Source organism: Bacilli bacterium, assembly GCA_036381315.1.
GTDB lineage: Bacteria > Bacillota > Bacilli > Paenibacillales > KCTC-25726 > DASVDB01.
On the sequence record DASVDB010000052.1, the window covers coordinates 1 to 45,025 of the forward strand.

Annotated in this window: 42 protein-coding genes, 4 tRNA genes and 1 other RNA gene; 7 read left to right on the forward strand and 40 right to left on the reverse strand. The window is 54.0% G+C overall.

Annotated elements, in window-relative coordinates; all coding sequences use genetic code 11:
* Positions 1-390: 390 nt before the first annotated feature.
* The 10 genes from ssrA to VF260_03900 form a co-directional block, all read right to left on the reverse strand.
* Positions 391-759: a transfer-messenger RNA gene (gene ssrA, locus VF260_03855) on the reverse strand.
* A 101-nt stretch (positions 760-860) separates the two neighbouring features.
* Positions 861-1,340, reverse strand: a complete 480-nt coding sequence (smpB, locus tag VF260_03860) for an SsrA-binding protein SmpB (protein HEX7056321.1) — start codon at positions 1,338-1,340, stop codon at positions 861-863.
* Between the two features lie 123 nt (positions 1,341-1,463).
* The gene (rnr, locus tag VF260_03865; protein HEX7056322.1) at positions 1,464-3,788 is read right to left on the reverse strand and encodes a ribonuclease R; all 2,325 of its coding nucleotides are present in this window, start codon (positions 3,786-3,788) and stop codon (positions 1,464-1,466) included.
* Positions 3,789-3,911: 123 nt separating this feature from the next.
* A complete protein-coding gene (gene secG, locus VF260_03870) occupies positions 3,912-4,145 on the reverse strand; it encodes a preprotein translocase subunit SecG (protein ID HEX7056323.1) in 234 nt (77 codons plus the stop codon).
* Between the two features lie 558 nt (positions 4,146-4,703).
* Entirely contained in the window at positions 4,704-5,996 is a 1,293-nt protein-coding gene (gene eno / locus VF260_03875; GenBank protein HEX7056324.1) for a phosphopyruvate hydratase, read from the reverse strand.
* Between the two features lie 33 nt (positions 5,997-6,029).
* Positions 6,030-7,595 carry a 2,3-bisphosphoglycerate-independent phosphoglycerate mutase gene (gene gpmI, locus VF260_03880; GenBank protein ID HEX7056325.1) on the reverse strand — a complete coding sequence of 522 codons (1,566 nt, stop codon included), beginning with the start codon at positions 7,593-7,595 and terminating at the stop codon, positions 6,030-6,032.
* A gap of 1 nt (position 7,596) precedes the next feature.
* Positions 7,597-8,349, reverse strand: a complete 753-nt coding sequence (gene tpiA / locus VF260_03885) for a triose-phosphate isomerase (GenBank protein ID HEX7056326.1) — start codon at positions 8,347-8,349, stop codon at positions 7,597-7,599.
* A gap of 126 nt (positions 8,350-8,475) precedes the next feature.
* Complete coding sequence (locus VF260_03890) at positions 8,476-9,657, reverse strand: phosphoglycerate kinase (GenBank protein HEX7056327.1); 1,182 nt, start codon at positions 9,655-9,657, stop codon at positions 8,476-8,478.
* 49 nt (positions 9,658-9,706) lie between these two features.
* Positions 9,707-10,711 (reverse strand): type I glyceraldehyde-3-phosphate dehydrogenase, encoded by a 1,005-nt coding sequence (gene gap / locus VF260_03895; protein HEX7056328.1) that lies wholly within the window; start codon positions 10,709-10,711, stop codon positions 9,707-9,709.
* Positions 10,712-10,775: 64 nt separating this feature from the next.
* Positions 10,776-11,807 (reverse strand): sugar-binding domain-containing protein, encoded by a 1,032-nt coding sequence (locus tag VF260_03900; GenBank protein ID HEX7056329.1) that lies wholly within the window; start codon positions 11,805-11,807, stop codon positions 10,776-10,778.
* Positions 11,808-11,984: 177 nt separating this feature from the next.
* On the opposite strand from VF260_03900, the gene VF260_03905 reads away from it, so the two are divergent.
* Both VF260_03905 and clpP read left to right on the forward strand, forming a co-directional pair.
* Positions 11,985-12,056: transfer RNA gene (locus VF260_03905), tRNA-Arg, on the forward strand.
* Between the two features lie 162 nt (positions 12,057-12,218).
* The gene (gene clpP / locus VF260_03910) at positions 12,219-12,800 is read left to right on the forward strand and encodes an ATP-dependent Clp endopeptidase proteolytic subunit ClpP (GenBank protein HEX7056330.1); all 582 of its coding nucleotides are present in this window, start codon (positions 12,219-12,221) and stop codon (positions 12,798-12,800) included.
* A gap of 1 nt (position 12,801) precedes the next feature.
* On the opposite strand, the gene VF260_03915 is transcribed toward clpP, so the two are convergent.
* The 17 genes from VF260_03915 to VF260_03995 form a co-directional block, all read right to left on the reverse strand.
* On the reverse strand, positions 12,802-14,550 hold the full coding sequence (locus VF260_03915; protein HEX7056331.1) for a stalk domain-containing protein: 1,749 nt from the start codon (positions 14,548-14,550) through the stop codon (positions 12,802-12,804).
* Between the two features lie 130 nt (positions 14,551-14,680).
* Positions 14,681-14,950: an HPr family phosphocarrier protein gene (locus tag VF260_03920; protein HEX7056332.1), complete on the reverse strand. Its 270-nt coding sequence runs from the start codon at positions 14,948-14,950 to the stop codon at positions 14,681-14,683.
* A gap of 143 nt (positions 14,951-15,093) precedes the next feature.
* Positions 15,094-16,041: a DNA-binding protein WhiA gene (whiA, locus tag VF260_03925; GenBank protein ID HEX7056333.1), complete on the reverse strand. Its 948-nt coding sequence runs from the start codon at positions 16,039-16,041 to the stop codon at positions 15,094-15,096.
* 6 nt (positions 16,042-16,047) lie between these two features.
* Positions 16,048-17,034, reverse strand: a complete 987-nt coding sequence (locus VF260_03930) for a YvcK family protein (GenBank protein HEX7056334.1) — start codon at positions 17,032-17,034, stop codon at positions 16,048-16,050.
* Positions 17,035-17,045: 11 nt separating this feature from the next.
* The gene (rapZ, locus tag VF260_03935; protein ID HEX7056335.1) at positions 17,046-17,933 is read right to left on the reverse strand and encodes an RNase adapter RapZ; all 888 of its coding nucleotides are present in this window, start codon (positions 17,931-17,933) and stop codon (positions 17,046-17,048) included.
* Positions 17,934-17,966: 33 nt separating this feature from the next.
* Positions 17,967-18,914, reverse strand: coding sequence for an ROK family glucokinase (locus tag VF260_03940; protein ID HEX7056336.1), 948 nt, complete (start codon positions 18,912-18,914; stop codon positions 17,967-17,969).
* A 141-nt stretch (positions 18,915-19,055) separates the two neighbouring features.
* Positions 19,056-20,006 (reverse strand): thioredoxin-disulfide reductase, encoded by a 951-nt coding sequence (gene trxB / locus VF260_03945; protein ID HEX7056337.1) that lies wholly within the window; start codon positions 20,004-20,006, stop codon positions 19,056-19,058.
* 28 nt (positions 20,007-20,034) lie between these two features.
* The gene (locus VF260_03950; GenBank protein ID HEX7056338.1) at positions 20,035-21,765 is read right to left on the reverse strand and encodes a tetratricopeptide repeat protein; all 1,731 of its coding nucleotides are present in this window, start codon (positions 21,763-21,765) and stop codon (positions 20,035-20,037) included.
* Positions 21,766-21,863: 98 nt separating this feature from the next.
* On the reverse strand, positions 21,864-22,814 hold the full coding sequence (locus tag VF260_03955; protein ID HEX7056339.1) for a ribose-phosphate pyrophosphokinase: 951 nt from the start codon (positions 22,812-22,814) through the stop codon (positions 21,864-21,866).
* Positions 22,815-22,948: 134 nt separating this feature from the next.
* Complete coding sequence (gene hisIE / locus VF260_03960) at positions 22,949-23,680, reverse strand: bifunctional phosphoribosyl-AMP cyclohydrolase/phosphoribosyl-ATP diphosphatase HisIE (protein ID HEX7056340.1); 732 nt, start codon at positions 23,678-23,680, stop codon at positions 22,949-22,951.
* Position 23,681: 1 nt separating this feature from the next.
* Positions 23,682-24,446 carry an imidazole glycerol phosphate synthase subunit HisF gene (gene hisF / locus VF260_03965; protein ID HEX7056341.1) on the reverse strand — a complete coding sequence of 255 codons (765 nt, stop codon included), beginning with the start codon at positions 24,444-24,446 and terminating at the stop codon, positions 23,682-23,684.
* 1 nt (position 24,447) lies between these two features.
* The gene (hisA, locus tag VF260_03970) at positions 24,448-25,188 is read right to left on the reverse strand and encodes a 1-(5-phosphoribosyl)-5-[(5-phosphoribosylamino)methylideneamino]imidazole-4-carboxamide isomerase (protein HEX7056342.1); all 741 of its coding nucleotides are present in this window, start codon (positions 25,186-25,188) and stop codon (positions 24,448-24,450) included.
* Positions 25,189-25,214: 26 nt separating this feature from the next.
* Positions 25,215-25,817: an imidazole glycerol phosphate synthase subunit HisH gene (gene hisH / locus VF260_03975; GenBank protein ID HEX7056343.1), complete on the reverse strand. Its 603-nt coding sequence runs from the start codon at positions 25,815-25,817 to the stop codon at positions 25,215-25,217.
* 3 nt (positions 25,818-25,820) lie between these two features.
* The gene (hisB, locus tag VF260_03980) at positions 25,821-26,420 is read right to left on the reverse strand and encodes an imidazoleglycerol-phosphate dehydratase HisB (GenBank protein ID HEX7056344.1); all 600 of its coding nucleotides are present in this window, start codon (positions 26,418-26,420) and stop codon (positions 25,821-25,823) included.
* A gap of 2 nt (positions 26,421-26,422) precedes the next feature.
* A complete protein-coding gene (gene hisD, locus VF260_03985) occupies positions 26,423-27,724 on the reverse strand; it encodes a histidinol dehydrogenase (GenBank protein ID HEX7056345.1) in 1,302 nt (433 codons plus the stop codon).
* A gap of 25 nt (positions 27,725-27,749) precedes the next feature.
* The gene (gene hisG, locus VF260_03990; protein ID HEX7056346.1) at positions 27,750-28,385 is read right to left on the reverse strand and encodes an ATP phosphoribosyltransferase; all 636 of its coding nucleotides are present in this window, start codon (positions 28,383-28,385) and stop codon (positions 27,750-27,752) included.
* 30 nt (positions 28,386-28,415) lie between these two features.
* Positions 28,416-29,609 carry an ATP phosphoribosyltransferase regulatory subunit gene (locus tag VF260_03995; GenBank protein ID HEX7056347.1) on the reverse strand — a complete coding sequence of 398 codons (1,194 nt, stop codon included), beginning with the start codon at positions 29,607-29,609 and terminating at the stop codon, positions 28,416-28,418.
* Positions 29,610-29,794: 185 nt separating this feature from the next.
* Here VF260_03995 and VF260_04000 point away from each other — a divergent pair, with 185 nt between their 5' ends.
* Complete coding sequence (locus tag VF260_04000; GenBank protein HEX7056348.1) at positions 29,795-31,663, forward strand: glycoside hydrolase family 3 N-terminal domain-containing protein; 1,869 nt, start codon at positions 29,795-29,797, stop codon at positions 31,661-31,663.
* Positions 31,664-31,667: 4 nt separating this feature from the next.
* On the opposite strand, the gene VF260_04005 is transcribed toward VF260_04000, so the two are convergent.
* From VF260_04005 to VF260_04035, 7 genes are all read right to left on the reverse strand, one after another.
* Positions 31,668-32,153, reverse strand: coding sequence for a hypothetical protein (locus VF260_04005; GenBank protein HEX7056349.1), 486 nt, complete (start codon positions 32,151-32,153; stop codon positions 31,668-31,670).
* 33 nt (positions 32,154-32,186) lie between these two features.
* The gene (locus tag VF260_04010; GenBank protein HEX7056350.1) at positions 32,187-32,891 is read right to left on the reverse strand and encodes a 4'-phosphopantetheinyl transferase superfamily protein; all 705 of its coding nucleotides are present in this window, start codon (positions 32,889-32,891) and stop codon (positions 32,187-32,189) included.
* Positions 32,892-32,894: 3 nt separating this feature from the next.
* Entirely contained in the window at positions 32,895-33,395 is a 501-nt protein-coding gene (locus tag VF260_04015; protein HEX7056351.1) for an acyltransferase, read from the reverse strand.
* Complete coding sequence (gene lgt / locus VF260_04020) at positions 33,392-34,327, reverse strand: prolipoprotein diacylglyceryl transferase (GenBank protein ID HEX7056352.1); 936 nt, start codon at positions 34,325-34,327, stop codon at positions 33,392-33,394. The genes VF260_04015 and lgt overlap by 4 nt, the downstream gene beginning before the upstream one ends.
* Positions 34,328-34,353: 26 nt before the next feature.
* Positions 34,354-35,292 (reverse strand): HPr(Ser) kinase/phosphatase, encoded by a 939-nt coding sequence (gene hprK, locus VF260_04025; GenBank protein ID HEX7056353.1) that lies wholly within the window; start codon positions 35,290-35,292, stop codon positions 34,354-34,356.
* 148 nt (positions 35,293-35,440) lie between these two features.
* A complete protein-coding gene (gene ugpC / locus VF260_04030) occupies positions 35,441-36,565 on the reverse strand; it encodes a sn-glycerol-3-phosphate ABC transporter ATP-binding protein UgpC (protein HEX7056354.1) in 1,125 nt (374 codons plus the stop codon).
* Positions 36,566-36,733: 168 nt separating this feature from the next.
* Positions 36,734-37,840, reverse strand: coding sequence for a helix-turn-helix domain-containing protein (locus tag VF260_04035; protein HEX7056355.1), 1,107 nt, complete (start codon positions 37,838-37,840; stop codon positions 36,734-36,736).
* 76 nt (positions 37,841-37,916) lie between these two features.
* Here VF260_04035 and larA point away from each other — a divergent pair, with 76 nt between their 5' ends.
* Positions 37,917-39,185 carry a nickel-dependent lactate racemase gene (gene larA / locus VF260_04040; protein ID HEX7056356.1) on the forward strand — a complete coding sequence of 423 codons (1,269 nt, stop codon included), beginning with the start codon at positions 37,917-37,919 and terminating at the stop codon, positions 39,183-39,185.
* A 34-nt stretch (positions 39,186-39,219) separates the two neighbouring features.
* Here the strand turns inward: larA and VF260_04045 are convergent, their stop codons facing one another.
* Positions 39,220-39,426, reverse strand: coding sequence for a DUF1657 domain-containing protein (locus VF260_04045; protein HEX7056357.1), 207 nt, complete (start codon positions 39,424-39,426; stop codon positions 39,220-39,222).
* 167 nt (positions 39,427-39,593) lie between these two features.
* On the opposite strand from VF260_04045, the gene spoVAC reads away from it, so the two are divergent.
* The 3 genes from spoVAC to spoVAE are packed head-to-tail and all read left to right on the forward strand — an operon-like array spanning position 39,594 to position 41,458.
* Positions 39,594-40,082 carry a stage V sporulation protein AC gene (spoVAC, locus tag VF260_04050; GenBank protein HEX7056358.1) on the forward strand — a complete coding sequence of 163 codons (489 nt, stop codon included), beginning with the start codon at positions 39,594-39,596 and terminating at the stop codon, positions 40,080-40,082.
* A 1-nt stretch (position 40,083) separates the two neighbouring features.
* Positions 40,084-41,103 carry a stage V sporulation protein AD gene (gene spoVAD, locus VF260_04055; GenBank protein HEX7056359.1) on the forward strand — a complete coding sequence of 340 codons (1,020 nt, stop codon included), beginning with the start codon at positions 40,084-40,086 and terminating at the stop codon, positions 41,101-41,103.
* A gap of 4 nt (positions 41,104-41,107) precedes the next feature.
* Positions 41,108-41,458: a stage V sporulation protein AE gene (gene spoVAE / locus VF260_04060; GenBank protein ID HEX7056360.1), complete on the forward strand. Its 351-nt coding sequence runs from the start codon at positions 41,108-41,110 to the stop codon at positions 41,456-41,458.
* 128 nt (positions 41,459-41,586) lie between these two features.
* Here spoVAE and VF260_04065 read toward each other — a convergent pair.
* The 5 genes from VF260_04065 to VF260_04085 all read right to left on the reverse strand — a co-directional run bounded on the left by VF260_04065 (position 41,587) and on the right by VF260_04085 (position 44,940).
* A tRNA-Lys gene (locus VF260_04065) sits at positions 41,587-41,659 on the reverse strand.
* Positions 41,660-41,663: 4 nt separating this feature from the next.
* A tRNA-Tyr gene (locus tag VF260_04070) sits at positions 41,664-41,749 on the reverse strand.
* A gap of 59 nt (positions 41,750-41,808) precedes the next feature.
* Positions 41,809-41,885: transfer RNA gene (locus tag VF260_04075), tRNA-Asp, on the reverse strand.
* 507 nt (positions 41,886-42,392) lie between these two features.
* Positions 42,393-44,030 (reverse strand): ABC transporter substrate-binding protein, encoded by a 1,638-nt coding sequence (locus VF260_04080; protein HEX7056361.1) that lies wholly within the window; start codon positions 44,028-44,030, stop codon positions 42,393-42,395.
* Between the two features lie 64 nt (positions 44,031-44,094).
* Positions 44,095-44,940: a carbohydrate ABC transporter permease gene (locus VF260_04085; protein ID HEX7056362.1), complete on the reverse strand. Its 846-nt coding sequence runs from the start codon at positions 44,938-44,940 to the stop codon at positions 44,095-44,097.
* Positions 44,941-45,025: the final 85 nt, after the last annotated feature.

The window sequence follows — 45,025 nt, forward strand, 5'->3', positions numbered from 1 at the left end:
TTTGTAATAAATTGGATGAGATCTCTACTATACTAAATTCGATAGATACTAATACGATGTGAGATTATAAATATTGTTTAGAACCATTTTTACAAAATCACGTAAACTAATCGAACAATTTTCAACCGTTAAACAATCATGCTGAACCTTTTAAAAATGAAAACCCAGTTTGACCAAGACGCGTTCTAACGGAACGGTTGAAGGAGCGAGCCCGTCTATTGGATGACATTAAAACTGGTATACAGTGTGGCACCGCCCCGTACACCATCAGAGATATTTCTTATTCAGAGTCAGAAAAGGCAAAAACCCAATAACCACAAGTTTTTTAAACCACCACAATTACCGAAAACGCAGAAAAGACACCTAACGCGGTGTCTTTTCTGATGGTATTGGTGGAGGCGAGGGGAGTCGAACCCCTGTCCGAAGACAACGCCACACAAGTTTCTACGGGTGTAGCAACGGATTTGATGTCACCCGGATGGTCGCCCCGTCACCGGCTACCATCAAGGTCAGCCTGATTGTCTTCTTCCGTCAGCCCCAGGCGGAGGCCAAGCGGCGTAGCCCACTAAAGTTGAGCCCCTATCCCGCCACATGGGCGATGGAGGGCAGGAGCCTGGAGGCTGTTATTAGGCAGCCAGAGCCAGAGAAGGTTGTTGTTGTTTGCCGTTTAAATTTGGCTTTCGCGTTGTTAAAGCGTGCGCGACCCCGCTACCCGCTGCTCATGCTCGAACTGTCCCCGTCGAATCCAAAAACGCCCCCGTATCGGATATTTCGCCGCGCTAAGTGCGGCTACCATTATTATAACACGGCAAACCGATCAGCCGCCCGAAATTCTGCTGGAAGATCGGGCACAAACCTGACTACCGCGGCATTTTCTGCCGTTCGCGCAGCGCCCGCTGGATGTCGCGCGCGGCGTCGCGTTTGGCTTCCGCTTCGCGCTTGTCATACAGCTTTTTCCCGCGCCCCAGGCCGATCAACAGTTTGGCGTAGCCGTTTTTGACATATACCTTGAGCGGCACAAGCGTATAGCCTTCCTGCTTCGATTTCCCCAGCAGCTTGTTGATTTCAGCTTTGTGCAGCAAGAGCTTGCGCGCCCGCGTCGGATCGGACGGATTGAAGCGGTTGCCCTGCTCAAACGGGCTGATGTGCATGTTGTGAATGAACGCTTCCCCGTTACGGATGGTGGCAAAGCTGTCGTTGATGTTCGCTTTGCCGCCGCGCAGCGATTTGATCTCCGTGCCGGTCAGCACAAGCCCCGCTTCATACGTATCCTCGATAAAATAATCGTGCGCCGCTTTGCGGTTTTGCGCGAGCGGTTTGTCGTCATTCTTTTTGCCCATTTTCCCGCCTCCTCCCGCCGGTGCTGTGTGCGGTAATCAGCGTTCAGTATAGCAGGGCGACCAATATAAATCAAGGCGAATCTGTATAAAAAAATCCGTCATCACTGCCACCGCCGCCGCAGTTTATCGCCTCTTCCGCGCCTTGCCGCGTTTCGCCTTGCCTTTTGCCTCCGCATGGCGCCTCTTTTTCGCGATCACACCGCCGGTAGCAACTCCGCCTTTGCCGCGCCCATGTCGCTTGCCACGCCTTTTTTCCGCCCGAAGCTCGCCGTCATGCTCCGCCCATACAGGCCGTGAAGCCGCATCCTGCTTGCGCGGTTTGCTTTCAACCATCTGAAAGTCGATCGTATGCTCGTCGACATTGACGTTTGCCACGCGCACCTTCACTTCGTCGCCGATCCGGTACACCTTCGACGTCCGCTCGCCGACCAACGCATGATGCGCCTCGTGGTAATGGTAGTAGTCATCGGTCATGCCGCTTAACCGGATCAACCCTTCCACCGTGTTGTGCAGCTCCACGAAAATGCCAAAATTCGTCACACCGCTGATGATGCCCTCGAATTCCTCCCCAACCTTGTCCAGCATGAACTCCGCCTTCTTGAGATCAGCCGTTTCCCGTTCGGCGTCGACCGCGATGCGCTCCCGCTCCGACGACTGCCTGGCGAAATCCTCCATTTTCTCCGCCAAAATGTCATGCCGTTCCGCCGCAAGACCTCCGTTCTCGATGACTTCGCGGATAATCCGATGGATGACAAGATCGGGGTAGCGCCGAATCGGCGAGGTAAAATGCGTGTAAAACTCCGTCGCCAAACCGAAGTGCCCCAAGCTCTGCGCGGCGTATTTCGCCTGCTTCATCGAGCGCAACATGACCGTGCTGATGACCGTCTCTTCCTTCGTGCCCTTGATTTGCTCCAACAGCGTCTGCAGCGCGTGCGGGTGAATATGGTTGCCGCGCCCTTTTACCGCGTAGCCGAAGTTCGCGATAAATTCCAGAAAGTGCATCAGCCGGTCGCCGTCCGGCTCCTCGTGAATCCGGAACAAAAACGGCACCTTCAACCAATGGAAATGTTCGGCTACCGTCTCGTTCGCCGCGAGCATAAATTCCTCGATGATTTGTTCGGCAATGCTGCGCTCCCGCCTGACAACATCCGTCGGCTTGCCGTTCTCGTCAACGATCACCTTCGACTCGGCCAAGTCGAAATCGATTGCCCCCCGCTTCATCCGTGCCGCGCGCAGCCGCAAGGCAAGCTTTTCCATCAAGCGAAAATCATCAACCAGGTGGCTATAGCGCGCAATCACCTCTTCATCTTCATCGACCAAAATTTTGCGCACGTTCGTATACGTCATCCGCTCCGCCGTCTTGATCACGCTGGGAAAAATGTCATGGCTAACGCATTGCGCCTCATCGTCAAATTCCATCACGCACGACAGCGTCAACCGGTCGACGCGCGGGTTTAAGCTGCAGATGCCGTTGGACAATCGGTGCGGCAACATCGGAATCACCCGATCCACCAAATAGACGCTGCAACCGCGCAAGTACGCTTCCCTATCAAGCGCCGAATTCTCCCGCACATAATGGCCGACATCGGCAATGTGCACGCCCAGCCTGATATGCCCGTTCGGCAGTTGTTCGACATGCACCGCGTCGTCCAAATCCTTGGCGTCTTCCCCGTCGATCGTCACAATCTTAAGTCCCCGCAGATCCCGCCGTCCTTTCAGTTCTTCCGGCGATACCGCATCGGGCGCACGCTCCGCCTCCCGCATTACTTCGGCGGGAAACGCCTCCGGCAGTTCATATTTGCGAATAATGGACAAAATATCGACGCCGGGATCATCCTTGTGGCCCAATATCTCGATTACTTCGCCCTCAAGCGCCGCAGACCTTCCATCCGGGTAGCCGGTGATTTTGACCACTACTTTTTGTCCGTCGACCGCGCCTTTAAACGCATTGCCCGGAATAAAAATATCCCGCCCCAACCGTCTGTCGTCCGGCACAATCAGCGCATAGCCGGCAAACAGCCGGAACGTACCGACCACCGTCGCGTTGGCGCGGCTTATGACGCGCACCACTTCGCCTTCGAGCTTTTTAACCGCGTGGGATTTCCCCGCGAGGCGGACAAGTACGACATCACCGTTTAAGGCGCCCTTTAAATCATTGGCATGGATATATACATCGGGATGCCCGGGCTCATCCGGCAACAGAAACGCAAAACCTTTCGGATGCGCTTGCAGTTTTCCGCGCAGCAGATTCATCCGTTCCGGTATGCCATATCTGTCCGCGCGCGTCCGGTATATTTTCCCGGCCGATTCCAAATCATTGAGCATTTTGACCAGCGCCTTGAATTGTTCGGCGTCGGCGATTCCAAGTTGTTCCTCCAATTCGTGCACCGTCATTGGCTTATAAGCCAATTCCGTCATAAACTCCACCAGTTGTTCTTCCGTTATCATTTTATCGCACCTTTTAAAAAACCTTTATGTTTAGTTTGCGCCTTTCCAAAAATAAAAAACAGCAGGGGAAACAATGCCCGCCTGCTGCAAGGTTCGTTGTTGGCTTTCCAATACACTTGGCCGTCACTGGGTGAAAAAGGAAATCACAAGCGAAAGGCCCAGGAACAATACAGACATTACAATTGTCAAGCGATGCAAAAGCAAGTCCAACCCGCGGGCTTTCGTCTTGCCGAACAAATGCTCGGCACCGCCGGAAATGGCGCCCGACAGCCCCGCGCTTTTTCCTTTCTGCAACAATACGATACCAATAAGTGCCAATGCCGATATAATCAGAATAATTTTCAAGACCAAATTCAAAACCATTGCATTCCACCTCCTGAAACCGGCCGCCTGTACAGGCTAAATCCGAACATGCGCATAAAAACAGCAGTATCATTTTATCACAGAGTGCGAATGAACGTCAACAAATCGTAATCATCAGCTATAATCCAGAATTGGATCCGCATCCAATATATATGGTTTTTCACATATATTTTTGTAAAAGCCGGCGTTTTTGCTTGATATATGTTATTTTTCACATATATTTGTGTAGAATTTGCAAACCCCTGCTAAATATGTATGATTTTCCACATAAAATCGCCAAAAAATCGAGTTCTTAGAAAATTATGTTTGATTTTTCACATACATTTTCTTAAAAGTAAAATTGGCCGGATGCCAGGGTACCGGGCTGCCCGGCGACTGGGCTGCTAAGCTGCCAGGATGTCAGAACGCCCGACGACTGAGCTGCCCGTCAGCCATGATGCTCTGCGACTGGGCCGCCTGGATGCCAAGCCACCTCGCCGACGGGCTGCCAGGCTGATAAAATGCGGCCTTCCCTTGCCGACAAAGGAAGACCGCACGCATTGGATCGCTTGCTTATTTAAAGTTTTTCAGGTTGTAGAACGCGGATTTTCCGGCGTATTGCGCGGTCGAAGCAAGCGCGTCCTCGATGCGCAAAAGCTGGTTGTATTTGGCCACGCGGTCGGTGCGGGAAGGCGCACCCGTCTTGATCTGTCCGGCGTTCGTCGCCACGGCGATGTCGGCGATGGTGCTGTCTTCGCTTTCGCCCGAACGGTGCGATATAACGGCCGTATATCCGGCTCGTTTGGCCATCTCGATCGCATCGAATGTTTCCGTCAAGGAACCGATTTGGTTTACTTTCACCAGAATCGAATTGCCGATACCCCGCTCGATGCCTTGCGACAGACGCGTCGTATTGGTAACGAACAAGTCGTCGCCGACAAGCTGCACTTTGCTGCCAAGACGGTCAGTGAGCAGCTTCCAGCCTTCCCAGTCGTCTTCCGCGCAGCCGTCTTCAATCGTGATGATCGGGTACTTGTCCACCCACGAAGCAAGCAAGTCGACAAATTCCGCCGACGTGAACGATTTGCCTTCGCCTTCCAGATGGTATTTGCCGTCTTTGAAAAATTCGGTGGAGGCAATATCCATGCCGAGGAAAATATCTGTACCGGGCTTGTAACCGGCGCGTTCGATCGCGCTGATAATCGTGGCGATCGCCTCTTCGTTGGATTTCAGGTTGGGGGCGAATCCGCCTTCGTCGCCGACAGCGGTGTTCAGCCCTTTGTCTTTCAAAACGGCTTTCAAATTGTGGAACACTTCCGCGCCCATCCGCAGCGCTTCGCGGAATGTCGGCGCGCCGACCGGCAGAATCATGAATTCCTGCACGTCCACATTGTTGTCGGCATGCGCGCCGCCGTTCACGATATTCATCATCGGCACCGGCAGCGTCTTGGCGTTGAACCCGCCAAGGTAGGCGTAAAGCGGAACGGCAAGCGCATCGGCGGCGGCGCGGGCGACAGCGAGCGAAACGGCAAGGATCGCGTTGGCGCCCAGCTTGCCTTTGTTCGGCGTGCCGTCGAGTTCGATCATCTTGCGGTCGATTGCCACCTGGTCAAGCGCATCATAACCGATGATCTCCGGAGCGATGATGTCATTGACGTTGCCGACCGCTTTCAGCACACCTTTTCCCAGATAGCGGCTTTTATCGCCGTCCCGAAGCTCTATGGCTTCGTGTGCGCCGGTGGATGCGCCGGACGGCACGATTGCCCGCCCGCTTGCTCCCGACTCGAGCGCCACTTCCACTTCGACGGTGGGGTTGCCGCGCGAATCCAACACTTCACGTGCGTAAATGTCCGAAATCATTGTCATCGTTTGCGTCTCTCCTTTTTCAACTCAAGCCTATTATATCGAAAGGGGGCCGGTTCTTTCCACTATCATGGACTGGCCGGTCATTTCCTTTGGCTGCGCAATACCCAGCAACGTGAGCATGGAAGGCGCCACATCGGCTAAAATGCCGCCGTCTTTCAACCGTACATTCTTGTCTGTGACGATAAACGGCACGGGGCTTAACGTGTGCGCCGTCTGCGGGCGGTCCTGTTCATCGCGGACGATGTCCGCGTTGCCGTGGTCGGCGATAATGATCGCCACGCCGCCTTGCGCCTGAATGGCGTCCACCACTTTGCCCAGGCACGCGTCGGTTGCTTCCACCGCTTTGATCGTCGGCTCTAGCAGTCCCGAATGCCCGACCATGTCCGGATTGGCAAAATTCAGGATGATCACGTCATGGACGCCTTTTTTGATTTCGTTCACCGTCGACTCCGCAAGTTCGTACGCGCTCATCTCCGGCTTTAAGTCATATGTCGCCACCTTCGGCGAATTGATCAAAACGCGGGTTTCGCCCGGCAGCTTGACGTCGCGGCCGCCGCTGAAGAAAAACGTGACGTGCGGATATTTTTCCGTCTCGGCGGTGCGCAGTTGCGTCAGGTTGTGCTGCGCCAGCACTTCGCCCAGCGTATTGTCCAACTCCTTCGGCTTGTAGGCGACAAACCCGTCGACCGTTTCGCTGAACAGCGTCATGCAGACAAAATGCAAACGCTCGGGAAATTTCGGTCCGCGGTCGAACGCCGAAAAGTCTTTGTTGGTAAACACATTCGACAACTGTATCGCCCTGTCGGGGCGGAAGTTGAAGAAAATGACGGCGTCTTCGGATTGAACAAGTCTGACCGGCTCGCCCGCTTCATTCACGATGACGGTCGGCAGGACAAATTCGTCGTAAACCGACTTTTCATACGACTTAACGATCGCTTTAACGGGATCGGTATAGTGCGGGCCTTCGCCGTACACCATCGCGCGGTACGATTTTTCCACGCGATCCCAGCGCTTGTCGCGATCCATCGCGTAGTACCGCCCCTGCACAGTGGCAACCTTACCTACGCCGACTTTATTGATGTACTGCAGCAACTGCTCCATATAATATTTTGCGCTGTCCGGCGCCACGTCGCGGCCGTCCAAAAACGCGTGAATGTATACGTCGCGCAAGCCTTCCCTTTTTGCCAGATCAAGCAAGGCATACAAGTGGCCGATATGGCTATGTACGCCGCCGTCGGACAGCAGGCCGTAAAGATGCAGCGCCTTGCCGTTGTCTTTCGCGTGGCGGACAGCCTTGAGCAGCGTTTCATTGGCAAAAAATGCGCCCTCGCGGATCTCCTTGGTAATTCGGGTCAAATCCTGATACACGATGCGGCCTGCGCCAATATTCAAATGGCCTACTTCCGAGTTGCCCATTTGCCCTTCGGGAAGCCCCACGGCTTCGCCGCAAGCGGTAAGCGTGGTATGCGGATAAGTGTTCCAGTAGCGGTCGAAGTTCGGTTTGTTCGCCTGCGCCACCGCATTGCCCTGCGTTTCCGCGCGAAGTCCGAAACCGTCAAGGATGATGAGCGCGACCGGTTTTGGTCTGCCAGCTGCCATATCACTTAGCCCCCTCGACAAGCTGAATGAATGACGCCGGGTCAAGGCTTGCTCCGCCGACAAGCGCGCCGTCGATTTCCGGCTGCCGCATGAATTCGCGGATATTGCCCGGCTTCACGCTGCCGCCGTACTGAATGCGGATCGCCGCCGCCGTTTGCTCGCCAAACATGTTTTTCACAACATTGCGGATATGGCCGATCACTTCATTCGCGTCATCGGCCGTGGACGATTTGCCGGTGCCGATCGCCCAGATCGGTTCGTAAGCGATCACCGTTTTAGCCGCCTGTGCGGCGGTTAATCCGGCTAGCGCCGCTTCCGTTTGTGTTTTGCAAATGTCTTTCGTCTTTCCCGCTTCGCGCTCGTTTAGCTTTTCGCCGACGCAAATAATCGGGGTCAAGCCATACTTGAAAGCGGCATGCGCCTTTTTGTTCACGGTTTCGTCCGTCTCGGCAAAATAAGCTCTGCGCTCGGAGTGGCCGATAATCACATAGTTGACGCCGAGCGCTTGCAGCATTGGGCCGCTGATTTCGCCGGTGAAAGCGCCGCTTTCCTCCCAGTGCATATTTTGCGCTCCGACTTTCAACGTTGTGCCTTTAACAGCAGCCATGAGCGCCGAAAGATTGGTAAACGGCGCGCATACGACGCTCTCCACCCCGGAGATTTCCGCTTTTCCTTTCACCGCCTGGATGAAATCGACCGATTCCTTGTCCGTTTTGAACATTTTCCAGTTGCCTGCAACAATAGGCGTTCGCACCCAAAGCAACTCCTTTCCGCCAAACTGCCCGCCAGACTTAACGCTCAGGCGTTAGTCCGGCGGGCCAGCGTAAAATTGTATCGTGCCATAAAACATGCTATGAATCGAACACGGCGTTATCCTGGCTTACTTGTCGTTCAAAGCCACCACGCCGGGCAGCGCCTTGCCTTCCATAAATTCCAGCGACGCGCCGCCGCCGGTGGAGATATGGTCCATCTTGTCCGCCAGGCGGAATTTCTCGACCGCCGCCGCGGAATCTCCGCCGCCGATTATGGTGTACGCGGCAGTTTGCGCGCAAGCCTCGGCCACCGCTTTCGTTCCGTTTGCGAAAGGTTCCAGTTCGAACACGCCCATCGGGCCGTTCCATACAACCAGCTTCGATTGCTTGATAACGTCCGCATACAGCTTGCGGGTGTTCGGGCCGATATCGAGCGCTTCCCAATCCGCCGGGATTTGGTTAATGCCGACTTCCCGCGTGTTGGCCGCGGCGCTGAAGTCGTCCCCGATCACCACATCGACGGGAAGCATAAAGCGAACGCCCCGCTCTTGCGCCTTTCGCAGAAAATCGAGCGCAAGGTCGATCTTTTCGTTGTCGACAAGCGACTTTCCGACTTCATAGCCCTGCGCCTTCAAAAACGTATAGGACAATCCACCGCCAATTATAATATTGTCGGCAATCTGAAGCAAATTGTTGATAACGTCAATTTTATCTTTCACCTTGGCGCCGCCGATAATCGCGGTAAAAGGCCGGTCCGGATTTTTCAGCGCCTTGCCGAGCACCGCGATTTCTTTTTCCATCAACAGCCCCGATACGGCCGGAAGATGATGGGCGATTCCTTCGGTGGAAGCGTGCGCCCGGTGCGCCGCACCGAACGCGTCGTTCACGTAGATGTCCGCCAATTCCGCAAACGCCTTGGCCAACTCGGGGTCGTTCTTCTCCTCGCCGGGATAAAACCGGACATTTTCCAAAACCAGCACATCGCCGTTTTGCATCGCGGCGATCTTCGCTTTCACGTTGTCGCCGATTGCTTCGTCCGCTTTGGCCACCGGTTTGCCCAACAATTCGGACAACCGCTTGGCTGCCGGATTCAAGCGCAAGTCTTCGACCACTTTCCCTTTCGGGCGGCCAAGGTGGCTCGCCAAAATCAGTTTCGCCCCTTGCCCGATCAAATAGCGGATCGTCGGCAACGTTTCGCGGATGCGGGTATCATCGGTGATCTCGCCGTTTTCCAACGGCACGTTGAAATCGACGCGGACAAATACTCTTTTCCCCTGAACATTCACATCACGAACGCTTTTTTTGTCCATGTGCGAACCACTCCTTCCGGGAGATGATCTTTTTTAACGGATGCGAATGTTACAGACCCTTGCTGGCAATATACAAGGCAAGGTCAACCACCCGGTTGGAATAGCCCCATTCGTTGTCATACCAGGAAACGACTTTCACCATATTGTCGCCGACGACCATGGTCGAAAGGGCGTCGATCGTGGAAGAGGCCGGATCGCCGTTGTAGTCTCTCGATACAAGCGGTTCTTCCGAATAGTTCAGAATGCCTTTCAAAGCGCCTTCCGCAGCTGCTTTCAAAGCGGCATTGACCGAATCAACCGTAACGTTTGTCCGCAATTCGGCTACCAGGTCGACTACGGAAACGTTCGGCGTCGGCACGCGCATGGACATGCCGTTCAATTTGCCTTTCAAGTGCGGCAGCACAAGTCCTACCGCTTTGGCGGCGCCGGTCGAGGTCGGGATGATATTTTGACCGGCGGAACGGGCGCGGCGCGGGTCTTTATGCGGCAAGTCCAATACCTGCTGGTCATTTGTGTAGGAGTGAACAGTTGTCATCAAACCGCGGACAACGCCGAAATTGTCATCCAGTACTTTGGTGAAGGGCGCCAGGCAGTTCGTCGTGCAAGAGGCGTTGGAAATAACCGTATGTTTTGCCGGGTCGTATTTGTCTTCGTTCACGCCCATGACAATCGTAATATCTTCGTTGGTGGCCGGCGCGGAGATAATTACTTTCTTGGCGCCGCCTTGCAAGTGAGCGGCGGCTTTGTCCTTGTCGGTGAAACGGCCGGTCGATTCGATAACGATTTCCACGCCGTAATCCTTCCAGGGAAGCTGCGCCGGGTCTTTTTCGGCGAATACTTTGACCGGTTTGCCGTTGACGATGATCGCCCCATCGCCGGCTTCTACGGTTGCAGCGATTTTGCCGTGCGTGGAATCATACTTCAACAGGTTTGTCAACGTTTTAACGTCTGTCAAATCGTTGACGGCGACAATCTCGATTTCCGGATTGTTGAGCGCTGCGCGAAACACATTTCGGCCGATACGGCCAAATCCATTAATCCCTACTTTAACCATGGAAACTCCTCCTTGATTATATAAATGTTTGTCAAAAACTTCACTTACTTAAAATTTAACTTGCTTAACTTAACCCGTTTGCCTTGATAATCTCCTGCGCCGCGGCTTCGTCCGTCACCAGAATATTTTCGCGTCCGTACCGAAGCACCGCCGCAATTGCCTGGCCTTTGCTGGTTCCGCCCGCCACCGCGATCACCGCTTCGGTTTGGTGTATGTCCTCCAGCCTGAGCCCCAATGTCTGCATTTTATGCACGACTTGGCCCGCCCGGTTGAAGTAATAACCGAACGCTTCCGCCAACGCGCCTTCTTCCCGCAGCTTTTGCAGCGTCAACGCGTCGGAATTGCGCCGTTTCGCCATGCGGATGGCGTCGCCGATACCGTGCACGACGATCCGGGCTCTGCGGATGACAGCGACTACTTCGCGGATATTGGGTTCCTGGCTCAGCGATTGGTAAGCTTCTTCGCTCAGATGATCGGGAACGTGCAGCATCCGGTACTGACCGCCGGTTCGCTTCGCCATATCCGAAGCGATGGTGTTTGCCTGAAACTCCACGCTTTCGCCGAGGCCCCCGCGCGCCGGCACGAACCAGTTCCCCTTCATATTGGGCGTTTGCGTTAACCAGAGCGCGACTTCCGCCATTGTCGATCCGCCGGTCACGGCAATTACGTCGTTTTCTTCCACGATCTTCCGCAAAATGCCGGCCGCCGCGCGGCCCAGCTCTTTCTTGGCGATATGGGAATTGTCCGCATCGCCCGGTACGACAACAACCTGACGCAAGCCATACCGGCTTTTGATCGCTTCTTCCATTTCCGTCAAGCCGAACAATTCCTTGATCAAGGGTTCCAACTGTTGCAGCAACCGTTTGCCGGCCGGGCTGATGCGCATGCCGCTGTTGTCGATGTCAAGCAAACCTTGAACTTTCAAAAAATCGACTTCCGCCCGCAAGACGCGTTCACTGATCCCGAGAGAACCCGCCAAAACCCTTCTGCCAACCGTGCCGGACAGCATGACCAGATGCAAAATTTCGTAGCGCTTTTTCATGACTTCCATCAAGTCAGGCAGGAGATGCTTTTGGATGTCCAATAGCGTTCTCATGTCATCACTCCGGTGGCTAGCCTTTTATCTGTCATGATTTGCTGGTCATAAAATGTCCCGGATATACTTTTTATGTCCCGCAGCTATATTTTATTGAAACCGAAGTAAAAAATCAAGGTAAACCTTTCCCTTGATTTTTGCTTTGGCCTGTCATATAATAACCTATGCTGTTTGTTTGCGCCCGTGGTCCAATGGATATGACGTAGGCCTCCGGAGCCTGAGATCGAGGTTCGATTCCTCGCGGGCGCGTCATTCGAATTCTGCTGTAGCGTGCGCAGCAGTAGTATGCGCAATCGATGAAAATTCCAGCCGTCGGCTGTTATTTTTTTAACCACGGTTTGACCTTTCTTGACCTTTCACCGCGACTGGTATATGATAATTCCTGAAGGAAGCTTTTGAGGAGGAGAAAACATGAATTTCGTGCCGATGGTCGTTGAACAAACCAACCGCGGAGAAAGATCTTACGACATCTACTCGCGGTTGCTGAAGGACCGGATTATCTTCCTGGGGAGCGCGATCAACGATGTGGTCGCCAATACGGTCATTGCCCAATTGCTGTTTCTGACGGCGGAAGATGCGGAAAAAGATATCCATCTGTACATTAACAGCCCCGGAGGATCGGTTACCGCCGGCATGGCCATTTATGACACGATGCAATTCGTCAAACCCGACGTATCCACAATCTGCGTAGGCTTCGCCGCTTCGATGGGAGCGTTCCTGCTCAATGCCGGGGCAAAAGGCAAACGGTTTGCATTGCCGAACAGCGAGATCATGATTCATCAACCGCTGGGCGGCGCCGAAGGGCAAGCGACGGATATCGCGATTCGCGCCAAACATATCATGCGCACGCGCGACCGCTTAAACCGCATCCTTGCCGAACGGACCGGCCAACCGCTCGCGCGAATCGAACGGGACACGGACCGCGATTACTTTATGACCGCGTATGAAGCGAAAGAATACGGCATTATCGACAAGGTGATCGAAAAAGTCTGAATCAATCCAGCTCTTTTAACGGATAAAACAACAGGTTTACCGGCAGCGAGGAGCCTGCGGACGGCGTAAATTCAATGTCGAGCGATTTCTCCGCGCCGTCGGTTCTGGCCAACAGATAAAGCCCGTCATACGGCGACAACACCCCCGATTTCGGCACCATCACCAACCGGCCGTTGATTTTGATCGGGCCTTTGTACAGTCCGCCGCGGGTAATAAGCAAAATGGCCATTTTCGGCGGCCGTTCGGCGTGGATATTGTAAATAACTCCATAGTTGCCGAAATTGACGCGTTCCGTTTGCGAAACGGCGTCAAACCCGGCGACGAATTTGTCGGCGCTGTTGTCGCCGATCACCAATTTGGACGGACCATTCATATTCGCCATGTCGACATGCCAATTCAGCCGCGATGTGGCGAACGTCCCGCGAACGTTGTTATTGTAGGGCAAATCCGGAAGATTTGCCACATCGTCAAGCGTGTCGGCAGGATGCATCGCGACAAACCGAAACGTAACCGGCCCGTCCGTTTCCACATCGTAAATCGCATTCATGCCGTACCCGGGCGCAAAATCCGGCATCAAGCTGTAAAAATGCGTGGAACCGGCCGGCAAAACCAATTGCTGTTCCGCCTTGTCCTGCAGCTGAAAGTCCAGCGTTGCCTGGTGGCCAAGCAAAGCGGCATAGATGGACGGGTACACTTCCCCTTTATTCGTCGTTTTCACCGTAACTTCATGATCGCTAGTGTTCGTTGCGACAATGGCGAACTTGATGTTCTCATCCATTCCGTTCATATGGTGGGCGTACAAGCGCGCTTTTCCGTCAACCGTATCCCGGTATAAAACGCCGAATTGCGTAATCGTCTCCGGACTGTCACTCAGCAATAGCGGCCTTGTGTTGTCCGCATTCGCCGTTACCGTTAGCGACGGCACGCTTTTATACTCGAGCAGCGTATCGAAGTCCACTTGAATGGCCGACTCCGGCGGCTGAAAGTAAAAAGGATATTGTTCCTGCGTCACATACGGTTCAGCGGATATGGTGACGCTTTTGGTGTACACATCGCTCCAATTTCCTTTTCTGTCTTGCACTTTCAATGACACCGGGTACGTTCCCGGTTTAAAATACGCATCCTTTTTTCCCGTCCACTCGTGGGCGACGATGCCTTCTCCATCCGCGTCATAGCTGTAATCGAAAATCTCGACGGGTTCTCCGATGCGGTAGGTGGATTTGCCGAAGGCGAATTTCGCCACCGGTTTGGAATTTCCCGTCGCCCGGTCAATCAAGCCGTCGGGTTTGATGATATACGTAATCGTGATGCGGCCGTTCTCCGGTTCATACACATAATCAAGCTTCAACAATTTCATCATCCAGGCGAATTGCACGAGGATGGCACCGTTTGGGCCGGTAATCGCCAGATCGCCCAAAGGCACCATCGCGCCGTTGATGCGCGCCAGCTTTGCCGTAAGATTCAGGACGGCGCTCGTTTCGGCCACTTGCAGTTCGATGCGCTTTGCCTTCGCGTCGCGCTTCACCGATACGGGCAACCTGCCGACAAAGAAGTTCGGATCCATGTAAGTCCTGCCGTTTGCGACCGTGGGCGGAGCGGTAAGCGGCACTTCTTCGTTATTGACAAACGCGGTCGGCTTGCCGATGTACAACACAACGGTTGTCGTTGTCGCCGACACGGCATACGCGGGAATGAGACCGGCCAACAGCAATAAAGCGGCAACCGCCGCGGCCAAACAGTTCTTTTTCATATTCTCACCGTCTCCCATCTTTTTCCGGCAATTAAAAAACCTTTTCTAAATGTCACGTAAGTGTAAACGCAACATCCATAGAAAAGGTTTCGCAAAAAAGCGATCTTTCCGCTAACATCCGCTTTTCCTTTTATTGGTTGTCCAATTCCTCTTTGCTGACCAAATTCACTAAAGCGGTTACAGCTTGCTCCTCGTCCGAACCTTCCGCGCTGATGGCCACTTCCGTATTCGCGCTGATAGCGAGGCTCATAATGCCCATAATGCTTTTGGCATTGACTTTCTTATCCTCTTTCTCGACAAAAATCTCCGACGAATACTTGTTGGCTTCTTGCACAAAAAGCGCTGCCGGCCTTGCATGAAGTCCCGTTTTCAATTTCACGACAACAGGTCTTCTCGTCATCAATGGATACCCCCATTTCGATTTATCCAGGCTTTATCTATGTGTGAATGTTGCATACCGCTACGTTGAATGATATTGCATAAGCTCATTTTATTATAACATGTATATGCACGAAGCACTATATCAGATGGATTATTTCCAAATTATTTCCCAAATGATTCCTTGTTGCGGATCTTTTCGGCCATTTCCTCAATTTTTCGCAAGCGATGGTTTACGCCGGATTTGCTTACTTTATCGCGCAGCAACTCGCCGACTTCCTTCAAATTCATATCCGGATGGGTAAGGCGTATTTCCGCCACTTCGCGCAGCTTGTCGGGAAGGTTCTCCAATCCGATTTCTTTTTCCAGAAGGCGGATGTTCTCGATTTGCCTTACCGAAGCGCCGATCGTTTTGTTCAGGTTCGCCGTTTCGCAATTGACAATGCGGTTGACCGAATTGCGCATATCCCGCATAATCCGTACATCCTCAAACCGGAACAACGCCTGGTGGGCGCCGATAATGCTCAAAAACTCGATAATTTTTTCGCCTTCCTTCATATAGCAGATGAACCCTTTTTTTCGTTCGATGCAGCGGGCGTTCAGCCTGAACCGGTTGGCGAGCCCGCACAATGCGCGGGAATGCTCTTCATACATCGAGGCGATCTCCAGATGATAAGAAGCTCCCTCCGGATTGTTGACCGACCCTCCCGCCAAAAACGCGCCGCGAAGATATGCCCGCTTGCAGCACGGTTTGCTGATGATCCGCTTGTCAATGCCGGGCGTAAACTGGAACCCTTCGGATACGATGAACAGCTCGGCCAGCACTTCCTGCACGCGATGCGGAATGCGCACGGCATAAATGTTGTTTTTCTTCAGCCGCATCTTCTTGCTGACAATCAATTCGCCCTGAATGCCGAACATTCTTTTGATAAAGGTAAAAATCCGGCGCGCGATCGCCGCGTTTTCCGTCGAAATATCCAGCACGACGCGCTGATGCGACGACAACTTCACCGTTCCGTTCATCCGGATTAACGCGGACAATTCCGCTCTTTCGCAGCACGGCTCATCCTCGATCATCGTCAATTCTTTTTTTGTCTCCGCCGCAAAAGACATCGCGCTTCACCTCTTCTCGGCCATCCATCCGTCTATCAGCCGCATGATGTGCCTGCTTAATTTTTCCGCGTCGTGCCGCAAATATGTGTGGTATTTGACCAGCTGATCGGCGATAACCGCAATGCCGCTGCCGGCCGCCCCGCCCAAATCCAGCCCGACGGGCCGCGCTCCCTGCTCGGCGTATTGCTCCAATATTTGCTCGGGAATCTCGCCGTTGTTGACAATAACATAATCGAATATATGATTGCCGATGTGATTATACAATGCGGTCAAATGGTCGCCCACGGTATAGTCGTCCGTTTCGCCGGGCTGTGTCATGACGTTGCAGACAAAAATTTTCAACGCTTGCGAAGCGGTTAAAATACGCGCCAGCTTCGGCACGAGCAGGTTCGGCATGATGCTCGTATACAGGCTGCCCGGACCGACGATGATCGCATCTGCTTCGTGCAAAGCATCCGCCGCTTCTTCAAGCGGGTATACATCCGCCGGTTCAATAAAAACCCGTTTGATTTTTTTGCCCGCTTTCGGAATATTGGATTCGCCGGTTACGATTTCGCCGGTTTCCAACTCCGCTTTCAGGACGATCGCGTGGTCCGCCGCCGGAAGCACGCGCCCCCGGACGGCGAGCACCTTGCTTAATTCTTTCACCGCGGCGACGAAATCGCCGGTAATGTCCTTCATCGCGGCCAATATCAGGTTGCCCAGGCTATGCCCGGCGAGCCCGTTGCCGGCGGAAAACCGGTATTGCAACAACTGCGTCAGCATCGGTTCCACGTCCGCCAGCGCCATCAACACGCTGCGAATATCTCCCGGAGGCGGTATGTGCAGTTCCGAACGCAAGATGCCCGAGCTTCCCCCGTCATCGGCAACCGTCACAATCGCCGTGATCTCAAGCGGCATTTCCTTCAGCCCGCGCAGCATGACGGACAAACCGGTGCCGCCGCCAATCACGACGATTTTGGGCGGCTTCTTTCCCCCCGCTCCCGTCTTCATCCCTTCACCTCTTATTGCCGATCCCGATCAGCGTCCCGATGGCTGACCTTGATCATTTCCGTTTCGTTGTTATCCAGCATTTTTCCGAGATATTCGGCGATGGCGACAGAGCGATGCTTCCCTCCCGTGCAGCCGATCCCGATCACGATTTGGCCTTTGCCCTCCTGCAAATATTGCGGGATCAAGAAATTCAGCATATCCAACAATTTTTGCAAAAAAATTTGCGTGTCCGGCCAGCGCATCACGTAATCATACACGTCCGAATGAATGCCTGTCAGCGGGCGCAAATGCTCGATGTAATGCGGATTGGGCAAAAACCGCACGTCAAAAACGAGGTCGGCGTCAATCGGAATGCCGTATTTAAAACCGAATGAAATCACATTGACCACAATTGTCTTGACATGAAGTTGATGATAACGCTCCACTATCCGCTCTTTCAGCTGCATCGGCTTCAATCCGGACGTGTCGATGACCTGCGTAGCCATCCCTTTCAACTCTTCCAGCAGCCTTCGCTCCAGCATGATGCCCTCCAGCGGGAGCCCCTCGGGCGCCAGCGGATGCCTGCGGCGGCTTTCCTTATACCGCTGCACAAGCACCGCGTCGGTGGCATCGAGAAACACAATTTCATAGGAGATCGTCTGGTTTTCTTTCAAATAATTCAACGCCTCCGCCAAGGCGGTGAAAAATTCCCGCCCGCGCAGATCGATCACCAGAGCGACTTTGCCGATGCGTCCTTTCGATTGTTCGATTAATTCGGCAAATTTTGGAATGAGCACAGGCGGCAAATTATCCACGCAAAAAAAACCGAGGTCTTCGAGACTCTGTACGGCAATCGTCTTTCCCGCCCCGGACATTCCGGAAATAATCACCAGTTTGGATGGGGTTTTTATGTCCAACATCGTGCAACTCCCTCCCCTATGCTGCCGCATTAATCAGCGCAACAACAGCCCCGCCGCGCCGATCATGCCGGCATCGTTGCCAAGCTGCGCGGGAACGATGCTTACTCCTTCCCTTGCCGGTTCGGGCGTATATTTCAGGAAGTATTCCCTAATGGGGTCAAACAGCACGTCTCCGGCGCGCGATACGCCGCCGCCGATGATAAAGCGTTCGGGATTGACCGACAGGGCGATAATCGCCATCGTTTTCCCCAGATAAAAAGCGGCGCGCTGGATGATGCGCAGCGCCACTTCATCGCCCGCTCTGGCCGCGTCAAACACATCCTTGGCGGTGATCGTTTCCAACAGATTCAGCTGTGTACGGTCGCCGCGCTCCACCGCGTCTTTCGCCATCCGGACGATGCCGGTTGCGGACGATACCGTCTCCACGCAGCCCATTTGGCCGCAGCCGCACTGGATGGCCTCCAGATCGGGCACCACCTGCAAATGTCCCAATTCTCCCGCTACGCCGGAAAAACCCTGGACGATCTTGCCGTTATTGATAATTCCGCCGCCCACGCCGGTTCCCAACGTAAACAGAACGATATGGTCAATCCCTTTACCCGCTCCGCTTAAGGCTTCCCCAAGGGCGGCCACATTCGCGTCATTGTCGATCCGCACTTTTTTTTGCAGCAAATCTTCCAGCATGCTTTTGATTGGCACATTTTTCCATAGCAAGTTTGGGGCCATTTTGACAATCCCGTTTTTAACATCCGTAAAACCGGGAATTCCCGTGCCGATCCCGGCAACCTGCTCCCAACGGTATGGAGATTGATCCACGAGCTGATGCGCATAACGGGCGATATTTTCGACCACTTTGTTTGCCCCGCCTTCCGCTTCAGTCGGCCCCTCCATTTTGTGCAAGAGATTACCGTCCTGGTCGCAAATTCCCACTTTAATGTTGGTGCCGCCAAGATCGACACCGACATAAACTTGATCCGACATTTCCTGTCACCCCAAAACGCATTTTTAAAAGGTTGCTCTGTCCCCCACTATAAGGCAAGGCCGCGCAATCGGTCAAGGATTTAAAAAACGTGGAATGTTCCCATCCCACGTCGTTTATGCTGTATCCTGGCCTGTCCCGGGTTACGATGCGGTATGGTGAAAGCCTTGCACGGCCTCGCCTTCGAGAAACTTTTCGCAATCGAGCGCCGCCATACAACCGCTTCCCGCCGCCGTGATCGCTTGCCGATAGCGGCGATCCTGCACATCCCCGCAAGCAAAAACTCCTGCGACATTCGTTTGCGCTGTGCCGGGTTTGACTTTAATATAACCAAATTCATCGGTATCCACCTGACCTGCAAGAAAAGCCGTATTCGGCGAGTGGCCGATCGCGACGAAAAGGCCGTCGGTTTGAAGCACGCTTTCTTGCCCGGTGGCGTTATCGCGAACCTTGAGCCCGGTCACCCCGCTGTCGCCGGACATCACTTCGAGCGGCGTCACATTAAGCGACCAAACAATTTTGGCGTTTTCCCGCGCCCGCTGCTGCATAATTTTCGAGGCGCGCAGTTCGTTGCGCCGATGCACAAGGCGCACTTCCGAAGCGAAGCGGGTCAGGAAAGTCGCTTCTTCCATCGCCGAATCGCCGCCGCCCACCACAATGATTTTCTTGCCGCGAAAGAAGAAGCCGTCGCACGTCGCACATGCGCTGACGCCGCGTCCGATGTTTTCTTTTTCGCCCGGAATGCCCAAATATTTCGCTGATGCGCCTGTCGAGATAATCAGCGTTTGCGTTTCAACCGCCTGGCCGCCTTCGATCGTCAGTTTGAAGGGGCGCTTGGATAAATCGACCGAGTTGACCCATCCGCGGATGAATTCCGCGCCGAAGCGCTCGGCCTGCTTGCGCATGTTGTCCATCAGTTCCGGCCCCATGATGCCATCCGGGAAACCGGGGAAGTTTTCCACTTCCGTCGTTGTGGTCAATTGCCCGCCCGGTTCCGGACCTTCGATTACCAAAGGCTTCAGATTCGCCCTGGCAAGATAAATCGCGGCGGTCAATCCGGCAGGCCCCGTTCCGACAATGACTGTTTGTCTCATGATGCACATTCCTCCCTTTTCCATCCTCTTATGTGAACTGCGAATAGATCGATTTCATCTTTTCATTCAGGCGGCATACGTCATCAATCATTTGCGCCCGCCTGCGGACAGTCGCGACGGATACGCCGTACTTGACGGCAACATCATTCAACGTCTGCTTCCTGCGGTGCATTTTCGCCGTTAAATATTCAAGCGCCGCCGCCCAGCCTTCCGGCTTGATGAGCCTTGGCACGTCCGGGTATGTGCGGCTTAAAAACTCCACCCACAGCGTCTGCAAATCGTGTTTTTGCACGATGTCGTAGCGGTGTCCCATCCGGTTCAAAGCTTCGTCGATGACGCGCTGCCATTCCTCTTCCCATACCGGCAGCGCGGGCGAATGGGGGCGCGGCGGAAAATCAGCCGTTTTTCCATAAATATGCGCTTTGATCGTTTCCCTTACACCCATGCTGCGCAAAACAAACAACGCAATCTTTTTCAGATCGTCGTTTTCATGCGGCAGCATGACAAACTTGCGCAACGCCTCCTCCACTTCGGCGTCCTGTAACAGCGCGAGCACCTGCAGCACCTGCAGCTTGGTATTGTCGTCGCCGTGGCGCAAAGCCCAAAAATACGAAGCGCGGACAAGCGTGTCCTTCCTGATTTGCTCCATGATCTTGGCGGGCGTTTTCTCCAGCGTGCGAATTTGTTCCTCGTATGGGAGGTGGTAGTAATAGCTCAAAACCGCATGCTCCGAATTTTCCCGCAGGCTTTGCATGTGATGCAGGTAAAATTTGGGCACCTGCGATTCCGGATCAAGCCTTTCCGCCTGTTTCCACAAATGCGCCGCCTCGGAAAATCTCCCCGTATTATAGGCCGCAACGGCGGCGTAATGAAACAGGTAAGCGTCAAATTCCGTGTCTTCCGCTTTCAGAAGCCGCCTGAAGTGCCGGTATGCGGCCGCGTGCTCCCCCAGTATTCCGAGCGTCGTCGCCAATTTGAACACATGCTCGTGATGGAGCGGATCGATCACCCGCAATTTGGCCTGCAACGCGGGCAAATTTTCCGTATCGCCAAGATGCGACAGGAATATGCCTTTGTTGCACAACGCATGCAGATTGCCCGGATCCTGGGCCAAAACCTCTTCGACGATTTCGAGCGCCTTGCCCGGGTTGCCTTGATAAAAGCAAGCCAGCGCCAAATTGTTGCGGGCGGCCAGGAAATCGGGGCAACGGGCAATCAACGCTTCCAGAATGCGCCTGGCCTCGCCGAAATTGCCTTCTTCCAGCAATTTTCGCGCCCGATCGTGGGCAAACAAATTCTCTTTGCTTTTAATGTTTTTCAGTTTGGTCGGACGCGCCAGCTCATAGCTGAGGAGTTCCATCATTTCTTCCGACTCCTCCAGATAGTGCCCTTCGACATCCGTTTCCAAATAGGTCACAAGCGCGGACTCGGCCGCTTCGTAGTTCTCCATGTTGGCGTAATTGTTCGCCATATAAAAGTAACATTCCGTCATGTTGGGATCGATCTCGTCCACCACTTTTTGCAAAATCTCGTTCGATGCTTCGTAGTTTCCGAGTTCGGATAACACACCGGCCATGTTGCAATGATTGACCGGGTTGTCCGGTTCGTATTCCACCGCTTTGCGGAAATATTTTAACGCCTTGTCATAATGGTATCGATCCAGCGATTGGACGGCACGCTCGAAAAAGAACGCGGCGTTCATTTGCAGCGGAATAACCTTCCGGCTTTTTGCGTGTGCCGCAGATTTGCTGTCGTTCATTTTCGCAAGGCACCTCCAAACTAGGCTTCAGCATTCCCACCGAAGTGTCGCCGCGATGGCGAAAACCCGCCTTCAGTATAACACATGCCGGCAAAAGGTTACACGCCGCCGTATTTGAACAACGTGCTGATGGAACCGCCTTCAATGATGATCTTGATCGCATTCGACAACAACGGCGCCATCGAAATGACTTTAAAACGGTCCGGATGCACCTTGGGCAAGGCGATCGAGTCGGTGACGACCAGTTCCTTGATGGCCGGATGGTCCAGTTTTTCCAATGCGGGCGGGGAAAAAACGGCGTGCGTGGCGCATATGTATACGTCTTCCGTTCCTTTCTCCTTCAGGCCTTCGACCACGTTGATGATGGTCGTCCCGGTGTCGATCATATCTTCGATAATGATTGGCGTGCGTCCTTCCACTTCGCCAATAATATGGGTGATAACCGATTTGTTATGTTCCGGGCGTTTTTTGATCATGATGGCGAAAGGCGAATCAAGTGTACTCGCCAAACGTTCCGCCGTGGTGGCGCGGCCGGCATCGGGAGAAACGACAATCGGGTTCGGAATATTCTTTTTGCGGATATAGTCGCTGATCAAATCCAGCGCGGTCAGATGATCCACCGGAATATTGAAGAAACCCTGGATCGCCGGTGCATGCAAATCGATCGTAATCACGCGATCCGCTCCGCAGGTGGTCAACACGTCGGCGACCATTTTGGCCGAAATCGGTTCCCGCGGAGAAGATTTCCGTTCCTGGCGCGAATAGCCGTAATAAGGAATGACCAGGTTGATGGTACGGGCGGAAGCACGCTTGGCGGCGTCGATCATGATCAGCAATTCGACGAAATGTTCGTTAATCGGGTGCGACAGCGATTGGACAAGAAAAACGTCGCAATTGCGAATCGACTCCTGATAATGGCAATAAATTTCGCCGCTTTTGAAGCGCGACAGCTTGATTTTGCCCATTGGCTGGTTCAATTGTTCACAAATATGTTCGACCAACTGTGGATTCGAAGATCCCGAAAATATCCGCAATCTGTTGAATGACATGATTATCCTCCTAGGCATGATGTGACCCTGCATGGAGAACAGCCCATAAAAAATTTGCTGCCTCCATTATAACCGACAGATTTCTTTTTTCCAAAAAGGCGAATCGAAACACCAAACGAACGCATTTTTTTGCTTTAACGGAATTTCCCCTGCGGCTTCAGAACGTGTCTTGCCGTCAGTTCGGCGATGATGTCGTCCAGCGGCAGCTTTCTTTCCCTTAGCAGCACAAGCAGATGGAAAATCAGATCGCTGACTTCAAACCGCAGTTCATCGTTGTCGTTATTTTTCGCCGCGATGATGGTCTCGGCGGTTTCCTCACCAACTTTCTTCAAAATTTTGTCCAGGCCTTTTTCAAACAAATAGGTGGTATAGGCGCCCTCCGGACGCTCCGCTTCCCGTTCGGCAATCAGCGACTCCAACTGCGCCAGAATGCCGAATCGCTCCTGCGAAGCAACCGTTCGCCCGCGATCGTTTTCCGTCGCCGCCGGATGTTTCGCGGCGTCCGCTTCCGTTCGCGCGCCGGTTGCCTTATCCTCCGCTTGCGGGAAAAGCTGCCGGTAAAAGCAATGCCTGCGGCCGGTATGGCATGCGGGGCCATTCGGCACAACTTGCACAAGCAGCGTATCGGCATCGCAATCATAGCGGATTTCCCGCACGGACTGCGTATGTCCGCTCGTTGCGCCTTTATGCCACAATTCGGAGCGCGAGCGGCTCCAAAACCATGTTTCCCCGGTCGCCACCGTCCGCTCAAGCGACTCGCGGTTCATATAGGCGAGCATCAGCACGTCTTTGCTGACGGCGTCTTGCACAACCGCGGGAATCAGCCCTTGCGGGTCCCATTTGATCTGGTCCAGTATTGCGCCCATGTTATCCGACACGGATTTCCACTCCTTTATCGCGCAGATGGGCTTTTACTTCGCCCACCGTCAATTCCTTATAATGAAAAATGGAAGCGGCCAGGGCCGCGTCCGCGCAACCATCGGTAAACACATCCAAAAAATGTTCCTTTTTGCCGGCGCCGCCGGAAGCGATGACCGGTATTCCGACCGACTGCGAAACCGCTTTTGTGAGCGGGATGTCGAAGCCGTTTTTGGTTCCGTCGGCGTCCATGCTGGTCAGCAAAATTTCCCCGGCGCCAAGCCGCCAAGCCTGTTGCGCCCATTCCAGCGCCTTGATGCCGGTAGCCGTCCGCCCGCCATGGGTCACGACTTCCCAGGTTCCCCACGCCTCGTTAAACCGCGCGTCGATCGCCACCACAACGCATTGCGAGCCGAAACGTTTCGCGCCGTCCGCAATCAGTTGCGGGTTTTTCACGGCGGCCGTGTTTACGCTGATTTTATCCGCGCCGGCGCGCAAAATCCGCTTCATGTCAGCGACAGTGGAGATGCCGCCGCCCACCGTAAACGGGATCGTGATTTCGCCCGCCGTTTTTTTTACGACCTCCACCATCGTCTCGCGCCCTTCATGGGAGGCGGATATATCGAGAAACACCAATTCGTCCGCGCCCTCCCGGTCATAAAGAGCGGCGAGTTCCACCGGATCGCCGGCGTCTTTCAGATTCACGAACCGGACGCCTTTGACGACGCGGCCTTCCTTGACGTCCAGGCAGGGAATGATTCGTTTTGCCAGCATTTCACTCACCCGCTTCCAACAATTCGATCGCTTCGGCCAAATCGATGCCGCCCGTGTACAGCGCTTTGCCGACGATGGCCCCCGCTACCCCGTCGTTCGCCCGGTTAAAGAGCGCCAACAGATCGTACGACTGGCTGACGCCGCCTGAGGCGATCACCGGTTTGCCGGCCGCCTTTGCCAAGGCGGCGATCGCTTCCACATTCGGACCCTGCATCATGCCGTCGCGGGAAATATCGGTGAAAATAAATGTTTCGGCCCCGATGGCGGCAAGCTCCCGGGCCAGTTGTTCCGCTTTAACTGTCGTCGTATCCAACCAGCCGCGCGTGGCGACGAAACCGTCGCGGCAGTCAAGGCTGATTGCCGTTTTATCGCCATAAAGCTGCAGCACCCGCTCGGTAAACGCCCGGTCTTCAATCGCCGCCGTACCGAGAATGACGCGGGAGACGCCCAGCGACAAGAGCCGCTCCACATCCGCCAGCGTGCGCAAACCGCCGCCTGCCTGCACGGGAATATCGACGCTTTTCACGATTTGCCCGATTAATTGGTCATTTACGGGCTTTCCCTGTTTCGCCCCATCCAGATCGACAAGATGCAGCCAACGAGCCCCCGCGCGCTGCCATTTCTTCGCCACTTCCGCGGGATCTTCCGAATATACCGTTTCCTTGCCATAATCTCCTTGCACAAGGCGAACGCATTTCCCGCCCAACATATCAATCGCCGGATAAATGGTAAATGTAGACAAACCGCGTACCTCCAAAAAGTTGATGGCTAAGCAAGCTTAAGAAAATTATGCAGCAGTTGCATGCCGATGCGGCCGCTTTTTTCCGGATGAAATTGCATGCCGTATACATGGTTTCGGCCAACGATGGCCGCCACCTGCTCGCAGTAATCCGTCGAAGCCAGCAGATCGGACGGATTATCCGGCACCACTTTGTATGAATGCACAAAGTAGACGTATCCCTCTTCCACTTCGTGCAGAAGCGGCGACCCGGCATGAAACTCAAGGCGGTTCCACCCCATGTGCGGCACTTTGCCAGCGCCTTTGAGGCGCACGACTTTTCCGGGGAGGAGCCGCAAGCCTTCATGCAGCCCGTGCTCCTCGCTTTGCGCGAACAATAGCTGCATCCCCAGGCAGATGCCCAAAAGCGGCTTGCCGGTGGCGGCAAACTTGCGCACGGTCGCATCAAGATTCTTCTCCCGCAAAAAACGCATCGCATCGCCAAAGGCGCCGACCCCCGGCAAAATGGCCGCCGCCGCGGCCAGAATCGCACTCTCGTCGGAAGTTACGGCAACGTCATACCCCAGGCGTTCGACCGCTTTCGTCACGCTGTGCAAATTGCCCATTCCGTAATCGATGACCGCAATCGACACCGCCTAGAGCACTCCCTTCGTGGACGGTACGCCCTGCACGCGCGGATCGATGCTGGTCGCTTCGTCAAGCGCGCGGCCCAACGCTTTGAAAATCGCCTCGACCATATGGTGCGTGTTGTCTCCGTAATGAACGATCACATGCAGCGTGATGCGCGCTTCCAATGCGAATTTCCATAAAAACTCTTTGACGAGTTCCACGGTAAAGCTGCCGACATTGGCGCTCGGGAACGCCGCCCGATATTCCAGGTGCGGGCGGTTGCTGATGTCGATTATAACCTGCGCCAACGCTTCGTCCATCGGCACAAACACGCTCGCGTACCGTTTGATCCCTTTCTTGTCGCCCAATGCCTGCTTGACCGTCTGCCCCAGACAGATGCCGATATCTTCCGTCGTGTGGTGGTCGTCCACCTCAATATCGCCGATGGCGTTCAGCTTCAGATCAAAGTGGCCGTGCTTGACGAACAAATCCAGCATATGGTTCAAAAAAGGCACGTCGGTTTCAATCTCGCTTTGCCCGGTGCCGTCGATGGCGAATGAAAGCTGAATATCGGTTTCTCCCGTTTTCCGGATTACGCTGGAAGCTCTTCTATTTTGTTCGCTCATGGCTATTCCCCTTCTTTCCGCAACGTATTGGGCATTTGCGCAAGTCTTGCCTGAATCGCCCTGGCGTGGCCTTCCAGGCCTTCATGCCTGGCCAGAAGCATAATGTCCGCGCCATTGGTTGCCAATGCCTGCGCGCTGTAATGGATAAGCGACATCTTTTTCACAAAGTCGTCGACGTTCAACGGCGAGGAAAAACGCGCCGTACCGTTGGTCGGCAGCACATGGTTCGGCCCCGCCAAATAATCGCCGACCGGTTCGGAACTGTACGGTCCCAAAAAGACGGCGCCGGCATTTTCGATTTGCCCGACCCATTTGAACGGATCGGCAACCAGCAATTCCAAATGCTCGGGAGCGAGCCTGTTTACGGTGCGAATCCCCTCCGCCATGTCGGCTGCGGTCAAAATCGCGCCGTATGTCTGAAGCGACTTTTCCGCGATCGCTTTGCGCGGCAGCGAATCCAGTTGGCGCGCCACTTCCCGCTTGACTTCCTGCGCCAGCTTCAGCGAATCCGTCACGAGGATCGCCGCCGCCATCTCGTCATGCTCGGCTTGCGACAACAAATCCGCCGCCACATACGCCGGGTTGGCCGAGTCGTCCGCCAGGACGACGATTTCGCTCGGACCGGCGATGCTGTCGATGGCGACCGCGCCGAAAACGTATCGTTTCGCCAGCGCGACGTAAATATTGCCGGGACCGACAATTTTATCGACCGGTTGAATCGTTTCCGTTCCGTAAGCGAGCGCGGCGATTGCTTGCGCTCCGCCAACCCGGTACATTTCCCGCACGCCCGCTTCCGCCGCGGCAACCAAAATATACGGATTGATGCCCGCCGCGCCCGCCGTCGCCGGCGGCGTCACCATGACGATTTCCTGCACGCCGGCCACTTGCGCCGGAATTACGTTCATCAACACGGTTGATGGATAAGCGGCTTTGCCGCCGGGGACATACACGCCTACGCGGCGCAGCGGGCGGATGATTTGGCCCAAAGCCGTGCCGTCCTGCTGCCAATCCATCCAGGAAACGCGCTTTTGCCGTTCATGGTACGCGCGTATATTGGCCGCGGCTTTGCGGATCGCCGCAAGAAACGGCGCGTCGACTTGCGCATACGCCGCTTCAATTTCTTCATTGCTAACCCGCAGTTGATTGATTTTGACCTTGTCGAACTGTTCCGCATAACGGATCAGGGCGCCATCGCCTTCCGCCCGGACGGTTTCGATGATTTCCCGTACCATGCGGTTTTGCTCGGGCGATCCGTACTCCACTTTTCTCGCCTGCGAAAACTCGGCAGCTTTCACAATGCGCATCTCCCGCACCTCCTTTGCCTTCCGTTTAAACTTGTACAGGAATCACATGTTGCAGCAAATCGCACAATTCCTGAATCCGTTCGTTTTTCATCCGGTAGCTGACCCGATTGGCAATCAGGCGGCTTGTGATCGAGTGGATCTGTTCCAGTTCCACCAATCCGTTTTCCTTAATGGTCTGCCCTGACTCCACCATGTCGACAATGCGGTCGGCCAGCCCGATCAGCGGCGCAAGCTCGATGGAACCGTTCAGCTTGATCACTTCCACTTGCTGTCCCTTCTCGCGAAAATATCGGGATGCCACATTGGGATATTTGGTGGCGACCCGGGGATTCAGCACCGGCTGCCAATCCGGCAGACCGATGACCGACATGCGGCAGCGGGCGATCTGCAAATCAAGCAATTCGTATACGCGCCGATTTTCCTCCATCAATACGTCCTTGCCGGTTACCCCGATATCCGCCGCGCCGTATTCGACATAGGTCGGCACATCCACCGGCTTCGCCATGATGAACTCAATGCCGGCTTCGGCAAACGGCAAAATCAGTTTGCGCGTATCGTCCAGATCGTCCGGCAGCGGCAACCCGGCATCCCGGAACAACTTTGCCGCCTGTTTGTATATTCTTCCCTTCGGCATTGCCACTTTCAATAAATCCCGCGGCATGCGCGCACCTCCCCTGCTGTCCTCGCGCTTTTACACAAACGTCCAAATCTCCTCGTACCATTTGCCGGCATATTGCCCGCCGGTTCCGCCATTCGGCGCGGAGGCGGCGCTTTCTTTGTCCGCAACGCGCAGCGTTTCCACCATGTAGCCGCCGCGCGACCGCAATTCGCCAGCCGTTTGGAACGCCTTTTCCCGGTTGTCTGCCGTATACAAAATAAGGGCGCGGATATGGCTTTGCGCCGGAATGTCGGCAACCTGCATCATGCGGTTTGTCTCCAGGGCAAATCCGGTTGCCGGAGCCGGGCGGCCAAACTGCGTCAGCAGATTGTCGTATCTGCCGCCGCTTAACACGGGCGAACCGATTCCGGCGGCATAGCCTTCCATGACCATACCGGTATAATAAGAAAAATTCCCGCTCATCGTTAAGTCGATTGTGATATGCTCGCACACCCCGTAAGCGGCAAGCACGGCCCACACTTCGCACAGGTGGCGCAACGCCGCTTTGGCCGTCGCGCTCTCCGTAATTTCTTCCGCTTGTCCGCAAATTTCCCGGCCGCCGCGCAGCCGCAGGATGCCTTCCAGCTCGGCGTATGCCTTATCGTTCATGTTGAAACGGCGCAAAGCGGCGCGGTATCCGACAAAGTCGCGGTTTTGCAGCGCCTCTTTCAATTCGGCTTGCTCCGTTTCCCGGCCCGGCAACAGCGACGCCAGCAACCCGTTTAAAAATCCGACGGAGCCAAGCGCGATTTTAAATTTTTTCACGCCGGCAGCCTGTAAAGAAGCGATGGCCAACGCGACCATTTCCGCGTCCGCCTCCGGCGAAGCGTCGCCGACCAATTCGACGCCCGTTTGCACAAACTCCGAATCGCGTCCGGCTTCTTCCTCAATCGCCCGAAACACCGAAGCGTGATAAGACAGACGCAAAGGAAGCGGTTCATCCTTCAACAGCGACGCCACAACCCGGGCAATCGGAGCCGTCATATCGGAACGCAGCACGAGCGATGTGCCCCTGTTGTCCAAAAGCTTGAACAATTTATTGTTTGCCGTCGAGCTGGCCAGCCCAACCGTATCGTAATACTCCAATGTCGGAGTCATAATTTGCGTATAGCCCCACCGCTGCATGCACGCCAGCACCTGATGCTCGATGTGGCGCAGCTTCTCCACGGCTGCGGGAAGGAGATCCTTCATTCCCGGCGGCTTTTCGAAAACTTTGGGCAAAGACATGAAAGACACCTCATCGCGCTTTAGTATGCTACCATACTACCAAACTAAAGTAAGAGTACCGTTATTCTAGCATGAATGAGCAAACGCGTCAAATGGCGATGAAACGATTTGTGGAAATAAGCGAAATGCGGCACAATAGAAACAAACAAGTAAACGGCACACCCCGCTTTTGGGAGGAATGCGGCATGCCCAAAACGATTTTGTACGGTGCAATGGCCGGCATAATCATTGTGCTGCTGGCCTTGGGCTCTTATCTATATGTAAAAAAAATGTCCGAAAATGCGCAAAATCCGCCCGCGAAGGCCACGCCAACCACGCCCGCCGCAACTTCGCCGACGCCTTCCGCTCCCGCGCCGAAAACGCCGGAGCCCGATCCAATTGCGGCAATCATGTCCGCTTTAACCCTGCAGCAAAAAATCGGGCAAATGATCATGCCCGCGGCCGTGACGGCAAACGGCGCGCTCGCTCCTTCGTTTGCCGCCGATCTGGCAAAATACGGCTATGGCGGCGTCATCCTGTTTCGCGACGATATGCCCGATTTGCCGAAAACAGTCGCACTGACCGACGCAATCGGCAAAGCCGCCGGCGCGCTGCCGCCGTTTATCGCCACCGATCAGGAAGGCGGCAGCGTGTACCGGCTTACTTTCGGCACAAGCCTGCCAGGCAACATGGCGCTTGGCGCGGCACATTCCCGGTCAGGCGCTTACGCCGCCGGCAGCCTGATCGGCGAGGAACTGTCCGCTTTGGGAATCAATACGGATTTTGCCCCGGTGCTTGACGTTAACAACAATCCGGACAATCCGGTGATCGGCGTCCGGTCGTTCGGCGCCGATCCGCAGTTGGTCGCCAAGTTGGGCTCGGCGGAAATTCAAGGCTTGCACGCTTCCGGCGTAATCGCCGCGGCCAAACATTTTCCCGGGCATGGCGACACGGACGTCGATTCGCACCTGGGCCTGCCTGTCATTCCTTACGACAAATCAAGATTGGAGAAAATCGAGCTCATCCCGTTCAAAAGCGCCATCGCACATGGCGTCGACATGATCATGGCCGCGCATATTACTTTCCCGGCGCTGGAGCAAACGACGGTTGTTTCCCGATTGGACGGTTCCAGGATTACTCCCCCCGCTTCGCTGTCGCATGCCGTGCTTACCGATCTGTTGCGCCACGAATTGGGCTACGAAGGCGTGATCGTGACGGACTCGCTGCAGATGAAAGCCGTAACCGACCACTTCGGCAGTGAACAGGCGGCCGTCATGGCCGTGCAGGCGGGGGCGGATCTTTTGTTGATGCCGCAAAACCCCGGCGATCTCGTTGCCAGACTTATGCAAGAAGTCAAGAGCGGCGCCATACCCGAAAGCCGGATTGACGAGTCGGTCCGCCGCATTTTGACCTTGAAGGAGAAATACGGATTATTCGCCACCGCCGGGCGGCAAACGCCCCTCACGGAAAAAATCGCACAAGCGCAGGCGAAAGTCGCCTCGCAAGCGCACCGGCAAACCGCGCAAAAGCTTGCCGAAAACGGCGTGACGTTGGTGAAAAACGAACGGAACACGCTGCCTTTTACTGTTCAAGACAACGCCCGCCTCCTCATCCTCGCTCCGGACAACGGAACGCTGCAGACGATGCGGCGGACGGTTGCGCAACTTCTGCCGGACGGCCATGTGCGGATCGACGCATTTTCATACGCCGGCCTGGCGCAAATGACGCCGGACATGCGGCAAGCTGCCGCCCGTTCCGACTATGTGCTCATGGCCACGAGCAATTTGACGAAAGCGGGCAAAAGCGGCCGATTTGCCGCCGATGTTGTCAGCGGCATGCGGGCGCAAGCCAACAGGCTCGCCGTGATGGCGTTGGACAGCCCGTACGATTTGGCCTACATTCCGAATGCGCCCGCTTACCTGGCCATCTACGGCAGCGTCGCCAACGTGAATCTGGATGCCGGATTGCGTGCGGTGTTCGGGAAGTACAACCCGACCGGCAAATTGCCGGTGTTCATCCCCGACCGCCTGCACGGCGGCAACCTTTATGAAATCGGCGCCGGTCTTTCCTATTAAACGCTTAATATTCTACCGGATGCTTGATGTAATTCCCGCCGGTGACAACATACAGCTTGTATGCGTTTGCGCCGGGAATGTCGAACATTTCATAACTGTCGCAGCCCATGCAATACTTATACGGATTTTGGTCGGTGATAAAAAAAACCACATTCCATCGCCAATCCGGCTTCAACGGAATGATGAGCGTTTCTGCCACCGTTTCGTGCCCCATAATGGCAACCGCAAAGGAAACATGCAGCAGCCCTTTGGTTTTGGTCCGCATCGGCTCTGTGGCGCCGCGCTTATTACGCGAAAACGCCTGATCGTCAAACTCCCTTTCGTGTTTGCCGTCCGTCGCTTCGACCCGCAACGTATATGCGGCAAATGCGCTTGGCTGTTTTGTGAAGGTGATTTCGGCCCGGTCCTGATGTTGCCGATATAACATTGTCAGGACAAGCAAAAACGAAATTGCCCAAAAGGCGTAATAGTAAAATTTCCGGATCCTCATTCCCGAGCCTCGCTTTCTCCCGGCCATTATCCGTTAAAACTCCCGGCATAACCGCAAATACCGCCGCAGCAGTTCGGCGGCGTCCGTTACATCCGCCGTTTTCGGCAGCTCGTCATGATCCGCGCAGACGGCGCATTTATAATGCGGGTCAATGGCATAATGGCGTACGCAAACCGGTTTGCGGGGGCCGTCCGCCAACACATATCCGTTCCGTTCTTGGCGAAACCAAAACGCATCAAGCGGCAAGGCGAGCCCACGCCCATCCAGCTTGATGTAACTTTCCTTCAGCGTCCAAATATCGAAAAAATAGTCCGATCTGTCCGCCTCCGGCAGTTGCCGCAAAGCGGCGGCCTCTTCAGCGGCAAAAAAACGTTCGGCGATCTGAAAACGGATCGGGCGCACCCGTTCGATATCGACGCCGACCGGAAAGCGGGCAAATGCGCAAACGACCCAGCAGCCGGAATGGGAAACATTAAAATGAAATGTCCCCGCTTCGGCAAGCGCAGGCTTTCCGTGCGCATTCGCAGTAAAGCGAAGCGAGGAAGGCGCTTTCGAAAGACATAATGACGCCTGCATCCGGACAGCGGCATCGCCGATCAGGGAACGCAGCCTGTCGGCTTCTTTTTTATACCGCAAAATCCGTTCGCGTCTTGCTGCCGGCAGCGTTTGCAGGCAACTTTGCACAAGCTCGGCGCCGAAACGCAAATCCGGTTCGCATTTGATGGCCACTATCCGCATCGTTTAGCTTCCTTTTTCAGACAGGTTTTCACGGATTACGGTCAGCGGATTGCCCGCCACGAACGAGCCGGCGGCAACGTCTTTATGCACAACGGAGCCGGCGCCGACAACAGCGTTATCGCCGATTACAACGCCGGGCAAAATGGTGCAGTTGGCCCCGATCATCACGTTGGAGCCGATATGCACTTCCCCGAGCCGGTATTCACGGATTAAATACTCATGCGCGAGGATCGTGGTATTATAGCCAATGATCGTATTCCGCCCAATATGTATCAACTCGGGATAAAACACATCAACCATTGTCATCAGCGCGAACGCCGTGTTCTCCCCCACTTTCATACCCAGCGCATGCCGATACAACCAATTTTTCAGGCGCAAGGACGGTGAATAGCGGCAGATTTGCACGATGATAAAATTTTTTATGGCTTTCCACAAACTGACCGTTTTGTAGATTTGCCAGAGCGAATTCGGTCCTTCAACCGGGTAACGGCGGGTGTTTCTCATCGCTTTTGCTCCACAAACGAAAACCGCGAAACGATCGGATCCAGATAGCGCTCCTTGGCGAGCCCGCTCTTGCGGCGCCATACAATCAGCGCAATTGCCGCAATGATCAGCAAAACAGCCAGCAATTGGGAGATCCTGACGTTCCCGTAATACATAATACCCGGCTCAAACAAGAGGCGCATCGGCGACCATAATGCCTGCATCAATCCGGCCAACCAGTCGGGTCCGGTAAACGCCAGACTATCCGTGCGCAGGCCCTCGACAAAAAAGCGGCCAAGCGAATACCAGATGATGTAACTGAAAAACAGTTCGCCGGAGCGCAAAAACGGCCGGCGGCGCAAGTAGAACAAAATCAGCAACCCAGCGATATTCCACACGGACTCATATAGAAACGTCGGATGGTAGTACGTCCCGTCAATATTCATTTGCTTTACGATAAAATCGGGCAGATGCAGCGTATGGCGCAAAAACGCTTCGCTTACCGGGCCGCCGTGCGCCTCCTGATTCATGAAATTGCCCCAGCGGCCGATGATCTGGCCGATGATCAAACTGGGCGCGCAAATATCGACGATGCGCCAGAAGTTATAGCCTTTTCTCCGAACATAAAAATAACCGGCAACGACGGCGCCGATCAGCGCGCCATAAATGGCGATTCCGCCGTGCCATATTTTGAACACCTCGGCCAGATTGTTGCGATAGTCCTGCCATGAAAACGCGACATAATAAATCCGGGCGCCGATGATGGCGGAAGGGGCGCCAATCAACAACAAGTCCATGAAGAAATCCTGATGAATGCCGAAACGCTTGCCTTCGCGAATCGCCAATAACAGCCCGGCCAACGCCCCTATGCCCAAAATGATGCCGTACCAGCGAATTTCAATCAGGCCAAGGGTTAGCGCAACCGGGTTCAAATGGGAAGCCAGATCATGCATTGCCAAAACTCCCAACTATAATTGGTCTATTCAAATTCATCCAATTCTTCATTGATTGTTTCCGTCAATTTGTTCGTAAACTGCAGCGCGGCGTTAAAGCCCATTCTTTTCAGCCGGAAATTCATCGCGGCAACCTCGATGATGACGGCAAGGTTGCGCCCGGGGCGCACGGGAATGGTCACAAGCGGCAAATCCGTGTCTATGATTCTTGTCGTCTCTTCATCGATCCCTAAACGGTCATACATTTTGTCTTCCTGCCAGGTTTCCAATTTGATGACCAATGTGATTTTTTTCTCGCTGCGAATCGCACCCGCGCCAAAAAGCGTCATGACGTTAATAATGCCGACGCCGCGAATCTCCAGCAAATGTTTGATCAGTTCGGGAGCGTTTCCGAGCAGGACGTTGTCCGCGGTTTGGCGAATTTCCACGGCGTCATCGGCAATTAAGCGATGGCCTCTCTTCACCAGTTCCAACGCGGTTTCGCTCTTGCCGATCCCGCTTCCGCCGATAATTAAAATCCCGACGCCGTACACATCGACCAATACGCCATGAATCGTCGTTGTCGGAGCCAGCCTGTTTTCCAGGAAGCTGGTAATTCTGCTGGCCAAAATCGTTGTGGCCACCGGGCTGCGCAATACCGGAAACTCGCGCCGTTCCGCCGTTTCCAGCAGTTCGGGCGGCACATCCTGCCCCCTGCTGATCAAGACGCACGGGGTTTCCTCTTCACACAGCTTGGACATTCTTTCCCGCTTTGCCGCCGAGCTCAACGTTTCCAAAAACGTCAATTCGGTTTTCCCCAATATTTGGATGCGTTCTTTCGGATGATAATTGTAGTAACCGGCGATCTCCAACCCCGGCCGGTACAAATCAGCTACGGTAATCGGGCGCTTTAATCCGGATTCGCCGCACACGACTTCCAGATTGAATCGTTGTACGAGCTCGGACACTTTCAACTTTTTCGGCATCCATTCATTCCCCTTTTTCCGCAGATGATTTCAATTTGCCCCATAATGTATTCATCGTAAAGCAATTGGCAATTGAAATCAATATGAAGAAGCAGGCCGGCGATTCATCGCCGGCCTGCTTCGGTTGATGCCCGGTAACGCTTATCTCTCATTCTCCGTAGAAAATGGACTTTTCCGTTTCCTTGTCAAAGACGTGAATCTTGTTCATATCGAGCGCCAGTTTCACGTTCGTTCCTTCTTTCAAACCTGCGCGGCCGTCAACACGGGCGATAATCGTATCTTTGCCGACGCCGTTGATGTACAGGAACATTTCGTGGCCCAGGTTTTCGGCAACTTCGATGAACACGTTCACGACGCTTTGCGGAGAAGCTTCCAGGAAGATCGGCTCCTGATGAATGTCCTCCGGGCGGATGCCCAGGATGACTTCCTTATTGGCGTAGCCTTTTTCCCGCAGTGTAGCGGCTTTCCCTTCCGGAATCGGAACGGAAATGCCTTCCGCTTTGAACAGCAGTTGGCCGGCGCTTTCCTGCAGTTGGCCGTTAATGAAGTTCATCGCGGGCGATCCAATGAAGCCGGCGACGAACAGGTTAACCGGATAGTTGTAAACATCTTCGGGAGATGCAGCCTGTTGAATAACGCCGTCTTTCATAATAACGATACGGTCGCCCATCGTCATGGCTTCCGTTTGGTCGTGGGTAACGTAAATGATCGTCGTTTCCAGACGTTTGTGCAGTTTGCTGATTTCGGCGCGCATCTGTACGCGCAATTTCGCATCCAGGTTGGACAACGGTTCGTCCATCAGGAACACTTGCGGTTCGCGCACAATCGCGCGGCCCAAGGCGACACGCTGGCGCTGACCGCCGGACAACGCTTTCGGTTTGCGATCCAGCAAATGCTCGATATCGAGAATTTTGGCCGCTTCGCGAACGCGGCGGTCGATGTCGGCCTTTTTAAATTTGCGCAATTTCAAACCGAAGGCCATGTTTTGATAAACGTTCATATGCGGATACAAGGCGTAAGACTGGAACACCATCGCGATATCGCGGTCTTTCGGGGCAACATCGTTCACAAGGCGGTCGCCAATGTACAGTTCGCCTTTGGAGATTTCTTCCAGGCCGGCAATCATCCGCAAAGTTGTGGATTTGCCGCAACCGGACGGACCTACGAGAACAAGAAACTCTTTGTCCTTAATTTCCAGGTTGAAATCGGAAACGGACGGCGTTTCGGAACCCGGATAAATTTTATAAACGTTGTTCAAGCGCAATCCTGCCATACAACTCTCCCCCTAAACAGTGAAATCTTCCATATCTATCTTACTCCACCCCGGCATGAAAGACTATGCACATTCCTTACAAAAATCGCCGCCGCATTTTCGTTACTTTGTACAATGCCTGCGAATCCGCTTTGCGAATACGCTTGATGCACATAACGGAGAGGAAAGCTATACCGTATGCTTCGCCGCCTTGATCAGCATCAGCGCCAGTTTCACCAGCACCGCGTCACTGAAAATCCGAACATCCATGCCGATTTCCTGTTTGAGCCGGTCGAGCCGGTACAACAGCGTGTTCCGGTGTATGTAAAGCGTTTTCGCCGTCTCGCTTACGTTGCAGTTTAATTCGAAAAACTGCTCGAGTGTTTTCAACATTTCGCTATCCAGGACATGATCGAGGTTTTTCCAAACACGCTCGATATAGCGCTCCTTTTCCCGTTCCGGCACAGCATTGAGCAACCGGTCCAGGACGAGTTTCCAGGGAAGATGGACGTTCGCGCCAAGATGGAACGATTTGCCCAGACTGATAGATTCCCGCAGCTCGGCAATGACGGACAGCAATTTTTTGGCCGGCACAAACGGGTACGAAACGGCCACATGGCAATCTTCGCCCCATTCGCTGATCATCATTTCGTACAAACCCTGGGCAAGCTCTTGCAGCGATTCTTCCAGGCGCAAAAGTTCTTCACCCGGATTCGCGTCCGTCTCGTCGGAAGCATCGATGATTTCCGGCGGACCGAGAATGAGCCATTCCATATCTTTGAGCGGAATAATCGTCACTTCCGCGGCAAAGTAAGATTCCAGCAATGCGGGCAAACTTTCGCTTTTCGCATGTTTTTGTTCCGATTCTCCCACCACAAGCAAAAGCGGCACTTTGGACGCGTAAAAAGCCGAAACCGAACGGTAGCACTCCGGCAGTTCGGCGGCGATATTTCCCGCTTCAAGATGATCGTTTATCCATTCGCGCAGTTCGGCAAATTTCCCGTCATCCCGCCGGCGGAAAAACTGCCATTTTTCCCGGGAAGAGCGATGCGCCGTAAGGGCCATGGCAATGAGCCGCTTTTCCGTTCGGGTCAACAGCGCTTCATTGATAGCCAACGTTTGCAACGTTTCGTCATGTTCCGGCTGCAGATAAAAATGAGTTGTGGAATCGATGGTGACAAACTCCCCGCCGGTCGGATCGGATAAACGCTTCCATTCTTTCAGCGGAATGTGCCCGTAGGCAAAACGCATATCCAGCAATCGTTCGAGCTCATTTTTTACCTGTTCCCAATCCATATGTCCTCCTAAAGCGCAAAAACCTTTCATCTATTGTAGCATAATTGGGATAAAAGCAAACGATTCGGCAAAAACTGTGGAAAACGCAATCTTCCGAGGGGGAATCACGATTTCCACTTTTACACTACGGTACGGAAGAGGCGAGGTTGCATTCACGCTTCCGCCGGAAATTCACGCGGAGACGATCATGTACCGCGCGGAAACGGCGGGCGATGCAGGACAAACGATCCGCCATGCGCTGGCAAACCCGATCGGAACGCCCAGGCTGGCCGATATCGCGCGCGGGAAAAAGAATGCGGTCATCATCATCAGCGACGCGACGCGGTTAAATCCCAGCCATTTATTTTTGCCCGAACTGATCAACGAATTAAATTCGGCAGGCATTCCCGATCAGGCGATAAAAGTGATTGTTGCATTAGGCGCGCATCGCAAACAGTCGGAGGAGGAATTGCGGGCGTTGGCAGGCGATGCCGTTTTCAGCCGCGTGTCGGTGGAAAACCATTCCGCGCAAAGCGCGGATTGCACGCCGCTGGGAACGACTTCATTCGGAACGCCTGTCGAGATAAACAGCCAGGTGGTCCGGGCGGACATCCGCATATTAACCGGGAACATCGAGCCGCACCGTTTGGCCGGAATGTCCGGCGGCGTCAAAGCGCTTATGCCCGGAGTGGCCTCCGTGAAAAGCATTGAGCATAACCATTCGCTGTCGTTTCGCCAGCAAGCGAAAATCGGCCGCCTCGATAATCCGGTGCATGCGGATATGATGGAAACATTGCGGTTTTTGCCGGTTCACTTTTTGTTCAATACGGTGGCGGATCACGACAAACATTTGCTGTTTGCGGCGGCAGGCGACGTTGTGAAGGCGCATGAGGCGCTATTGCAAAAGGCGAGAGAGATGTTTATCGTCAAAACCGAAGCAAACTTTGATTTGGTGATCGCGTCCGCCGGAGGCCATCCGAAAGATATGCAATTGTATCAAGCCGCAAAATCGCTGCAAAACGCCGCGGCGCTTGCCAAACCGGGCGGCGCGATCGTTTTGGCCGCGCGCTGCGAGGAAGTGTTCGGCAACGGCACGTTGCAAACATGGCTGGAAACGATGCGGGATTTTCCGCAAATGTTGGCGGCGCTCAGCGAAAATTTTCGATTGGGAGCCCACAAGATCAGGCATATTGCCGAAATCGTCGCGCGGCACCGCGTATTTCTCTACTCCGATATTCCCTCGCCGCTTGTCCGGTTATGCGGGTTTGCGCCTGTGGCCGATTTGCCGGAAACGATTACCGAACTCGCCCACTCCGCCGGCAAAATCGCCGTTATGCCTTGCGCCGCATTGACCTTTCCGAATTAAAAAGGCAGCCTCGGTGGCTGCCCGGTAAAATGCCCTAAAACCCTTTATACTGCGGTTCTTCGTTTTCAATTTGTTGGACGCGCGATTCAATCTGCTGGCAAATCTGCTGCGTAGACTTCGCGGCATTTTCAAACAACGTTTTCGCTTCCTGGTTTTGGGTGTTCAGCGCGAATTGCTCCAGGCTTGCCTGGGCGCTTTTTAATGAAGCCACACATGTTTTGACTTGCGTTGCCACCGTCATTTTTTTCACCACCCTTCACCTTTTTAATATGGCGAGGCGGCCTAAAATTCATAAATGGAACATTCCGTCAGCCGAATCTTTCCGTGATCGCTCATAACCGCCCCGTTTGCTACAAATAATCAATGAAGAAGCGCTACCTTGAAGAAGGAGCAACAAGGAGGAGCAACATGGCCAATAACAAGAAAAAAAAGCTTACGCCCATTCAACAGGAATATCAGCAGTTTGCCAAAGCGCGCGAACCGTCGCGAACCGTGTGGAAAAACTGTTTTCGCGCCTTTATATCGGGAGGCGCAATCTGTGCGGTGGGGCAAGGAATTCAACAGTTTTTTATTACGTTTGCGGATTTTGACAAAAAAACGGCCAGCAGCCCGACAGTAGCCGTGCTGATTTTTATCTCGGTGCTATTAACCGGCTTTGGCGTATACGACAAATTCGCGCAATGGGCCGGCGCGGGTTCGGCTGTGCCGGTTACCGGGTTTGCCAATTCGATGGCGTCCGCGGCGATCGAACACCGCAGCGAAGGTTTGGTGCTCGGCGCCGCCGCCAAAATGTTCAAGCTGGCCGGCGCGGTGATTGTATTCGGCACCGTGACCGCTTTTATCGTCGGCATTGTGCATGCGATCATTAATCCCGGTTCAGTGGGAGGAGGATCCTGAAATGCTGAAGGGCCATCAAAGCTGGGTATTTCCAAATCGGCCTGTAATTATCGGCACGGCGACTGTCGTAGGACCTTTCGAAGGCCAGGGGCCGCTGGCGCATGCTTTCGACATCATCCACGGCGATTTGTCGCTCGGGCAAAAAAGCTGGGAAAAAGCGGAGAAAACGCTGCTGGAAGAATCGACAAAATTGGCGATTGAGAATGCCGGACTCACCGCCGGACAAATCCAGTTTTTTATCGGCGGCGACCTGATGAACCAGATTATCAGTACAACGTTCGCGGCGCGCACCATGAACATCCCCTATTTGGGCGTGTTCGGCGCATGTTCCACGTCCATGGAAAGCCTGGCGCTTGCGGCGCAGTTGGTCGACTCCGGCGCGGCGCGTTACGCGCTTGCCGCGACCACAAGCCATAATGCCAGCGCGGAAAAACAATTCCGCTATCCGACGGAATACGGCAGCCAAAAGCCGCCGACCGCCCAGTTTACCGTAACCGGCTCCGGCGCGGCGGTCGTAGCCGCCAAGGGCGAAGGCCCCGTTATTACAGCGGCGACCATCGGCAGAATTGTCGATATGGGAAGCAAAGATCCTTTCAATATGGGCGCAGCCATGGCGCCTGCCGCTGTCGACACCATCCAGGCGCATTTTCGCGATTTGCAAATCGAACCGAATCATTACGATCTGATCGTGACCGGCGATTTGGCCAAAGTAGGCCACGCCATCGCCAACGATCTGTTTGCCAAACACGGGTTTCCCATTTACCAAACCCAATATGACGACTGCGGAATGATGATTTACGATTTTACCAAACAAGATGTGCAAGCCGGTGCGAGCGGCTGCGGCTGTTCGGCAGTCGTTACATACGGCTACCTCTTGAAGAAATTGCGCAATAAAGAGCTCAATCGGATACTGGTTGTCGCAACCGGAGCGTTATTGTCGCCGATTTCTTTTCAACAAGGCGAAAGCATCCCGTGTATCGCGCACGCGGTCGCAATCGAGAATATGGAGGCGGGTGGTTGACATGATGCCTTACGTTTGGGCGTTTTTAATCGGAGGCGCCATTTGTGTGATCGGGCAAATTTGCTTTGACGTGTTTAAGCTCACTCCGGCTCACACGATGACAACTCTTGTCGTAGCCGGGGCCATATTGGACGGTATCGGCTTATACGATCCGCTAATCAATTTTGCCGGAGCCGGCGCATCCGTGCCGATTACGAGTTTCGGCAATGCGCTCGTGCACGGGGCGCTTGAAGAGTTGAAACGGGACGGCTGGATCGGCATTATTTCCGGGATTTTTGAAATCACTAGCGCGGGCATATCGGCGGCGATCATCTTTTCTTTTTTGGCGGCATTGGTGTTTAAACCGAAAGGGTAAAGAATTGGTCCGCATACGTAAAAACCGTCCGGTAAATTCGCCGGACGGTTCTTTATGGACAACCCCAATCGCTTGCGGCGTGTCGGGGGATCGCGCTTTGCGGAAAGCTCGCGATGTTTGTTCTGTGATGAGCCATGGAGGATTCGAACCTCCGACACCCTGATTAAAAGTCAGGTGCTCTACCGGCTGAGCTAATGGCTCGCAATGGTGGAGGGTGATGGATTCGAACCACCGAACCAGTGAAGGAACAGATTTACAGTCTGCCGCGTTTGGCCGCTTCGCTAACCCTCCAAACTAAAAGGCCAAATAGCTCGGGATAGAATTGATATGATTCCACAAGGAGCAAAAAATGGCGGAACTGACGGGATTCGAACCCGCGATCTCCTGCGTGACAGGCAGGCATGTTAGGCCTCTACACCACAGTTCCCTATTCTGATTTGCCGTTCTCATAGGCGGGATTCGCTCCGGAAAGTCAGCAACGTGAAATATAATACATTATTTTTAGCCGAATGTCCAGCGGGGATTGCGGATATGAACAAGAGGCAATGACCGGCCCGCCCTCCTGAAAGAACGTACCCTTGATCTGCCTGGAAATTCCGCGGTACCACCGCCGGGCGTAACCCGGGTAGCGCGAAGCCGAAACGATCTCCCGACGGGTTTACGCCGCGGCAGCCGGCCAGCTTGCCGGGCCGAATTTCTTTATTGGCTTGATGAATCCTGAATGAATACGCCTTCATGGCGGATGCGCCTCCTTTTGAATCTCAGCCGATTCCGATTGACGAATTGCAGCGAAAGCCGCGACAACCCCCGCCCAACCGTGTCGTCGCGAAAATGCCGCCGGACTTACGCATAACGCTCGATCCGGCGGCCTGTTTCCCCGCGATGCGGCTATGGCATGGGGGCGCTCCGTATTTTATTTTGCGAATAAATCGATTTATTGCTTGACGTTGAATTCGTCGATTTGTTTTTGCAGTTCCGCTTTGACATCTTCAATGCCCGCCGCCTTCAACTTATCGATGACCGTGTTGAATGCCTCGTCCACATTTTTGACGGCGCCGATATAGATCGGGTACATATACTGCGACGAAACGTTGGTAATATTCGCCATCTGCGTCTTCACGTTGTCGGCGTTGAAGGAAAAGGTCAAATATTTCGGAATAACCAGATTTTGCTTGAGTTGCTCCTGCAACTCGATATATTGCGGCGTCCAGTCAGCCATCGGCTTAAACTCGTTTTTGTTGGTGAACCAAAATCCGGCGGCATCCGGCGGATAATCGTTGTCCTTCGCCGAAACGCCCGGCGGCAGGCCGATCTTGCCGTCGTCCGTAATCACGTAGTTTTTGCCCTCGACGCCAAAATACACAAGGTAATTGTAAGACGGGTCTTCCATAATCAGATCCAGCGCCATCAACGCGCGTTCCGGATTTTTCGAGCTGGCCGGCACGGCCACCCCGTTGTTCATCGGACTGGCCAGTTTCTCCTTGCCGTTTGGCCACCATACCGGAATGATGTCGGTGGGAATGCCTTTGGACTGACACTGGCTCATAATGCTTTGCAAATCCTGGGTGTTGCCCAAAGCCACTCCGACTTTGCCTTCACAGAATTGATCCTTGCTGCGCACTTTGTTCGCATACGGGTTTTTAATGACATAGCCTTTGTCGTACCAGTCTTTCATGATGCCGGCGGCCCATTTTTCCGCACTGAGAATCGGTTCATCGATCTGGGAATAAATCTGGCCCGAATCGTCCGATTGTTCATATCCCACGCCAACCGCGGCGGCGTTGGTCGTCGCCAGATTGAAATAGCTTGTCTTTTCTTCCAGCAGATTGTAGAACGGCATCGGCAAATCCGTGTTCGAATCCATGGAAAGGGGAATCATTTCCGGATTGTTTTTCTTGAGGGCGGCAAAATACGGTTCCAACTCGGAAAACTTGTGAATTTCCGGGACATTGTATTTTTCGCGCAAATCTTTGCGAATCAACGCGGCCTGGACTTTCTTGTCCGGCGAAGAAGTCGGAATCATAAAATATTTGCCGTCAATCATCGTACCGTTCCAAATATCCTGGGAGGTCGCTTTCCAATGCCGCGGCATATACTTCTGCAACATCTCTTGCGTCAGCGGCATAAACGCACCTTTCGCCGCTTCCTGCGCGTAGAAGTTCCAGTCCGCCGTGTAGATCAAATCGATCGGCTCGCCGGAAGCTAGCAGCAGCGGATATTTCGACTGCAGGTTCCCCCAATCGATATAATTGATCTCCAACGTCGCATTGATATCCTTTTGCAATTTCTCGTTCACCTGCTTCAGGACGTCGGGCAGCCCTTGGGGCGCCGCGCCCAACAAGTACATCGTCAACTGGACCGGCTTTGAGGTGTCGATTCCGGATCCCTCACCTTCACCGCTTGCTTGTCCGGCGGCGCTTGCGTCATCCGAATTGGCGGAATTCGCCGTCTGGTTGTTATTCGCCCCATCGGCCGAACTGCCGCTATCGCTGCCGCCGCAACCGGCCAAGACGAGCGAGAACGTAATCAAGAACGCGAGCAATGCAATCGCGAATTTGCCATGCGCTTTCATCTGTAACCCCTCCTGATATGGTAATTATAAATATATAAATCCGGTTAAGCCGGCATTTATATCGTTATCCTTTGACCGCCCCGATCGTAATGCCTTTGACGAAGTATTTTTGCACGAACGGATAAACCAGCACGATCGGCCCGGTAGCCACCACCGTCATCGCCAACTTGAACGTTTCCTTGGGCAACTGCACATTTCCCATATGCTGTCCGAATTGACCCGAAACGTTCATCATCGACAGCATCTGATACAAGGTGTACTGCAACGGAAACATATTTTGGTGTTCAACGAACATCATCGGCGTCCACCAGTCGTTCCAGTACGCAAGCGCCATGAACAATCCAATGGAGGCCAAAGCCGGTTTCATGAGCGGAAACACGATCCGCAAAAAAATTCGCATATCGTTGGCCCCGTCTATTTTGGCCGATTCCACAACGGCATCCGGTATGGTCGATTTGATAAAGCTGCGCAAAATCAGGATGTAGATGACAAAATTAACTGCCGGACTCAAGATCAGCACCGAATAGCTGTTTTTCATATGCAGGTAGCGCACCAGCAAGATGTAGTACGGAGCCAATCCACCGTTGAACAAGGTCGTGAAAAACAGGTAGAAGGCCAGTCCGTTGCGGTATTTCACGTCTTTGCGGTACATCACGTAAGCGCCCATCGCGGAGAAAAACAACGCTGCCGCCGTTCCGACCACCGTAACGATAATCGACACTTTATAAGAGGTGAGTACTTCGCCCGGAGACCGAAAAATGAACTTGTACGCATCCAGCGAAAAATGCCGCGGTATCAGTGTGTAGCCGTGCACCAGGATGTGGCTTTCCGAAGACAGGGAGCTGTCCAACAAGACAACAAACGGTAACAGTGCGAACAGCGCCATGATCAGAATGACCGCGTGGAACATTATGGTTGCGAAGTCGTTTTTGGATGCAGCCTCCAATTTTTTCACCGCCTTTTTGCCCGGTTGGTTAAAAGAGCGCATAGTCTTT

Coding starts and splice junctions, on each gene's coding strand:
- hisG (HEX7056346.1), bottom strand. CDS start 28,385: ATGCCGCGGGATTTATTGAAAGTGGCAATGCCGAAGGGAAGAATATAC.
- VF260_04010 (HEX7056350.1), bottom strand. CDS start 32,891: ATGCGGATAGTGGCCATCAAATGCGAACCGGATTTGCGTTTCGGCGCC.
- ugpC (HEX7056354.1), bottom strand. CDS start 36,565: ATGGCAGGATTGCGCTTGAACAACGTTTATAAAATTTATCCGGGTTCC.
- VF260_04000 (HEX7056348.1), top strand. CDS start 29,795: ATGCCCAAAACGATTTTGTACGGTGCAATGGCCGGCATAATCATTGTG.
- hisIE (HEX7056340.1), bottom strand. CDS start 23,680: ATGGGCGCAATACTGGACCAGATCAAATGGGACCCGCAAGGGCTGATT.
- lgt (HEX7056352.1), bottom strand. CDS start 34,327: ATGCATGATCTGGCTTCCCATTTGAACCCGGTTGCGCTAACCCTTGGC.
- spoVAD (HEX7056359.1), top strand. CDS start 40,084: ATGCTGAAGGGCCATCAAAGCTGGGTATTTCCAAATCGGCCTGTAATT.
- gap (HEX7056328.1), bottom strand. CDS start 10,711: ATGGTTAAAGTAGGGATTAATGGATTTGGCCGTATCGGCCGAAATGTG.
- spoVAC (HEX7056358.1), top strand. CDS start 39,594: ATGGCCAATAACAAGAAAAAAAAGCTTACGCCCATTCAACAGGAATAT.
- smpB (HEX7056321.1), bottom strand. CDS start 1,340: ATGGGCAAAAAGAATGACGACAAACCGCTCGCGCAAAACCGCAAAGCG.
- rapZ (HEX7056335.1), bottom strand. CDS start 17,933: ATGTTGGACATAAAAACCCCATCCAAACTGGTGATTATTTCCGGAATG.
- VF260_04015 (HEX7056351.1), bottom strand. CDS start 33,395: ATGAGAAACACCCGCCGTTACCCGGTTGAAGGACCGAATTCGCTCTGG.
- hprK (HEX7056353.1), bottom strand. CDS start 35,292: ATGCCGAAAAAGTTGAAAGTGTCCGAGCTCGTACAACGATTCAATCTG.
- rnr (HEX7056322.1), bottom strand. CDS start 3,788: ATGATAACGGAAGAACAACTGGTGGAGTTTATGACGGAATTGGCTTAT.
- VF260_04085 (HEX7056362.1), bottom strand. CDS start 44,940: ATGTTCCACGCGGTCATTCTGATCATGGCGCTGTTCGCACTGTTACCG.
- hisF (HEX7056341.1), bottom strand. CDS start 24,446: ATGCTGGCAAAACGAATCATTCCCTGCCTGGACGTCAAGGAAGGCCGC.
- gpmI (HEX7056325.1), bottom strand. CDS start 7,595: ATGGCAGCTGGCAGACCAAAACCGGTCGCGCTCATCATCCTTGACGGT.
- hisD (HEX7056345.1), bottom strand. CDS start 27,724: ATGCGCATTGTGAAAGCTGCCGAGTTTTCGCAGGCGAGAAAAGTGGAG.
- VF260_03955 (HEX7056339.1), bottom strand. CDS start 22,814: ATGTCATTCAACAGATTGCGGATATTTTCGGGATCTTCGAATCCACAG.
- VF260_03900 (HEX7056329.1), bottom strand. CDS start 11,807: ATGAGAACGCTATTGGACATCCAAAAGCATCTCCTGCCTGACTTGATG.
- VF260_03920 (HEX7056332.1), bottom strand. CDS start 14,950: ATGACGAGAAGACCTGTTGTCGTGAAATTGAAAACGGGACTTCATGCA.
- clpP (HEX7056330.1), top strand. CDS start 12,219: ATGAATTTCGTGCCGATGGTCGTTGAACAAACCAACCGCGGAGAAAGA.
- hisB (HEX7056344.1), bottom strand. CDS start 26,420: ATGAGCGAACAAAATAGAAGAGCTTCCAGCGTAATCCGGAAAACGGGA.
- eno (HEX7056324.1), bottom strand. CDS start 5,996: ATGACAATGATTTCGGACATTTACGCACGTGAAGTGTTGGATTCGCGC.
- VF260_04005 (HEX7056349.1), bottom strand. CDS start 32,153: ATGAGGATCCGGAAATTTTACTATTACGCCTTTTGGGCAATTTCGTTT.
- VF260_04080 (HEX7056361.1), bottom strand. CDS start 44,030: ATGAAAGCGCATGGCAAATTCGCGATTGCATTGCTCGCGTTCTTGATT.
- VF260_04035 (HEX7056355.1), bottom strand. CDS start 37,840: ATGGATTGGGAACAGGTAAAAAATGAGCTCGAACGATTGCTGGATATG.
- VF260_03890 (HEX7056327.1), bottom strand. CDS start 9,657: ATGGACAAAAAAAGCGTTCGTGATGTGAATGTTCAGGGGAAAAGAGTA.
- whiA (HEX7056333.1), bottom strand. CDS start 16,041: ATGTCTTTTGCGGCGGAGACAAAAAAAGAATTGACGATGATCGAGGAT.
- VF260_04045 (HEX7056357.1), bottom strand. CDS start 39,426: ATGACGGTGGCAACGCAAGTCAAAACATGTGTGGCTTCATTAAAAAGC.
- VF260_03950 (HEX7056338.1), bottom strand. CDS start 21,765: ATGAACGACAGCAAATCTGCGGCACACGCAAAAAGCCGGAAGGTTATT.
- VF260_03915 (HEX7056331.1), bottom strand. CDS start 14,550: ATGAAAAAGAACTGTTTGGCCGCGGCGGTTGCCGCTTTATTGCTGTTG.
- VF260_03930 (HEX7056334.1), bottom strand. CDS start 17,034: ATGAAGACGGGAGCGGGGGGAAAGAAGCCGCCCAAAATCGTCGTGATT.
- spoVAE (HEX7056360.1), top strand. CDS start 41,108: ATGCCTTACGTTTGGGCGTTTTTAATCGGAGGCGCCATTTGTGTGATC.
- VF260_03995 (HEX7056347.1), bottom strand. CDS start 29,609: ATGTCTTTGCCCAAAGTTTTCGAAAAGCCGCCGGGAATGAAGGATCTC.
- VF260_03940 (HEX7056336.1), bottom strand. CDS start 18,914: ATGTCGGATCAAGTTTATGTCGGTGTCGATCTTGGCGGCACCAACATT.
- trxB (HEX7056337.1), bottom strand. CDS start 20,006: ATGAGACAAACAGTCATTGTCGGAACGGGGCCTGCCGGATTGACCGCC.